Genomic DNA, 56,120 nt, shown 5'->3' on the forward strand with positions numbered 1-56,120 from the left:
GGACGTCGCCAAGCAACTAAACACGAGTCAAATGACTCGTGTTTTTTCGTGTTTTCTTTTATAATCCATAGTAATTAAAAAAATGTGCTTAAATAATTACTATTTTGATTAAATGCAGGGGAATGTGGCTAGGATAGTGAATAAGCAAAAGAGTTGCAAATTTTATTAATACGTATATAATTAAAGTCAAAGATAGTCAAAGTCAATAAAGGTGGCGGATAAATGAGAAATATATCTGATATCATTGAGCAATATCTAAAGCAAGTTATTGACTTAAGTAATAATAATGTGATTGAAATCAAAAGAAATGAGATTGCGGATCGATTCGAGTGCGTACCATCTCAAATCAATTATGTAATCAATACCCGTTTTACATTAGAAAGAGGATTTATAGTAGAAAGTAAACGTGGTGGTGGAGGTTACATTCGCATTATAAAAGTCAAACTGCATGATGATATAGACATTATTGATCAAATGCTTCATATGATTGATCATAGCGTTGCACAAGGGAATGCAGAGAGTATGATTATACGTTTATTAGAAGAGGGAATTATAACAGGCCGTGAAGCAAAACTAATGTTAAGTGTACTAGATCGTTCTGTATTATCAATGGATATTCCTTCTCGAGATGAACTTAGGGCTCGAATATTATGCGCAATGTTAAGAACACTGAAATATAAATAAATACAGCTTTTGTAAAAGAATGATAATTAAGATAGGGCAGTTAAATATTGTAGAAGTTTTGAAAAAGAGCATGTACTTTTATCTAAATGGATTAAGGAAAGAGGACAATCTAGTAATGTATGAAAAGTATCATGAGGTAGATCGTTCCTATTGTAAAGGTGGGGATATTGATGACTTGTCAAAACTGTAATATAAGACCAGCAACTTTACATTATACAAAAGTAATCAACGAGAAGAAGGCGGAAGTTCATCTTTGTGAGCAATGTGCGGAGCAAAGTGGCTATACGTCTTTCTTTCAATCATCACAGTCTAACTTTTCATTTCATGATGTATTTGCTGGTTTATTACACGGTGAATCAACAATGTTTGGAGAAGGAAAAAACGGGTTTTCAAATACAAATACAGTAAGATGTCGAGATTGTAAGATGACATATGAACATTTTACAAAAGTGGGACGCTTTGGTTGTGCTTCTTGTTACGATACATTTAAAGGACACTTAAACCCATTGTTAAAGCGACTTCATGGTGGACATACAGAACATTGTGGAAAAATTCCGGAACGAATGGAAGGAAATATCCACTTAAAGAAAGAATTAGATGAACTAAAACTTATTCTGAAACAATATGTACAGAATGAGGAGTTTGAGAAAGCTGCTGAGGTAAGAGATGAAATTCGAGGGCTTGAAACTCAGCTTAGTGAGCATAGAGAGGGGGAGTAGTTCTATGTCACTGGACAAAATTATGAATGAAGCGATTAGTCCATGGATGAAGGGGGATGGCCCTGATTCTGATATTGTTTTAAGTAGTCGAATTCGTTTGGCTCGTAATTTTAAGCAATATCAATTTTCTACTATGCAAAACGAAGAGGAAGCTCAACAGGTTCAAGAATTATTTAAAAAGAAATTTATAAATAAATCGGTAGAGCCCTTTGGGAAGTTTGGATTATTAAAAATGAATGAATTAACGCCTCTTCAAAGGAGAGTTTTAGTCGAAAAGCATTTAATTAGTCCAAATCTCGCAGGGACCGAATATGGAGCATGTCTGTTATCAGAAAGCGAACACATTAGTGTGATGCTTAATGAGGAAGACCACATTAGGATTCAGTGCCTATTTCCAGGGCTACAGTTATCAAAGGCGCTTCAAAGCGCTAATCAAATAGATAATTGGATTGAGAAAGAGGTTGAATATGCTTTTGATGAATCACTTGGATATATTACGAGTTGTCCTACTAACGTTGGTACAGGATTAAGAGCTTCTGTAATGATTCATTTACCAGGGCTGGTTTTAACAAAAAGAATTAGCCGTATTATACAAGTAATTCAAAAATTAGGGTTAGTAGTAAGAGGAATATACGGTGAAGGTAGCGAAGCGTTAGGTAATATATTTCAAGTATCAAATCAAATGACGCTAGGGAAATCCGAAGTAGATATTATTGCAGATTTAAAGAGTGTCATGCAGCAAATTATACAACAAGAAAAATTGGCCAGAGAATTAATTGTACAAAATTCGAGCATTGAGCTTGAAGATAAGGTTTATCGTTCTTACGGTATACTAGCAAACAGTCGTTTAATTCAATCTGCAGAAGCGGCAACTTGCTTATCGGATGTACGACTTGGTATTGATCTAGGATATATAAAAGGTATATCGAGAAATATTTTGACTGAGCTAATGGTTCTTACGCAACCAGGTATTTTACAACAATATGCAGGAGGACCTTTAGGACCGGAAGAAAGAGATTATCGAAGAGCAACCTTAATCCGTGAGCGATTACGTATTGAAAAAAACTAAGCGCAAGTAGGAGGCGATTTCTATGATGTTTGGAAGATTTACAGAAAGAGCACAGAAAGTATTAGCTTTATCTCAAGAGGAAGCAATTCGCATTGGGCATAATAATATTGGAACAGAACATATTTTACTTGGGCTTGTACGCGAAGGTGAAGGAATTGCAGCAAAAGCGTTAATTGCTCTTGGATTGAGCCCGGAAAAAGTGCAAAAAGAGGTAGAAGCGTTAATTGGACGTGGAACAGAAGCTTCTCAAACTGTACATTATACACCTCGTGCTAAAAAAGTTATTGAATTGTCTATGGATGAAGCGCGTAAGCTAGGACATTCTTACGTTGGAACAGAACATATTTTACTTGGCTTAATCCGTGAAGGTGAAGGTGTAGCGGCACGTGTTTTAAATAATTTAGGCGTAAGCCTCAACAAAGCAAGACAACAAGTATTACAACTTCTTGGAAGTAACGAAGCAAGTTCAGGTCACCAAGGTGGTTCATCGACAAATGCCAATACACCGACACTAGACAGTTTAGCACGCGACTTAACAGTTGTTGCACGTGAGAATCGTTTGGATCCTGTTATTGGACGTAGTAAAGAAATTCAACGTGTAATTGAAGTGTTAAGCCGTAGAACAAAAAACAATCCAGTGTTAATTGGAGAGCCTGGTGTAGGTAAAACAGCAATTGCTGAAGGGTTAGCACAGCAAATCGTAAATAATGAAGTTCCTGAAACGTTAAGAGATAAGCGTGTTATGACACTAGATATGGGAACAGTGGTAGCTGGGACGAAATATCGTGGTGAGTTTGAAGATCGTTTAAAGAAAGTAATGGATGAAATACGTCAAGCAGGGAATATTATTCTATTTATTGATGAACTTCATACATTAATCGGTGCAGGTGGAGCAGAAGGTGCAATCGATGCATCAAATATTTTAAAACCATCTTTAGCACGCGGAGAATTACAATGTATTGGTGCGACAACTTTAGATGAGTATCGTAAATATATTGAAAAGGATGCAGCTTTAGAGAGACGTTTCCAGCCAATTCATGTTGATGAGCCGAGTCTAGAAGAATCAACTCAAATCTTGAAAGGTTTACGCGATCGTTATGAGGCGCATCACCGTGTGTCTATTACAGATGATGCAATTGATGCAGCTGTAAAACTTTCTGATCGTTATATTACGGATCGTTTCTTACCGGATAAAGCAATTGATTTAATTGATGAAGCTGCTTCAAAGGTTCGCTTACGCTCTTATACAACACCACCAAACTTAAAAGAGCTTGAAGTGAAGCTTGAGGAAATTCGAAAAGAAAAAGATGCAGCTGTACAAAGTCAAGAGTTTGAAAAGGCTGCTTCCTTACGTGATATGGAACAACGCTTACGTGAGAAATTGGAAGATACAAAGCGTCAGTGGAAAGAGCAACAAGGAAAAGAAAATTCAGAGGTTACGGTAGAAGATATTGCAAATGTCGTTTCTACATGGACACGTATCCCTGTTTCTAAACTTGCACAAACAGAGACTGATAAATTATTAAACTTAGAATCCATTCTTCATGATCGTGTCATCGGCCAGGATGAAGCGGTAGTGGCTGTAGCGAAAGCTGTTCGTCGTGCAAGAGCAGGATTGAAAGATCCGAAACGTCCAATTGGTTCATTTATTTTCTTAGGGCCAACAGGTGTAGGTAAAACAGAATTAGCAAGAGCATTGGCAGAATCTATGTTCGGTGATGAGGATGCAATGATTCGCATTGATATGTCTGAGTATATGGAGAAACATTCAACTTCTCGCTTAGTTGGTTCTCCTCCAGGATATGTTGGGTATGAAGAAGGCGGACAATTAACAGAGAAGGTTCGTCGTAAGCCGTATTCAGTTGTCCTATTAGATGAAGTAGAGAAGGCGCATCCCGATGTATTTAATATTTTACTACAGGTATTGGAAGATGGTCGTTTAACTGATTCTAAAGGACGTACAGTTGACTTCCGTAATACGATTGTTATTATGACGTCTAACGTTGGTGCTGAGGCGTTAAAACGTAACAAACATCTTGGATTTAACGTACAAGATGAAAGCCGTGATTATTCGGATATGAAAGGTAAAGTAATGGATGAGCTGAAAAAGGCATTTCGTCCAGAATTCTTAAACCGTATTGATGAAATTATCGTATTCCATATGCTTGAGAAAAAACATATTCAAGAAATTGTGACTCTTATGGTAAATCAGTTAGTGAATCGCTTAAAAGAACAAGAAATTGAATTGCAATTAACAGAAGGGGCGATTGCAGCTATTGCTGATAAAGGGTTTGATCGTGAATATGGTGCTCGTCCACTACGTAGAGCAATTCAGAAGCATGTAGAAGATAGACTATCGGAAGAACTTTTAAAAGGTGCTATTGAGAAAGGGCAAAAAGTTATCTTTGATGTAGAAGGGGAAACATTTGTCATTCATAGTGCTGAAAAGGTAAAATAAGTATAGACAAACTAAGAGGGCTACGAGATAGCCCTCTTTCTTGTACGAGAAGGTCAAATGTTTATAGATGAAAGCGAAGTGAAATATAAAAAGATATGGCTAAAAAGAAAACAAAATTCACATGTCAAGAGTGTGGTTATCAATCACCAAAATATATGGGTAAATGTCCAGGGTGTGGTCAATGGAATTCGCTTGTTGAAGAGATGGAACCCGTTGTATCATCCAGACGCCTAAATTATGCAAATGCAATTCAAACAGAAGTAACAAAACCAAGACGTCTTACAGAAGTAGAAACAAAGTCTGAGGCACGTATTGAAACAAAATTTCAGGAGTTTAACCGTGTACTAGGTGGCGGAATTGTAGATGGATCTTTAGTACTTATTGGTGGGGACCCTGGGATTGGAAAATCAACGTTATTATTACAGATTTCCTCGCAATTAGCAGATGCTTCATATGATGTATTGTATATATCAGGTGAGGAGTCAGCAAAGCAGATTAAACTTCGTGCAGATCGTTTACATGTAAATGGTAGTAATCTATTTGTTGTATCAGAGACAGATTTACAGCGTATTGCAGCACATATTGAAGAGATGAATCCTGCTTTTGTTGTTATTGATTCTATTCAAACGATACATTTACCTGAAGTGACATCAGCTCCTGGTAGTGTGGCGCAAGTACGTGAATGTACAGCAGAATTAATGAAACTTGCAAAAACAAAGGGAATCCCAATTTTTATCGTAGGGCATGTGACAAAAGAAGGTGCAATTGCGGGACCGCGTATGCTAGAACATATGGTCGATGCAGTTCTTTACTTTGAAGGAGATCGACACCATACATATCGTATTTTACGAGCTGTAAAGAATCGTTTTGGTTCTACGAATGAAATGGGTATCTTTGAAATGAAAGAACTTGGCCTTGCAGAAGTCTTAAATCCTTCTGAAATTTTCCTTGAGGAAAGACCAGTTGGAGTTGCAGGTTCAACAGTAGTTGCCTCAATGGAAGGAACAAGACCAGTTTTAGTAGAAATACAGGCATTAATTTCCCCTACTAGTTTTGGAAATCCTCGAAGAATGGCGACAGGAATTGATCATAATCGTGTCTCGCTTATTATGGCGGTACTAGAGAAAAGAACAGGTTTACTATTACAAAATCAAGATGCGTATTTAAAAGTAGCTGGTGGTTTGAAATTAGATGAACCGGCAATTGATTTAGCTGTTGCCTTAAGTATAGCTTCAAGTTTTAGAGATAAATCTACGGCACCAACTGATGCGGTAATAGGAGAAGTTGGATTAACTGGAGAAATAAGAAGAGTATCAAGAATCGAACAACGTGTACAAGAAGCAGCTAAATTAGGATTTCAACGTGCTATCATTCCTAGAAAAAATTTAGGGGGGTGGACAATTCCAGAGGGGATTGAGGTTGTAGGTGTTTCTAATTTAGGAGAAGCGCTTCGTTTGACATTAGGAGGCTAGGCTATGGAAGAAAATAAGCAACGTGTCAAAAGTATAATTAATATTTTACAGCTCGTGGCCCCGGGAACACCACTGCGCGAAGGGATAGATAATGTACTTCGCGCACAAACAGGGGGACTAATTGTTCTTGGGTATAATGAGCAGATTAAAAGCATTGTTGATGGTGGTTTTCATATTAATTGCGCATTCTCTCCTGCTAGTTTATATGAATTAGCAAAAATGGATGGAGCACTTATTTTAAATGAAACTGGAAGTAAAATTTTAATTGCAAACGCACAGTTAGTTCCGGATTCATCTATTGATTCTATTGAAACAGGTATGCGTCACCGAACAGCAGAGCGTGTAGCAAAGCAGACGGGCAGCCTTGTTGTGGCCATTTCACAAAGACGTAATGTAATTACGCTATATCAAGGGAACTTACGTTATACATTAAAAGATATAGGTGTCATTTTAACGAAGGCAAATCAAGCAATTCAAACGCTAGAAAAATATAAGGCTGTATGGAATGACGGCATTACGAATTTGGGTATTCTAGAATTTGAAGAGGTCGTTACAATGTCCGAGGTGGTTCACGTTTTACATAGTGTTGAAATGGTGCTGCGTATTAAAAATGAAATATTGAGCTATATTCATGAGTTAGGAACAGAAGGTAGGTTAATTCGTTTACAGCTTACAGAATTACTAGCTGATTTAGAGGCAGAGGCAGCATTGTTAATTAAAGATTATCACCAGGAGAAAACACAAGACCATCATCAAATATTGAAAAAGTTACAAGATCTTGCAAATACACAACTTTTAGAGGATAGTGATTTAGTTAAATTGCTTGGCTATCCAGGACAAACAAGTTTAGAAGAAAGTGTGACACCTAGAGGGTACCGAATCACAAGCAAGATTTCTCGTGTTCCGCCACTTATTATCGAGAATTTAATTAATCGATTTAAAACATTGCAAGGTGTTTGCCGAGCAACTATTAATGAATTGGATGATGTGGAAGGAATTGGAGAAGTGAGAGCGAAGAAAATACGAGAAGGTCTAAAAAGAATTCAAGAGCATCTCTATATGAGTAGACACAATTAAGAATATTACATTGATTCTATAATATAACGACACTAGAACATTTTTGGTATATGATATGATATATTGGTAAATAAAACTATTTACAAAAAAAACACGTCCGCTTTTGCATTCGGCGTTTTGATTAGCGAAACAATGGTTAATAATGAGTAGGAGGTGGTTGGATGTTAAAACGGATTGTACAGCTCTTCTTTTTAGTGATCGGGGGAGCGTTAGGGATTTACTTAATCCCAAAAATTATTAATGTATTAGATATCGGTGCGGTTCCTTTGTTGGAAGGATCGTATGTTCGTGCAATTATTGGTGCAATTATTTTATTTTTAACAACATTTTGGCTTGTAGATTATATTGTTCAACTTATTAAGCATATTGAAGAGGCTCTTGTAAAGGCGCCTGTAGCAGATGTTTTATTTGGTACATTAGGATTAATCTCTGGTCTTATTGTTGCATATTTAATTTTGATACCAATTCGTGAATTTACAATTCCAGTTATTAGTACGGTGTTGCAAGTGTTCTTCACCCTTTTACTTGGATATTTAGGATTCCAAGTAGGATTTAAAAAGAGGAATGAATTGCTAGGATTATTTACATTACCCCAACGCGGAGGTAAGAAGAAAAACAATAGTGAGAATGAAGAGGTAGAGGTCGAAGCAGAAAAATCTACGACTCATTGGAAAATTCTCGATACGAGTGTAATTATTGACGGACGTATTGCAGATATTTGCCAAACAAAGTTTTTAGAAGGAACAATTGTCATTCCGCAATTCGTATTAGAAGAGCTTCAGCATATTGCCGATTCTTCAGATGCTTTAAAGCGTAATCGTGGCCGCAGAGGGCTAGACATTTTAAATCGTATTCAAAAGGAGATGCCAATTCCGGTAGAAATTTATGAAGGCGATTTCGATGATATCCAAGAAGTAGATAGCAAGCTTGTAAAGTTGGCAAAAATCACTGGTGGAACTGTAGTAACAAACGATTTCAATTTAAACAAAGTTTCTGAATTACAAGGGGTTACGGTGTTAAACATTAATGATTTAGCTAATGCAATTAAACCAGTCGTACTCCCTGGTGAAGAATTAAGTGTTTATGTTGTGAAAGATGGTAAAGAACAAAATCAAGGTGTTGCATACTTAGATGATGGTACGATGATTGTAGTAGAAGATGGTAGAGAGTATGTGGGTTCACAACTTGACGTACTTGTTACTAGCGTATTACAAACATCGGCTGGTCGTATGATTTTCGCAAAACGTAAATTGCTAGAAAAAGCATTATAAGTAGAGGATTATTAATATGTATACATTAATTATTCCGGCAGCGGGCCAAGGAAAACGAATGGGTGCTGGTAAAAATAAGTTATTTTTACTTATAGATGAGGTACCAATTATTGTGCACACATTGCGTGCTTTTGAAAAAGATAAAGCGTGCAAAAGTATTATTATGGCAATTAACGAAGAAGAACGCCCGTATTTTGAAGAGTTAATGCAGAAGTACCAGATTGAAAAGCACGTACAATTCATTCAGGGTGGAGCCGAAAGACAAGATAGCGTCTATAACGCACTTCAGTATGCGAGTGGTGTCGAATATGTTCTTGTGCATGACGGGGCGCGCCCGTTCGTAACGAATAAAGTGATTCGCGATGTATTAACTGCAGCAGAAAAATATGGAGCTTCCATTTGTGCAGTGCCAGTAAAAGATACTGTTAAGAAAGTAGAGAAGGGTGTTGTTGTAGAAACGGTAGAGCGATCTCAACTTAACGCTGTACAAACACCACAAGGATTCTCTGTTTCTCTTTTGCTAGAAGCTCATAGAAGCGCAAAGCAAAGTTGTTTTCTTGGCACAGATGATGCAAGTCTCGTAGAACGTGTGGGGAAGCAAGTAGGTGTAGTAGAGGGGAGTTACTATAATATTAAAGTGACGACTCCGGAAGATCTATTAATTGCTGAAAGTTTCCTACGTGTTCAGAAGAAATAACATTGATGACGTGTTAATAAAGAAAAGCTCGGCAACAGCCGGGCTTTTCTTTATAAGGATAGCGATATAATATAGAGTCATAAAGCTCAGTAGTTTAGCTTAAGGAGGAAGTAAGGATGTTTCGAATTGGACAAGGTTTTGATGTACATGAATTTGCGGAAGGGCGCCCGTTGATTATCGGTGGAATTACAATTCCACACGAGAAAGGATTAATCGGTCATTCAGATGCAGATGTATTGTTACATACGATTGCTGATGCATGTTTAGGTGCGATTGCAGCAGGAGATATCGGAAAGCATTTTCCTGATACAGACCCAGCTTTTAAAGATGCAGATTCAGCTGTATTGTTACAAAAAGTTTGGGAATTTGTGCGTGAACAAGGTTACGAGTTAGGAAATTTAGATTGTACAATTATTGCTCAAAAACCAAAAATGGCACCACATATTGAGAGTATGCGTAAGCGCATTAGTGAACTGTTAGAAACGTCTATCGATAACATTAATGTAAAGGCAACAACAACAGAAAAATTAGGATTTACAGGTAGAGAAGAAGGGATTGCTTCTCAAGCGGTTGTTTTATTACAGAAAAAATAATGGTTTTTAATTCGTAAGATGGATAATCACATTTTTTTGGTGTACAATTATAGAATGTGTTGACATTAAGAATGGAAGGTGTACCAATTATGGAAAAGCAAGTGAGAGTGCGCTACGCGCCAAGTCCAACAGGACACTTACATATCGGAAATGCGCGTACGGCATTATTTAATTATTTATTTGCTCGTCATTTAGATGGCAAATTTATTATTCGTATTGAAGATACTGATGTAAAACGTAACGTGGCTGGTGGAGAAGAAAGCCAATTAAAATACTTGAAATGGCTCGGTATGGACTGGGATGAAGGTGTTGATGTTGGTGGTGAATTTGGACCATATCGCCAAACAGAGCGTTTAGATATTTATAAAAAATTATATGAAGATTTATTAGAGCGTGGTCTAGCTTATAAATGTTATATGACAGAAGAAGAGCTAGAAGCAGAGCGTGAAGGACAAATCGCTCGCGGTGAAACACCTCGTTACGCAGGTAACCACCGTGAATTAACTGAAGAACAAGTGAAAGAATTTGAAGCTGAGGGACGTATTCCAAGTATTCGTTTCCGTGTACCAGCTGATCGTGACTACACATTCAAAGATATTGTAAAAGATGAAGTTGCGTTCCATTCAAATGATTTCGGTGATTTTGTTATTGTGAAAAAGGATGGAATTCCAACTTATAACTTTGCAGTAGCAGTAGATGATCATCTAATGGAAATTACACATGTACTTCGTGGTGATGATCATATTTCAAATACACCGAAACAAATGATGATTTATGAAGCTTTCGGCTGGGATATTCCACAATTCGGTCATATGACTCTAATTGTTAATGAAAGTCGTAAAAAGTTAAGTAAGCGTGATGAATCTATTATTCAATTTATTGAGCAATATAAAGAGCTTGGGTATCTTCCAGAAGCAATCTTTAACTTTATTGCACTACTAGGTTGGTCTCCGGTAGGAGAAGAAGAAATCTTCTCTAAAGATGAGTTTATCAAAATGTTCGATGCAGCTCGTTTATCAAAATCACCTGCATTATTTGATTCTCAAAAACTAAAATGGATGAACAACCAGTATATGAAAAAGCAAGATTTAGATACGGTTGTAGAGTTAAGCTTACCGCATTTAGTGAAAGCTGGACGTGTGGGAGAAACTTTAAGCGAACAAGACCAAGCTTGGATTCGTGATGTAATTGCTTTATACCATGAACAAATGAGTTTTGGAGCTGAAATTGTAGAGCTTTCTGAAATGTTCTTTAAAGATCATGTTGATTATGAAGAAGAAGGACAAGAAGTATTAAATGGTGAACAAGTACCTGAAGTACTTCGTGCATTTGCTGGTCAAATAGAAGCTCTAGAAGCAATGGAGCCAGCAGCAATTAAGGCAGCGATTAAAGCAGTTCAAAAGGAAACAGGACATAAAGGTAAAAATTTATTTATGCCAATCCGTGTTGCAACTACAGGACAAACGCATGGTCCAGAGCTTCCGAATGCTATTGCACTTCTTGGAAAAGAAAAAGTTTTAAATCGTCTTCAAAAAGTAATTGGTTAACATTTTCTAGGTTTAGAAATATAATAAGTATACCTAAAACCTAATAAGGAAAAGCGACGAGAAGGAGAAGTAGAAAATCAGGCTTTTTACAGAGAGAACCACCTTTAGGCTGGGAGTGGTTTATAAGCGGATTTTTGAAATGCCCCTTCGAGTCTTCTGCTGAACAGCGAATTGCTTCGTGGGATGTCTTAGGCCGCAAAGTAAGCAGAAGCGGTGTACACCGTTATCATGGATGAGTTTGAGGCTTTTTTAAGCCTAAACAGAGTGGAACCGCGCTTAAAAGGCGTCTCTGTCAATATGACAGAGACGCCTTTTTTTTATACCGTGTAAATAGGTATGAATATAGAATTTATCTCCTTATATAAAGAATTAGGGGAGAAGTGATGAGTTAGGGGAGTTAGTTCGCTCGACAAAAAAGCAGCCCATAAAGGGGAGGGAACACCGATGTTTAAGAGGCTTCGGGAAGATATTGAAGTCGTTTTTGAACAGGATCCAGCGGCAAGAGGTTATTTCGAAGTCATTTTAACTTACTCTGGATTACATGCAGTTTGGGCCCATCGAATTGCACATGCTTTTTATAAAAGAAATTTTTTCTTTCTTGCACGTTTTGTTTCACAAGTGAGCCGCTTTTTTACTGGCATTGAGATCCATCCAGGAGCAACTATTGGTCGACGTTTTTTTATAGATCATGGAATGGGAGTTGTAATCGGAGAAACTTGTGAAATTGGTGATAATGTAACGATTTATCAAGGGGTTACATTAGGTGGTACAGGAAAAGAAAAAGGAAAGAGGCATCCAACAATTCAGGATAATGTATTAATTGCGACGGGTGCTAAAGTTCTTGGTTCTATTACTGTGGGAGAGAATTCTAAAATCGGAGCAGGGTCTGTCGTATTAAAAGAAGTTCCTGCACATTCTACAGTTGTAGGTATACCTGGCCGTGTCGTTATTCAAAATGGAGTAAAGATTGGTCAAGAATTAAATCACTCTGACCTTCCGGATCCGATTTTTGATAAATTAAAGGCTATGGAAGTAGAACTTGATAAATTGAAGAAACAATTGGAATTAAAGGTAGAAAGGAAGGATAAAAATGACTATTCACATTTATAATACGTTAACACGTCAAAAAGAAGAGTTTGTTCCATTAGAAGAAAATAAGGTAAAGATGTATGTATGCGGACCTACAGTTTATAACTACATTCATATTGGGAATGCAAGGCCTCCTATGGTATTCGATACAGTGCGTCGTTATTTAGAATACAAAGGATACGATGTGCAATATGTATCTAACTTTACGGATGTAGATGATAAATTAATTAAAGCGGCAAATGAATTAGGTGAAGATGTACCGACAATTGCTGATCGCTTTGTTGAAGCGTACTTTGAAGATGTAACAGCACTAGGTTGCAAACACGCAACAGTTCATCCTCGTGTAACAGAAAATATGGATATCATTATTGAATTTATTCAAGAACTTGTGAATAAAGGGTATGCATATGAATCAGAGGGTGATGTGTACTTTAAGACGAAGGAATTCGAAGGTTACGGTAAATTATCACATCAACCAATCGCAGATTTACGTCACGGTGCTCGTATTGAGGTAGGGGAAAAGAAACAAGACCCTCTTGATTTTGCTTTATGGAAAGCTGCGAAAGAAGGAGAAATCTTCTGGGAAAGCCCTTGGGGGCAAGGACGTCCAGGATGGCATATTGAATGCTCAGCAATGGCGCGTAAGTACTTAGGGGATACAATTGACATTCATGCTGGTGGTCAAGACTTGGCATTCCCACATCATGAAAATGAAATTGCGCAGTCAGAAGCATTGACTGGAAAAACGTTTGCACGTTACTGGATGCATAATGGATATATTAATATTAACAATGAGAAGATGTCTAAATCGCTTGGTAACTTTATTTTAGTTCACGATATTATTAAGCAATACGACCCGCAGTTAATTAGATTCTTTATGTTATCAGTACACTATCGTCACCCGATTAACTTTAGTGAAGAGTTATTACAAAGTACGAATAATGGATTGGAAAGAATTAAAACAGCTTATGGAAACTTAAAGCATCGTATGGAGAGTAGTACGGATTTAACGGACCATAATGAGAAATGGTTAGCTGAAATAGAGAAATTCCAGACTGCATTTGAAGAGGCAATGAATGATGACTTTAACACTGCAAATGCAATTACCGAATTATACAACGTAGCAAATCATGCAAATCAATATTTACTTGAAGAGCATACATCTAAAGTTGTGATTGAAGCATACGTAAAACAACTGGAAACGTTATTTGATATTTTAGGATTAGAATTATCAAAAGAAGAATTACTGGATGAAGAAATTGAAGAGCTTATCCAAAAGCGCATTGAAGCTCGTAAAAATCGTGATTTTGCATTGTCTGATCAAATTCGTGACGATTTAAAAGAACGTAATATTATTTTAGAAGATACCGCTCAAGGTACAAGATGGAAAAGAGGATAAGGATGATCGATGCAAAGCAATTAAACAGCTTGGCGTTAGCGTATATGGGTGATGCGGTATATGAACAATATATCCGCTATCACCTCCTTCAAAAAGGAAAAGTTCGACCTAATCAATTACACCGCTTAGGGACGAGCTTTGTTTCAGCAAAAGCACAGGCGAAAGTTGTTTATCATTTATTAGAGACGGCATTTTTGACAGAGGAAGAAGAGGCGGTATTAAGAAGAGGGCGTAATGCAAATTCAGGTACAGTTCCGAAAAATACGGATGTACAAACATATCGACATAGTACAGCCTTTGAAGCGCTAATTGGTTACCATCATTTATTAAATAATCGTGAAAGATTAGACGAAATTGTATATAAGGCAATTGCAGTTTTAGAAGAAAAGGAAGGGGGCACATCATCATGACTAGTGAATATATTATCGGACGTAACCCTGTAATTGAAGCGTTAAGATCAGGGAGAGATATTAATAAAATTTGGATCGCAGAAGGTGCTGCCAAAGGACAAGTACAAATTGTACTAGCATTAGCGAAAGAAAATAAGATTATTTTACAACATGCACCAAAGAAAAAGTTAGATCAATTAGTTGAGGGTAATCATCAAGGTGTAATTGCTCAAGTAGCTGCATATCAGTATGCAGAGTTAGAAGATTTATTCAAAGTGGCAGAAAAACGTAATGAAGATCCGTTCTTCTTGATTTTAGATGAGATTGAAGATCCGCATAACCTAGGTTCTATTATGCGTACTGCTGATGCAACAGGAGCTCATGGAATTATTATTCCGAAGAGAAGAGCTGTGGGACTTACCGCATCAGTTGCGAAAGCATCAACAGGAGCAATTGAATACATTCCTGTTGCGCGCGTAACAAACTTATCTCGTACAATTGATGAATTAAAAGAGCGTGGACTTTGGATTGCTGGTACAGATGCCAAAGGGAAAACGGATTACCGTAATTTAGATGGTACAATGCCGATTGGATTAGTAATTGGTAGTGAAGGAAAAGGTATGAGTCGTATTATTGGTGAAAAGTGTGATTTCTTAATCACTCTACCGATGGTTGGTAAAGTTACATCCTTAAATGCTTCAGTAGCCGCAAGTTTGTTAATGTATGAGGTATATCGTAAACGTCACGAAATTGGTAAATAAAAAATGAACGATATTTTAATCGTTGACGGCTACAACATTATCGGAGCTTGGGGAGATTTGAAGAAACTGCGGGATGTAGATTTACAATCATCAAGAGATGCGCTTATTGATAAGATGGCGGATTATCAAGGTTATACAGGCACAAAAGTGATGATAGTCTTTGATGCCTATACAGTCCATGGTATTGAAAAAAAGATGAAACAATCTCGTGTAGAAGTAATATTCACACGAAAGAATCAAACTGCAGACGAAAAGATAGAGCAACTTGCGATAGAGCTTAGAAATATAAATACACAAATATATGTTGCGACTTCTGATTATACAGAACAATGGGTTATATTTGCGCAAGGTGCCCTTCGAAAATCTGCGCGTGAATTAGAGTTGGAAGTACAAGCAATGGAACAACAAGTAAGAAGGCGTACAAAAGACGCGAAAGAACAGCAGCCCGCCATGCGAAAGATATTTAGTAAAGATATTACAGAAAAATTAGAAAAATTAAGAAGAGGAGAGCGTTGAAGCATTGACGCTCTTTATCTTTTTACTGTATAATATTGCTAAATAAATAGCGGTCGGAGGGATCAAGGTGGAAGCAGGCTTCGTAAGTATAGGCGACGTTACATTTCGTGATTTAGAGGATGAGGCAATCGTTGAGTTAGTTCGAAAAGGTAATACTGACGCTCTAGAATATTTAATTCACAAGTATAAGAACTTTGTTCGTGCGAAATCAAGATCTTACTTTTTAGTGGGTGCCGATCGAGAAGACATTGTTCAAGAAGGTATGATAGGGTTGTTTAAAGCAATTCGTGATTATAAAGAGGACAAGCTGTCTTCATTCAAAGCATTTGCTGAACTATGTATCACTCGACAAATTATTACCGCTATTAAAACGGCAACAAGACAAAAACATATTCCTTTAAATTCGTATGTGTCTTTAGATAAGCCGATTTACGATGAGGAATCTGATCGAACGTTATTGGATGTTATTTCTGAAGCGAAGGTGACTGATCCTGAAGAGATGATCATTAGCCAGGAAGAATATACAGACATAGAATCAAAAATATCTGAATTATTAAGCGATTTAGAAAGAAAAGTGCTTTCTTTATATTTAGATGGTCGTTCTTATCAAGAGATTTCAGAACAGTTAAACAGGCATGTGAAATCTATTGATAACGCTTTACAAAGAGTAAAGAGGAAATTGGAACGATATATGGAAATGAGAGAAAGTACAACTTTAAATTCATAAGAAGTAACAAGTGCTGCAGGTGTAAAATAAATCACCTGTTTTCTTTTGTAGAGAGTACAAAATGCATGTCATTGACATTGTCTTTTATTGTATGATACATTTTTAGGGACATAATGTTACAAGGTTGGTGTAACTAATGAGGAAAAAAGTTGTACTCTCATGTGAAGAGTGTAAAAATCGAAACTACTCTACTATGAAAGATACGAGCTCAATAGAGCGACTTGAAATAAAAAAGTTTTGTAAAACATGCAATCAGCATACAGTTCACAAGGAAACAAAATAAATAATTGAAATAATACACTGGAGGTCCCGCAGATGCGTTTAACGAACTTTTTCGGCGATGTAGGTCGCGAAATGAAAAAAGTAAGTTGGCCTAAAAAAGATGAATTACTCCGCTCAACAGCGACTGTTGTTGCTACAGTTGTGTTCTTTGCGATTTTCTTCGCAGTAGTTGATATGGGCATTTCTTCTTTAATTCGGTTAATTCTTGGTTAATTCTTGAATAAGAAGCACTTATCCATGATATAATGTTATTTATAAGAACTGTGTAAAAGCCCGGTGAACGGGTTTTTTCATTTGCGCAAAAAAATGTACGTCAGGGAGGGAAGGACGCTCGTCCTAAATGAATGGAAAAAAGTTGGTATGTTGTCCATACTTATTCTGGATATGAAAATAAAGTAAAAGCAAACCTAGAGAAACGTGTAGAATCAATGGGTATGCAAGATAAAATTTTCCGTGTTGTTGTCCCGGAAGAAGTAGAAGTAGAAATGAAAAACGGAAAAGAAAAATTAATGAAAAGAAAAGTGTTCCCAGGTTATGTATTAGTAGAATTAATCATGACTGATGACTCTTGGTATGTTGTACGTAACACGCCGGGTGTAACTGGGTTCGTTGGTTCTTCTGGTTCTGGATCTAAACCATCACCTCTATTAGAAGAGGAAGTTGTTACCATTATGAAACATATGGGAATGGACAACGAAGTGGTTGATTTCGACTTTGAACTTCATGAGACAGTACGTGTAAATGAGGGGCCATTCGCAGATTATACAGGTGCTATTGAAGAAATTGATGTGGAGAAGAAAAAGGTTAGCGTGCTTGTGGACATGTTTGGTCGCGAGACTCCAGTTGAACTTGACTTCCATCAAATTGAAAAATTATAAAATGAAACTTGAAATGAATTGTAAAAAGTGATAATATCTTTTAAGTCAGTACGTCTTCGTTATCGGAGACGTTTTTTGAAAGATTTTATCCTTACAGATAAAATATGACGTGGGAGGGCAAATCACTGTCCAATTGACCACATCACGGACTTAAGGAGGTGTGTCTCGTGGCTAAAAAGGTAATTAAAATGGTAAAGCTTCAAATTCCTGCAGGTAAAGCTAACCCAGCTCCACCAGTTGGTCCAGCATTAGGACAAGCAGGTGTTAACATCATGGGCTTCTGTAAAGAGTTTAACGCTCGTACAGCAGATCAAGCTGGTCTTATCATCCCTGTTGAAATTACGGTATTTGAGGACCGTTCATTCACTTTCATTACTAAAACTCCTCCTGCTGCTGTTCTTCTTAAGAAAGTAGCTGGTATTGAGTCTGGTTCTGGTGAACCAAACCGTAATAAAGTGGCAACTGTTAAGCGTGATAAAGTACGCGAAATCGCTGAAACTAAAATGCCTGACCTAAACGCTGCTAGCGTAGAAGCTGCAATGCGTATGGTTGAAGGTACTGCACGCAGTATGGGCATCGTTATCGAAGACTAATTCGATTTGTTTTTAAAAAAGGTTGCGGGTCTGGAATTCCAATTCGCAACCTTTATTATCGTAAATGATTATCGTTTTTAAATAAATGGATGGCGCTCATCCTCAGGTTATACCTGAAAACAGGCGTAAACGTGGGAGGTTATTCCGCTAAAACCACATTCGAGGAGGAAATAAAAATGGCTAAAAGAGGTAAAAAGTACGTAGAAGCTGCAAAGCTTGTTGATCGTGCAGCTGCTTACTCTGCAACAGAAGCAGTAGAATTAGTAAAGAAAACAAACACAGCTAAATTTGATGCAACTGTAGAAGCTGCATTCCGTTTAGGTGTTGACCCTAAGAAAGCTGACCAACAAATCCGTGGTGCAGTTGTTCTTCCACACGGTACTGGTAAAGTACAACGTGTATTAGTATTTGCTAAAGGTGAAAAAGCTAAAGAAGCTGAAGCTGCTGGAGCTGACTTCGTAGGCGATACTGATTACATCGGTAAAATCCAACAAGGTTGGTTCGATTTCGATGTAGTAGTAGCAACTCCTGACATGATGGGTGAAGTTGGTAAACTTGGTCGCGTATTAGGACCTAAAGGTTTAATGCCAAACCCTAAAACTGGAACAGTTACTTTCGATGTAACTAAAGCTGTTAACGAAATCAAAGCTGGTAAAGTTGAATACCGCGTTGATAAAGCTGGTAACATCCACGTTCCAATCGGTAAAGTATCTTTCGAAGATGCTAAATTAGTAGAAAACTTCAAAACAATTGCTGACACTTTACAAAAAGTTAAGCCAGCTGCTGCAAAAGGTACTTACATGAAGAACGTAACAGTTGCTTCTACAATGGGACCTGGCGTACGTGTAGACGTTTCTACATTAGCGTAAATTTTGGAAGTTGACTTCATAAAGAAGTTTTAATATAATCATTTATGTTGTGAATTTAATTAGTGTACCGTAGACAGTAGGTGTCAATAGACTTAATTTCCTACCTAGGTGTTAATATACGAAGCGGAATCTTTTTTCTGTGACTATATGCCTCCATGTCTACAAGTTGGGCATGGAGGTTTTTAGTGCACTTTCGGTACATCTTCTATATAATCTACAGGAGGTGTAATAACATGAGCAAAGTAATCGAAACTAAACAACAAGTTGTAACTGAAATCGCGGACAAACTTCGCGCTAGTAAATCTACAATCGTTGTTGACTACCGTGGTTTAACAGTTTCTGAAGCAACAGAATTACGTAAGCAATTACGTGAAGCTGGCGTTGAGTTCAAAGTTTACAAAAACTCTCTAACTCGTCGTGCTGCAGAATCTGCTGAAATGGCTGAGTTAAATGAATTCTTAACAGGACCAAACGCAATCGCGTTCAGTAACGAGGATGTAGTTGCTCCTGCGAAAGTATTAAACGACTTCGCTAAAGATCATGAAGCTTTAGAAATTAAAGCGGGCGTAATCGAAGGTAAACTTGTAACACTTGATGAGGTTAAAGCAATTGCTACTCTTCCATCACGTGAAGGCTTACTTTCTATGCTTCTTAGCGTTCTTCAAGCTCCAATCCGTAACCTTGCACTTGCTACTAAAGCAGTTGCAGACCAAAAGGAAGAGCAAGGCGCTTAATTTTTTAAAAGATAATTACGTATTATCGATAAAACAATACAAACCTATTTAAGGGAGGATATTTACAATGACTAAAGAACAAATCATTGAAGCAGTTAAATCTATGACTGTATTAGAACTTAACGACTTAGTAAAAGCTATCGAGGAAGAATTCGGCGTAACTGCTGCTGCTCCTGTAGCTGTTGCTGGTGGCGCTGGAGAAGCTGCTGCTGAGAAAACTGAATTTGATGTGGAACTAACTAGCGCTGGTGCACAAAAAATCAAAGTTATCAAAGTTGTTCGTGAAATCACTGGTCTTGGCTTAAAAGAAGCTAAAGAATTAGTTGACAACACTCCAAAAGTAATCAAAGAAGCTGCTGCTAAAGAAGAAGCTGAAGAAATCAAAGCTAAACTTGAAGAAGTTGGCGCTGCTGTAGAAGTTAAGTAATTAACTTTTGATGCTTTAAAAAAAGCTCGCTCTCATGCGAGCTTTTTTTTTAACTGTAAAGAAAAGAGGTGGCCATATGGCAGACCATTATTTTTCTAACGACCCTTCTAGTAAAAGTGATCGTAAGCGATGGGAGTTTGCTCTTCGTGGATCTCGATTTACTTTCTTATCTGATCATGGGGTGTTCTCGAAAAACGAAGTGGACTTTGGTTCCCGTCTTTTAATTGAAGCGTTTCAAATGCCAGATATTAAAGGTAATATATTAGACGTAGGTTGCGGATACGGTCCTATTGGTTTGTCGTTAGCGAAAGAGTTTCAAGGTCGTGAAGTTCACATGGTGGATGTGAACGAGAGGGCACTTGGGCTTGCGAGAGAAAACGCCGCTAATAACAAAATCGAGAATATACGTATTTTTCAAAGTAGCGTCTATGAAAATGTAGATGGTAAGTATGCTGCTATTCTATCTAACCCTCCGATTCGTGCGGGTAAAGATATCGTACATGAGATTTTAGAAAAAGCTGTGGAGTATTTAGTTCCAGATGGAGAGCTTTGGATTGTTATTCAAAAGAAACAAGGTGCACCGTCTGCGCTAAAAAAACTAGAAGAAGTATTTTCTGAAGTTGAGGTTGTAGAAAAGAAAAAAGGATATTATATCATAAAATCAAAAAAACGTTGACGGTTATTTTTGGCTATGTTAACATTATACAATGCCAATATATGATTTTCTGCGTTGAGAAAGATGTATATTTTTGTTTCTCTTGGAAAAGATAGTAAAATCAGCAGATTATGAAACAGAATGATGGTTTTCTTATAGAAGCCATTTTTCTTTTTTGAGCAGGTAGAAAGACTCAACGTATTTATCTTTAAGAGAAAGAGACTACGCTAATAGCAGTAGTTGTATTTATTTGTGATTTTGCACAAATTTTTTTGTGCATTTATAATACTCATGATTTGAGGGGTGAAGCAGTTGACAGGTCAACTAGTTCAATACGGACGCCACCGCCAACGAAGAAGTTATGCCCGTATTAGTGAAGTATTAGAGTTACCAAATCTTATCGAAATTCAAACCTCTTCTTATCAGTGGTTTCTTGATGAGGGTTTGCGAGAAATGTTCCAAGACATTTCTCCGATTGAAGACTTTACGGGAAATCTATCGCTTGAATTTATCGACTACAGCTTAGGTGAACCTAAATACTCTGTAGACGAATGCAAAGAGCGTGATGTGACGTATGCAGCACCACTTCGTGTAAAAGTGCGTCTAATCAACAAGGAAACTGGTGAAGTAAAAGAACAAGATGTGTTCATGGGAGATTTCCCACTCATGACAGAGACTGGAACATTCGTAATTAACGGTGCAGAACGTGTTATCGTTTCCCAGTTAGTTCGCTCTCCAAGCGTATACTATAGTGGCAAAGTGGATAAAAACGGAAAACGTGGTTTTACTGCTACTGTAATTCCAAACCGCGGAGCTTGGTTAGAGTATGAGACAGATGCTAAGGATGTTGTATATGTGCGTATTGACCGTACGCGTAAACTTCCTGTAACTGTTTTGTTACGCGCATTAGGGTTTGGCTCTGATCAAGAAATCACCGAGCTTTTAGGTGATAACGAATACTTAAGCAACACATTAGAAAAAGACAACACAGATAGCACAGAAAAAGCATTGCTTGAAATTTATGAGCGTCTACGTCCTGGTGAACCACCAACAGTAGAAAATGCTAAGAGCTTACTTGTGTCTCGTTTCTTTGATCCAAAGCGCTACGATTTAGCAAATGTAGGTCGCTATAAGATCAACAAGAAGTTACACATTAAAAACAGATTGTTTAATCAACGTTTAGCTGAAACATTAGTGGATCCAGAAACTGGTGAAATTTTAGCGGCAGAAGGAACAATCTTAGATCGTCGTACACTTGATCGCATTTTACCTTACTTAGAGAAAAACATTGGATTCAAAACAGCGAAACCAATGGGTGGAGTGGTAGAAGGCGATGTTGAGCTGCAATCTATTAAGATTTATGCTCCTGAGTCGGAAGGCGAACGCGTAATTAATGTAATTGGTAATGCAAACATTACTCGTGATGTGAAACACATCACACCAGGTGATATCCTTGCTTCTATCAGTTACTTCTTCAACCTACTATACAAAGTAGGGGATACAGATGATATTGACCATTTAGGAAACCGTCGTCTGCGTTCTGTTGGAGAACTGTTACAAAATCAATTCCGTATCGGTCTTTCTCGTATGGAACGTGTTGTTCGTGAGAGAATGTCGATCCAAGATACAAATGCAATTACACCACAGGCACTAATTAATATTCGTCCTGTTATTGCATCTATTAAAGAGTTCTTCGGAAGTTCTCAGTTATCTCAGTTTATGGACCAAACAAACCCATTAGCAGAGTTAACTCACAAACGAAGACTATCTGCATTAGGACCTGGTGGTTTAACGCGTGAGCGCGCAGGCTTTGAAGTGCGTGACGTTCATTACTCTCACTACGGTCGTATGTGTCCGATTGAAACACCAGAGGGACCAAACATCGGTTTGATTAACTCATTATCTTCGTTCGCGAAAGTAAATGAGTTTGGTTTCATTGAAACACCATACCGTCGTGTTGACCCAGAAACTGGTCTTGTAACAGGGCATGTTGATTACTTAACAGCAGATGAAGAAGATAACTATGTTGTAGCCCAAGCGAATATGAAATTATCTGACGAAGGTGAATTCCTAAGTGAAGATATCGTAGCTCGTTTCCGTGGTGAAAACATTGTCACAAATAGAGAACGCATCGACTACATGGATGTATCTCCAAAACAAGTAGTGTCGGCAGCGACAGCTTGTATTCCGTTCTTAGAAAACGATGACTCTAACCGCGCACTTATGGGAGCGAACATGCAACGTCAGGCGGTTCCGTTAATGAATCCGGAATCTCCGATTGTAGGTACAGGTATGGAGTACGTATCAGCAAAAGACTCAGGTGCTGCAGTAATCTGTAAACATCCTGGTATTGTTGAGCGCGTAGAAGCACGTGAAGTTTGGGTACGTCGCTATGTAGAAGTTGACGGTCAAACAGTAAAAGGCGACTTAGATCGCTACAAAATGCAAAAATTCATTCGTTCTAACCAAGGAACTTGTTACAACCAACGTCCAATCGTAAGTGTTGGAAATGAAGTTGTAAAAGGTGAAATCCTTGCGGATGGTCCTTCTATGGAATTAGGTGAACTAGCACTTGGACGTAACGTGCTTGTTGGCTTCATGACTTGGGACGGTTATAACTACGAGGATGCGATCATCATGAGTGAGCGCCTTGTAAAAGATGATGTGTACACTTCTATTCATATTGAAGAATATGAATCAGAAGCTCGTGATACGAAGCTTGGACCAGAAGAAATTACACGTGACATTCCAAACGTTGGGGAAGACGCATTACGTAACCTTGACGAGCGCGGTATCATTCGCGTTGGTGCTGAAGTAAAAGATGGAGATTTACTTGTTGGTAAAGTAACACCTAAAGGTGTAACAGAATTAACAGCTGAAGAACGTCTATTACATGCTATCTTTGGAGAAAAAGCGCGTGAAGTACGTGATACATCACTACGTGTACCACACGGTGGTGGCGGTATTATCTTAGACGTAAAAGTATTCAACCGTGAAGATGGCGATGAATTGCCACCAGGCGTGAATCAACTTGTACGTGCATATATCGTTCAAAAACGTAAAATTTCTGAAGGTGACAAGATGGCCGGACGTCACGGTAACAAAGGTGTTATTTCTCGTATTTTACCAGAAGAAGATATGCCTTACCTACCAGACGGTACGCCAATCGATATCATGTTAAACCCATTAGGGGTACCATCTCGTATGAATATCGGTCAGGTATTAGAGCTTCATCTTGGTATGGCAGCAAGATACCTTGGCATTCACATTGCAACACCAGTATTCGATGGTGCTCGTGAGGAAGATGTTTGGGGCACAATTGAAGAAGCTGGTATGGCAAATGACGCGAAAACAATCCTGTATGACGGACGTACTGGTGAACCATTCGATAACCGCGTATCTGTTGGTGTCATGTATATGATCAAACTTGCGCACATGGTTGACGATAAACTTCATGCTCGTTCTACTGGACCATACTCACTTGTAACGCAGCAACCTCTTGGAGGTAAAGCTCAGTTCGGTGGACAGCGTTTCGGTGAGATGGAGGTTTGGGCACTTGAAGCTTACGGTGCTGCTTATACTCTTCAAGAAATCTTAACAGTGAAGTCTGATGATGTTGTTGGACGTGTTAAGACTTATGAAGCAATTGTTAAAGGCGAAAATGTTCCAGAACCAGGCGTTCCTGAATCATTCAAAGTATTGATTAAAGAGCTGCAAAGTTTAGGTATGGACGTTAAAATGATGTCTAGCGACGATACAGAAATTGAAATGCGTGATACAGAAGATGACGATGATCATCAATCAGCAGATAAATTGAATGTCGAAGTTGAGACAACTAAGGAATAATTGGGATAACCTGTAGACTAAAAGGGAGGTAGGCCCCTTGATAGATGTAAATAACTTTGAATATATGAAGATTGGACTTGCTTCACCTGACAAGATTCGTTCTTGGTCATACGGTGAAGTTAAGAAACCAGAAACTATTAACTATCGTACGTTAAAGCCTGAAAAAGATGGCTTGTTCTGTGAGCGTATTTTCGGACCACAAAAGGACTGGGAATGTCATTGCGGAAAATACAAACGTGTACGTTATAAAGGTGTAGTTTGTGATCGATGTGGCGTTGAAGTAACGCGTGCAAAAGTACGTCGTGAACGTATGGGTCATATCGAATTAGCTGCTCCTGTATCTCATATTTGGTATTTCAAAGGTATCCCGAGCCGCATGGGACTTGTCTTAGACATGTCCCCTCGCGCGCTTGAAGAAGTAATTTATTTCGCTTCTTATGTTGTAACAGAAAGTGGAGATACACCACTTGATAAGAAGCAATTACTTTCTGAAAAAGAATACCGTGCATATCGTGATCGATATGGTAGCACATTCCAAGCTGCTATGGGTGCAGAAGCAATTAAAAAGCTACTACAAGACATCGATTTAGATAAAGAAGTAGACTTCTTAAAAGAAGAATTAAAAACAGCACAAGGACAACGCCGTACTCGTGCTATTAAACGTCTAGAAGTATTAGAAGCATTCCGTAACTCTGGAAATGAACCGTCTTGGATGATCTTAGATGTTCTACCAGTAATCCCACCAGAACTACGCCCAATGGTACAGTTAGACGGTGGACGTTTTGCTACTTCTGACTTAAACGACTTATACCGTCGTGTAATTAACCGTAACAACCGTTTAAAACGTCTATTGGACTTAGGTGCACCAAGCATCATCGTTCAAAACGAAAAACGTATGTTACAAGAAGCTGTAGACGCATTAATCGATAATGGTCGTCGTGGCCGTCCAGTTACTGGGCCAGGTAACCGTCCATTAAAATCACTATCTCACATGCTTAAAGGTAAACAAGGACGTTTCCGTCAAAACTTATTAGGTAAACGTGTTGACTACTCTGGTCGTTCTGTAATCGTTGTAGGACCGAACTTAAAGATGTATCAATGTGGATTACCAAAAGAAATGGCGCTTGAACTGTTCAAACCTTTCGTAATGAAAGAGTTAGTTGAAAAAGGATTAGCACATAACATTAAGAGTGCGAAACGTAAAATCGAGCGTGTACAACCTGAAGTTTGGGACGTTTTAGAGTCTGTGATTAAAGAACATCCAGTACTTCTAAACCGCGCACCAACACTTCACCGTCTTGGTATCCAGGCGTTTGAACCTACATTAGTAGAAGGTCGCGCAATCCGTCTTCACCCACTTGTATGTACTGCATACAACGCGGACTTTGACGGTGACCAAATGGCCGTTCACGTACCTTTATCATCAGAAGCTCAAGCTGAAGCTCGTCTTCTTATGTTAGCGGCACAAAACATCTTGAACCCGAAAGACGGTAAACCAGTTGTTACTCCATCTCAGGATATGGTATTAGGTAACTATTACTTAACACTTGAGCGTGAAGGTGCAATCGGTGAAGGTATGGTCTTCAAAGATGCAAATGAAGCATTGCTTGCATATCAAAATGGATATGTTCATCTTCATACACGTGTTGCAGTAGCTGCAAGTGCAGTAAACAACGCAACATTTACTGAAGAGCAAAAGAGTATGCTTCTATTAACAACAGTTGGTAAATTAATATTTAACGAAATCTTACCAGAGTCGTTCCCTTATATTAATGAACCAACAAATTCAAACCTTGAAAAAGAAACACCAGCGAAATATTTCGTTGAAAAAGGTGCAAACATTAAAGAAATTATTGCTAGTCGCGAAGAAGTGGCGCCATTTAGCAAGAAGATCCTTGGTAACATCATTGCGGAAGTGTTCAAACGTTTCCAAATTACAGAAACGTCTCGCATGCTTGACCGTATGAAAAACTTAGGATTCAAGTACTCTACAAAAGCTGGTATTACAGTTGGGGTATCTGACATTCTTGTATTAGGCGAAAAAGATGAAATTCTCCACGAAGCACAAGCAAAAGTAGATAATGTAATTAAACAATTCCGTCGCGGTTTAATCACGGAAGAAGAACGTTACGATCGCGTTATCTCTATTTGGAGTAATGCAAAAGATGTTATCCAAGGAAAACTGATGAAATCCTTGAATAAACGCAACCCAATCTTCATGATGAGTGACTCAGGTGCCCGTGGTAACGCATCTAACTTTACTCAGCTTGCTGGTATGCGTGGTCTTATGGCCAATCCATCTGGTCGTATCATCGAACTTCCAATCAAATCGAGTTTCCGTGAAGGTTTAACAGTACTTGAGTACTTCATCTCTACGCATGGTGCGCGTAAAGGTCTTGCCGATACAGCACTTAAAACTGCCGATTCTGGTTACTTAACACGTCGTCTTGTTGACGTTGCACAAGATGTAATCGTTCGTGAAGATGATTGTGGAACAGATCGCGGTTTATTAATTGGTGCGATTAAAGAGGGTAATGAAGTTATCGAGTCATTATATGATCGTCTTGTTGGACGTTTTGCAAGAAAAACTGTAAAACATCCTGAAACAGGTGAAGTATTAGTTGCTGAAAATCAATTAATTACTGAAGATATCGCTCATATCGTTGAAAATTCGGGTGTTGAAACTGTAAACATTCGTTCAGCGTTTACGTGTAACACTCGCCACGGTGTATGTAAGAAGTGTTACGGTCGTAACTTAGCAACTGGAACAGACGTAGAAGTAGGAGAAGCGGTAGGTATTATCGCAGCTCAATCTATCGGTGAGCCAGGTACACAGTTAACGATGCGTACATTCCATACAGGTGGGGTTGCCGGAGATGATATTACTCAAGGTTTACCTCGTATCCAAGAGATCTTCGAAGCTCGTAATCCGAAAGGTCAGGCAGTTATCAGTGAAATCGACGGTGTTATCGCAGCGATCAACGACGTTAAAGATCGCCAAGAAGTAGTTGTACAGGGTGAAGTTGAAGCTCGTACGTATGCTATTCCTTACGGTGCTCGTCTGAAAGTAACTCCAGGACAGCCAATTAGCCATGGTAAAGAGTTAACAGAAGGTTCTATTGATCCGAAAGAATTACTAAAAGTAACGGACATTACGGCGGTTCAAGAATACTTATTACGTGAAGTTCAAAAAGTATACCGTATGCAAGGGGTAGAAATTGGTGACAAACACGTAGAAGTAATGGTACGTCAAATGTTACGTAAAGTTCGTGTAAGTGATGCAGGTGAAACAGATGTATTACCAGGAACATTACTAGATATCCATCAGTTCACTGATGCGAATGCTAAGGTCTTACTGCAAGGTAAGCAACCAGCAACAGCTAGACCTGTTCTACTTGGTATTACAAAAGCTTCACTTGAAACAGATTCATTCTTATCTGCAGCATCGTTCCAAGAAACAACTCGTGTCTTAACTGATGCAGCAATTAAGGGTAAACGCGATGAACTTCTAGGATTAAAAGAAAATGTTATTATCGGTAAACTTGTTCCTGCTGGAACAGGTATGAATCGTTATCGCAAAGTGGATCTTGTAAAAACAACACAAGATGACATGAATGTAGAAAACGATGAGGTTTATGTGGAACAGTAAAATTTTCCGGCATAAATTTTGTATAAAAACAATTAATCTTAGTTGACATTGTATGAGTCAAAATGTTACTATAATCAAGGTTGCTCCTGAACGATGCTTTGGAGGATATTTATATGTCTTATCAAAAAGTATCAACTGCTGAAAATGTAGTCGTTGGTCATAAACGTACATTGGAGGCAATCAAAAATGGTACAGTTAAAGAAGTTGTCATCGCAGAGGATGCTGACATGCGGTTAACCCATGCTATCATTCGTGTTGCAATGCAATATAACGTGCCCATAACAAAAGTTGAATCAGTTCGTAAGCTTGGTAAAGCTTCGGGGATTCAAGTGGGAGCTTCAGCAATAGGAATAATAAGTTAAAACTGTTTTTGTGAGGAGAGAGCATTTGCTCTTCCTTGCAAAAACTTTGTTTTCAACTAATAATGAACCACCTGGATATGTGGTCATACAAACATGCGAAGGGAGGATAATCAAATGCCTACTATTAACCAATTAGTGAGAAATGGTCGTACTGATAAAGTATGGAAATCTAAATCACCTGCGTTAAACAAAGGTTTTAACTCTTTAAAGAAAAAATCAACTGATATCTCTGCACCTCAAAAACGTGGTGTATGTACTCGTGTTGGTACAATGACTCCAAAGAAACCTAACTCAGCGTTACGTAAATACGCTCGTGTACGTTTAACAAACGGTATCGAGGTTACAGCTTACATCCCAGGTATCGGTCATAACCTACAAGAGCATAGCGTAGTATTAATTCGCGGTGGTCGTGTAAAGGATTTACCGGGGGTACGTTACCACATCGTTCGTGGTGCGCTTGACACAGCTGGTGTTGACAAACGTATGCAAGGACGTTCTAAATATGGTACTAAGAGACCAAAACCTGCTAAAAAATAATAACTTTAAAATGAAAGGAGGAACTCAATATGCCTCGTAAAGGACCTGTTGCGAAACGTGACGTGTTACCAGATCCAATGTACAATTCGAAGCTAGTAACACGCCTTATCAACAAAATGATGGTTGACGGTAAAAAAGGTAAATCTCAAACAATTCTTTATAATGCGTTCGATATCGTAAACGAACGTACTGGTAAAGAGCCAATGGAAGTATTCGAGCAAGCTCTTAAGAACATCATGCCTGTTCTTGAAGTACGCGCTCGTCGTGTTGGTGGTGCTAACTACCAAGTTCCAGTTGAGGTTCGTCCAGAACGCCGTACAACTTTAGGTCTTCGTTGGTTAGTAAACTACGCTCGTCTTCGTGGTGAAAAAACTATGGAAGAGCGTCTTGCTAACGAAATCTTAGATGCAGCTAACAACGCTGGTGCATCTGTTAAGAAACGTGAAGACACTCATAAAATGGCAGAAGCTAACAAAGCATTTGCTCATTACCGTTGGTAGGATTCAACGTAAAATAAATGTAAGCATAAACCGCTTTATTTGTCGCTTATGGAAGTGTGGAGAGGGAGAATGCCTCTCCCTTTCATCGGGCGCTCGTTTTACATAATGAGAGTACTGGACATACTGACATGTGTAACAATATAAAGTGGCTTTTTTGCTACTTAAAATAAAAAAATCCAATCCATATATGGAAGGAGCAAGACACCAAATGGCAAGAGAGTTCTCTTTAGAAAACACTCGTAATATTGGTATCATGGCTCACATCGATGCTGGTAAAACAACAGCAACTGAGCGTATTCTGTACTACACAGGACGTATTCATAAAATCGGTGAAACTCACGAAGGTGCATCTCAGATGGACTGGATGGAGCAAGAGCAAGAGCGTGGTATCACAATTACTTCTGCTGCAACTACAGCACAATGGAAAGGTCATCGTGTAAACATCATTGATACTCCAGGACACGTAGATTTCACAGTAGAAGTAGAACGTTCTTTACGCGTACTTGATGGCGCTGTAGCGGTACTTGATGCGCAATCTGGTGTAGAACCACAAACAGAAACTGTTTGGCGTCAGGCTACTACTTACGGCGTACCTCGTATCGTATTCGTTAACAAAATGGATAAGATCGGTGCAGATTTCTTATACTCTGTAGGAACAATCCACGATCGTTTACAAGCAAACGCACATCCAATTCAGTTACCAATCGGTGCTGAAGATGAGTTCAATGGTATCATTGACCTTGTTGAAGAGTGTGCTTACATGTACGGCAACGATTTAGGAACAGACATTCAACGTGTTGAAATTCCTGAAGAGCACAAAGAATTAGCTGAAGAATACCGTGGAAAACTTATTGAAGCGGTAGCTGAGCTTGATGAAGAAATGATGATGAAGTACCTAGAAGGTGAAGAAATCACTGTAGAAGAGCTTAAAGCTGGTATCCGTAAGGCTACAACTTCTGTAGAATTCTTCCCAGTAATCTGTGGTTCTGCATTCAAAAACAAAGGTGTTCAAATTCTGTTAGACGCAGTTATCGACTACCTTCCATCACCACTAGATGTACCTGCTATTAAAGGTACTCTACCGGATACAGATGAAGAAGTAGAACGTAAGTCTAGCGATGAAGAACCATTCGCAGCTTTAGCATTCAAAATCATGACTGACCCTTATGTTGGTAAGTTAACGTTCTTCCGTGTGTACTCTGGTGTGTTAAACTCTGGATCATACGTGAAAAACTCAACTAAAGGTAAGCGTGAGCGTGTAGGTCGTATCCTACAAATGCACGCTAACAGCCGTGAAGAGATTTCAACAGTTTACGCTGGTGATATCGCTGCTGCTGTAGGTTTAAAAGATACTACTACTGGTGATACTCTTTGTGACGAGAAGAGCCTTGTTATCCTTGAGTCTATGGAATTCCCAGAGCCAGTTATCTCTGTAGCTATCGAACCAAAATCTAAAGCTGACCAAGATAAAATGGGTACAGCATTATCTAAGCTTTCTGAAGAAGATCCAACATTCCGTGCTCACACTGACCAAGAAACTGGCCAAACTATCATCGCTGGTATGGGTGAACTTCACCTTGATATCATCGTTGACCGTATGCGTCGTGAATTCAAAGTGGAAGCAAACGTTGGTGCTCCTCAGGTAGCATACCGTGAGACTTTCCGCGCTGCTGCGAAAGTTGAAGGTAAGTTCGCTCGTCAATCTGGTGGTCGTGGACAATTCGGTCACGTTTGGATTGAGTTTGAACCTAACGAAGAAGGTAAAGGATTCGAATTCGAAAACAAGATCGTCGGTGGTGTAGTTCCTCGTGAATACATCCCAGCTGTTGGAGCAGGTCTTGAAGATGCACTTAAAAATGGTGTACTAGCTGGTTATCCACTAGTTGACATTAAAGCTGCATTAGTTGACGGATCTTACCATGATGTCGATTCATCTGAGATGGCGTTCAAAATCGCTGCATCTATGGCACTTAAAGCTGCGGTTTCTAAATGTAGCCCAGTAATTCTTGAGCCAATGATGAAAGTTGAAGTTGTAATTCCTGAAGAGTACATGGGTGACATTATGGGTGACGTAACATCTCGTCGTGGACGTGTAGAAGGTATGGAAGCTCGCGGTAACGCACAAGTTGTTCGCGCTATGGTTCCACTTTCTGAAATGTTCGGTTATGCAACGTCATTACGTTCTAACACTCAAGGACGCGGAACATTCTCTATGGTGTTTGACCACTATGAAGAAGTACCAAAGTCTGTTTCTGAAGAAATTATCAAAAAAAATAAAGGTGAATAATTGATTTTTATCGATTGTTCAAGTATAACTACTTATGTAAGCTTAGAAAGTGGGACGTAAGTTTCACTTTCTAGTCTAAATATAAAATAACCTATATAAACTAAGGAGGAATTTAGAATGGCTAAAGCTAAATTCGAACGTTCTAAACCCCATGTTAACATCGGTACAATCGGCCACGTTGACCATGGTAAAACTACATTAACTGCTGCGATCACTACAGTTCTTGCAAAAGCTGGTGGTGCTGAAGCACGCGGATACGATCAAATCGATGCTGCTCCAGAAGAAAGAGAGCGCGGTATCACAATCTCAACTGCACACGTTGAGTACGAAACTGAAACTCGTCACTATGCACACGTTGACTGCCCAGGTCACGCTGACTATGTTAAAAACATGATCACTGGTGCTGCTCAAATGGACGGCGGTATCTTAGTAGTATCTGCTGCTGATGGCCCAATGCCTCAAACACGTGAGCACATCCTTCTTTCTCGTCAAGTAGGTGTTCCTTACATCGTTGTATTCTTAAACAAATGCGACATGGTAGATGACGAAGAATTATTAGAATTAGTAGAAATGGAAGTTCGCGACCTATTATCTGAATACGGATTCCCAGGCGACGACATTCCTGTAATCAAAGGTTCTGCTCTTAAAGCTCTTCAAGGAGAAGCTGATTGGGAAGCAAAAATCATTGAATTAATGGCTGAAGTTGATGCTTACATCCCAACTCCAGAACGTGAAACTGACAAACCATTCTTAATGCCTGTAGAGGACGTATTCTCTATCACAGGTCGTGGTACAGTTGCTACTGGTCGTGTTGAGCGCGGTATCGTTAAAGTTGGTGACGTAGTAGAAATCATCGGTCTTGCTGAAGAAAATGCTTCTACAACTGTAACTGGTGTAGAGATGTTCCGTAAACTTCTTGACCAAGCTCAAGCTGGAGACAACATCGGTGCTTTACTTCGTGGGGTTGCTCGTGAAGACATCCAACGTGGACAAGTACTTGCAAAAAGCGGTTCTGTAAAAGCTCACGCTAAATTCAAAGCTGAAGTTTTCGTATTATCTAAAGAAGAAGGTGGACGTCACACTCCATTCTTCGCTAACTACCGTCCTCAGTTCTACTTCCGTACAACTGACGTAACTGGTATCATCCAATTACCAGAAGGTACTGAAATGGTAATGCCTGGTGACAACATCGAAATGACTATCGAACTTATCGCTCCAATCGCTATCGAAGAGGGAACTAAATTCTCTATTCGTGAAGGTGGACGTACAGTAGGTTACGGTGTAGTTGCTACTATCGTTGAGTAATCTTAACTGATATAAAAAAACCTAAGGGATTTTCCCTTAGGTTTTTTGTTTGCGTTTATATAAGGAAGAAGAGGGTGTTTTTTGTTTTGACGAGTTTCTTCTATAGTAATATAAAAACGACAAAAGATAATCCAGAAACTGTAAAATGAATTCTGTTAGATGAAAACTTGAAATTCTTTAAAGTGCCATGTATAATAGCAAAAGTAGAGAAAAGCAGATGCAAACAAAAAGATGCTTGCATCTAGACGAATAACATTGTATAATAGACAATGTTGGTCTTTGACTGCGATGAAGTGGAAGGTTGCTGACACACCCGGCCGCTTTGCCATGGCATGGTGTGGGGAAATTTCCATGGAGAAGGTCTATTTTAGAAATAGGCGAACGAAGGAGGGAAAATAATGGCAAAAGAAAAAATTCGTATCCGTTTAAAAGCTTACGATCACCGTATTCTTGATCAGTCAGCTGAGAAAATTGTAGAAACAGCTAAGCGTTCTGGGGCAACAGTTTCTGGTCCGATCCCATTACCAACTGAAAAAACTGTTTACACAATTCTTCGTGCTGTTCATAAGTACAAAGATTCTCGTGAGCAATTCGAAATGCGCACGCACAAACGTCTAATCGACATCGTGAGTCCTACTCCACAAACAGTAGATTCATTAATGCGTTTAGACTTACCATCTGGTGTAGATATCGAAATCAAACTATAATTTATATAACTTAAAAATGTAGGAGGTGTAACTCATGACCAAAGGAATCTTAGGAAGAAAGATCGGTATGACTCAAGTATTTGCTGAGAACGGTGAGTTAATCCCAGTAACAGTTATCGCTGCTAATCCAAACGTTGTTCTTCAAAAGAAAACAACTGAAACTGATGGCTACAATGCAATCCAGTTAGGATTTGAAGATAAACGTGAAAAGTTAACTAACAAACCTGAACAAGGCCACACTGCTAAAGCATCTACAACTCCTAAGCGCTTCATTCGCGAAATCCGCGATGCAGACGTGGACGGATTAGAGGTTGGTCAAGAGGTAAAAGTTGACGTATTCGCTACAGGTGAAATCGTTGATGTAACAGGAATTTCTAAAGGTAAAGGTTTCCAAGGTGTTATCAAACGCCACGGACAATCTCGCGGACCTATGTCTCATGGTTCTCGCTATCACCGTCGTCCAGGTTCAATGGGCCCAGTTGCTCCGAACCGTGTATTCAAAGGCAAAAAACTTGCTGGACGTATGGGTGGAGACCAAGTTACTATCCAAAACTTAGAAATCGTTCAAGTTGACACTGAGCGCAACTTATTACTAGTAAAAGGTAACGTTCCAGGTGCTAAGAAATCTCTTGTAGTTGTTCAAGGCGCTGTGAAGGTTAGCAAATAATTCACAATAGGAAGGAGGAATTCCAATGCCAAAAGTTACTGTATATAACCAAACTGGTTCACAGGTTGGTGAAATCGAATTAGCTGAAGCTATTTTCGGTATCGAACCAAATGAAGCTGTACTTTTCGAAGCTGTAATGATGCAACGTGCATCTTTACGTCAAGGTACACACAAAGTAAAAACTCGCTCTGAAGTTCGCGGTGGTGGTCGTAAACCATGGCGTCAAAAAGGAACTGGACGTGCTCGTCAAGGGTCTATCCGCTCTCCTCAATGGCGTGGTGGTGGTACGGTATTCGGACCTACACCAAGAAGCTATGCGTACAAACTTCCTAAGAAAGTTCGTCGTTTAGCAATCAAATCTGCATTAGCTACTAAAGTAGTTGAGAACAACATTGTAGTTCTTGAAGACCTAGTGTTAAATGCACCAAAAACAAAAGACATGCTAGCAGTACTTAAAGGATTAACTGTTGAGAAGAAAGCTCTTATCGTAACTGCTGATGCAAACGAATCTGTAGAGTTATCTGCTCGCAATATCCCTGGAGTAACAGTAATCACTGCTGATGGCGTAAACGTTTTAGACGTGCTTCATCATGATAAGCTAATCATGACAAAAGCGGCAGTGGAAAAAGTAGAGGAGGTGCTTGCATAATGAGAGATCCTCGTGATATCATTAAGCGCCCAGTTATCACTGAACGTTCTATGGAAATGATGGCTGAAAAAAAATACACGTTCGATGTGGACGTTAAATCTAATAAAACAGAAGTTAAAGATGCTCTTGAAGCGATCTTTGGTGTTAAAGTAGAAAAAGTGAACATCATGAACTACAAGCCGAAAGCAAAACGCGTTGGTCGTCACGCTGGTTTTACTAGCCGTCGTCGTAAAGCAATCGTTAAGCTAACTGCTGACAGCAAAGAAATCGAAATCTTCCAAGGCGTTTAATTCTTACTAAAGAAGGAGGGAAATTGAGATGGGAATCAAAAAGTATAATCCAACTACTAACGGTCGTCGTAATATGACTACGAATGATTTCGCTGAAATCACGACTGATAGACCCGAAAAGTCATTACTTGCTCCTTTAAGCAAGAAGGCTGGTCGTAATAACCAAGGTAAAATCACTGTACGTCATCAAGGTGGCGGACATAAGCGTCAATACCGTATCATCGACTTTAAGCGTAACAAAGATGGAATTCCAGGACGCGTTGCTACGATCGAATACGATCCAAACCGCTCTGCGAATATCGCATTAATTAACTACGTTGACGGTGAAAAACGTTACATTCTTGCTCCTAAATCTTTAGAAGTAGGTATGGAAGTTATGTCTGGCCCAGAAGCTGACATTAAAATCGGTAACGCATTACCATTAATCAACATTCCAGTAGGTACTGTTGTTCATAACATCGAGCTTAAGCCTGGTCGTGGCGGACAATTAGTTCGTTCTGCTGGTACATCTGCTCAAGTACTTGGTAAAGAAGGTAAATACGTACTTGTACGTTTAACTTCTGGTGAAGTACGTCTTGTATTATCTGCTTGTCGCGCTTCAATCGGTCAAGTAGGTAACGAACAACACGAACTTATCAAAATCGGTAAAGCAGGTCGCTCTCGCTGGTTAGGTAAACGCCCAACAGTTCGTGGTTCTGTAATGAACCCTGTTGATCACCCACACGGTGGTGGTGAAGGACGTTCTCCAATCGGACGTAAGTCTCCAATGTCTCCATGGGGTAAACCAACTCTTGGATTCAAGACTCGTAAGAAAAACAAAGCGTCTGACAAATTTATCGTTCGTCGTCGTAAAAAATAATGGGATTGTAGTACGGTTCATTTCTAGAACCGTACGCCAATCACGAAGGGAGGCACCAAAATGGCTCGTAGCTTAAAAAAAGGACCATTTGTCGATGATCACTTAATGAGCAAAATGGAAAAATTAGTTGCATCTGAGCAAAAACAAGTTGTTAAAACTTGGTCTCGCCGTTCAACAATCTTCCCTCAGTTCATCGGACACACAATCGCTGTATATGATGGTCGTAAACACGTACCTGTGTACATCACTGAGGATATGGTTGGCCATAAGTTAGGTGAATTCGCACCAACTCGTACGTACAAAGGTCACCTTGCTGACGATAAGAAAACTAGAAGATAATGAGAGGAGGCACTTCAATGCAAGCTAAAGCAGTAGCGAGAACAGTTCGTATTGCTCCTCGTAAAGTTCGTTTAGTAGTAGACTTAATCCGAGGTAAGCAAGTGGGTGAAGCGATTGCTATCCTTAACCACACACCAAAAACTGCTTCTCCAGTTGTAGAAAAAGTTTTAAAATCTGCAATCGCAAATGCAGAGCACAATTATGAGATGGACATTAACAACCTAGTTGTAGAAAAAGTTTTCGTTGACGAAGGTCCAACGTTAAAACGTTTCCGTCCACGTGCAATGGGTCGTGCAAGCCAAATTAACAAACGCACAAGCCACATCACAGTTGTGGTATCAGAAAAGAAGGAGGGATAATCGATGGGTCAAAAGGTTAATCCAATTGGTCTTCGTGTCGGCGTTATCCGTGACTGGGAATCTCGTTGGTTCGCTGAGAAAGATTACGCTACATTATTACATGAAGACATCAAAATCCGTGAGTACATTAATGTACGCTTAAAAGATTCTGCTGTTGCTAAAGTAGAAATCGAACGTGCAGCAAATCGTGTAAATGTTACAATTCACACTGCAAAACCTGGTATGGTAATTGGTAAAGGTGGTACTGAAGTTGAAGCACTTCGTAAAGCTCTTAACCAATTAACAGGCAAGCGTGTACACATCAACATTTTAGAAGTTAAGAGAGCTGATCTTAACGCTAAATTAGTAGGCGAAAACATCGCTCGTCAATTAGAAAACCGTGTATCATTCCGTCGTGCACAAAAGCAAGTTATTCAACGTGCTATGCGTGCAGGTGCTAAAGGTATTAAAACACAGGTTTCTGGTCGTCTTGGCGGAGCTGATATCGCTCGTGCAGAATCTTACAGTGAAGGAACTGTTCCACTTCATACACTTCGCGCTGATATTGACTATGCAGCAGTTGAAGCTGATACAACATACGGTAAATTAGGCGTAAAAGTATGGATCTACCGTGGAGAAGTCCTTCCTACAAAAAAGAAAGCTTCTGAGGAAGGAGGAAAATAATATGTTAATGCCAAAACGCGTAAAATATCGTAGAGAGCATCGTGGTAAAATGCGTGGTCGTGCTAAAGGTGGAACTGAAATTGCTTTCGGTGAATTCGGTTTACAAGCACAAGCTGCTTCATGGATTACAAACCGTCAAATCGAAGCTGCTCGTCGTGCAATGACTCGTTACATGAAACGTGGCGGTAAAGTATGGATTAAAATTTTCCCTTCTAAACCTTACACTGCAAAACCTCTAGAAGTACGTATGGGTTCCGGTAAAGGGGCACCAGAAGGCTGGGTAGCAGTAGTAAAACCTGGGAAAATTATGTTCGAAATCGCGGGTGTATCTGAAGAGGTAGCACGCGAAGCATTACGTCTTGCAGCTCACAAGTTACCTGTGAAATGTAAATTCGTAAAACGTGAAGAAAATGGTGGTGAATCTAATGAAAACTAATGATATTCGTGAATTAACCACTGCCGAAATCGAAACAAAAGTTAAAGCTTTAAAGGAAGAGTTGTTTAATCTTCGCTTCCAACTTGCTACAGGACAATTAGAGAATCCAACTCGCATTCGTGAAGTGCGTAAAGCAATTGCTCGTATGAAAACTGTAGTTCGTGAAAGAGAGATCGGAATTAATCGATAAATTGAGGGGAGGTTTGCATAGTGAGCGAACGTAACCAACGCAAAGTTTATACTGGTCGTGTAGTGTCTGACAAAATGGACAAAACGATTACAGTTTTAGTTGAAACTTACAAAACTCATTCCTTGTACGGAAAACGTGTTAAGTATTCTAAGAAGTACAAAGCCCATGATGAGCAAAACCAAGCGAAACTTGGCGATATCGTTAAAATCATGGAAACTCGCCCGCTTTCTGCTACTAAGCGTTTCCGTTTAGTTGAAATCGTTGAAGAAGCGGTTATTATCTAAATAGACGAATCGGAATTTTTAGTCCGAAGGGAGGTTTCATAACATGATCCAACAAGAATCTCGTTTGAAAGTTGCTGACAACTCTGGTGCACGTGAACTTTTAACAATTAAAGTATTAGGCGGCTCTGGTCGTAAATATGCTAACATTGGTGACATTATCGTTGCTACGGTAAAACAAGCAACACCAGGTGGCGTTGTTAAAAAAGGTGACGTTGTTAAAGCAGTAGTAGTACGTACGAAGAGCGGAGCTCGTCGTCCGGACGGTTCTTACATCAAATTTGATGAAAACGCAGCGGTTATCATTAAAGACGATAAGAGCCCACGTGGTACTCGTATCTTCGGACCAGTAGCTCGTGAATTACGTGATAGCAACTTCATGAAGATCGTTTCTTTAGCTCCAGAAGTTCTATAATTTAAGGTATTGCCTTGCTAAGGAGGTGCAGAATTAAGATGCATGTAAAAAAAGGTGATAAAGTACAGGTAATCACTGGTAAAGACAAAGGAAAACAAGGCGTTATCCTTGTGGCTTTCCCAAAGCAAAACCGTGTTATCGTTGAGGGTGTCAATATCGTTAAGAAGCACTCTAAGCCATCTCAATTAAATCCACAAGGTGGAATTATTACTAAAGAAGCACCTATTCACGTTTCTAACGTTATGATTTTAGATCCGAAAACAGGTGAACCTACTCGCGTAGGCTTCAAAGTAGAAGATGGTAAAAAAGTTCGTATTGCAAAAAAATCTGGTGAATTATTAGATAAATAATTTTCTTAAGAAAGGAGGTCACTTCATTGAATCGCCTTAAAGAGAAGTTCCAAAAGGAAATTACTCCTGCTCTAGTGAGCAAGTTTAACTATAAATCTGTAATGCAGGTACCAAAAATCGAAAAGATCGTAATCAACACTGGTGTTGGTGACGCGGTATCTAACTCAAAAGCGTTAGACAACGCAGTAGAAGAATTAACACAAATCACAGGTCAAAAACCTGTTGTAACTCGTGCTAAAAAATCAATCGCTGGTTTCCGTCTTCGTGAAGGTATGCCAATCGGTGCGAAAGTAACTTTACGCGGCGAGCAAATGTATGAGTTCTTCGACAAATTAGTATCAGTTTCTTTACCACGTGTACGTGATTTCCGTGGTGTTTCTAAGAAATCATTCGATGGTCGTGGAAACTATACATTAGGTGTTAAAGAGCAACTTATTTTCCCTGAGATTGATTATGATAAAGTAAGCAAAGTCCGCGGTATGGACATCGTAATCGTTACTACAGCGAAAACTGATGAAGAAGCTCGTGAACTGTTAACACAATTCGGTATGCCATTCCAAAAATAATGGAAGCCAACGCTAAGTAGAGGAGGCGAAAACGTGGCTAAAAAATCTATGATAGCGAAACAAAAGCGTACTCCTAAGTTTAAAGTACAAGAGTATACACGTTGCGAACGCTGCGGTCGTCCGCATTCTGTATACCGCAAATTTAAACTTTGCCGTATTTGTTTCCGTGAACTTGCATATAAAGGTCAAATTCCTGGTGTTAAAAAAGCTAGTTGGTAAAACCCACAAATGGGAAGGAGGTAAAACACATGGTGATGACAGATCCAATTGCAGACATGCTTACTCGCATCCGTAATGCGAACATGGTACGTCATGAGAAATTAGAGGTTCCTGCTTCTAAAATCAAAAAAGAGATCGCTGAACTTTTAAAACGTGAAGGTTTCATTCGTGATGTAGAATACATCGAGGATAACAAACAAGGTATCCTTCGTATTTTCCTGAAATATGGTGCAAACAATGAACGTGTAATCACTGGATTAAAACGTATCAGTAAACCTGGCTTACGCGTTTACGCTAAAGCTGACGAAGTACCACGTGTACTTAACGGATTAGGTATCGCTCTTGTTTCTACATCTAAGGGAGTAATGACAGACAAAGACGCTCGTCAATTACAAACTGGTGGAGAAGTAGTAGCATACGTTTGGTAATATATATTTAAAACGAACGGAGGTGTGACCACATGTCTCGTATTGGTAAAAAGATTCTTGAAATCCCTGCAGGTGTTACTATTACAGTTGCAGAAGACAATACTGTAACAGTAAAAGGCCCTAAAGGTGAATTAACTCGTACTTTCAATGCTGATATGCTTATCAAAATTGAAGAGAATACATTAACAGTTGAGCGTCCATCTGAACAGAAGGAACACCGTGCATTACACGGTACAACTCGTGCTTTAATCGGAAACATGGTTGAAGGTGTAACTGAAGGTTTCGCACGCGGACTTGAATTAGTCGGTGTTGGTTACCGTGCTCAAAAACAAGGTGATAAACTTGTATTAAGCGTAGGTTATTCTCATCCAGTAGAAATGACTCCGGAAGCAGGTCTTGAAGTTGAAGTACCTGCACCAACTAAGATCGTAATTAAAGGTATCGACAAGCAACGTGTTGGCGAATTCGCTGCTAACATCCGTGCTGTACGTGCTCCTGAGCCTTACAAAGGTAAAGGTATTCGTTACGAAGGCGAAGTTGTTCGTCGTAAAGAAGGTAAAACTGCTAAGTAAACCCGTTAGGTGAGAGAAAGGAGTGACAAGAATGATCACTAAAGCTGATAAAAATGCGACTCGTAAGAAAAGACATGCACGTGTACGTGCTAAACTTACTGGTACTGCAGAGCGTCCACGTTTAAACGTGTTCCGTTCTAACCAACATATTTACGCTCAAGTTATTGATGATGTGAATGGTGTAACGTTAGTAAGTGCATCTACTCTTGATAAAGACCTTGCTCTTAACGGTACTAGCAATATTGAAGCTGCTACGAAAGTTGGAGAATCAGTTGCTAAGCGTGCTGTAGAGAAAGGCGTTAAAGAAGTAGTATTTGATCGCGGTGGTTACTTATACCATGGCCGTGTTAAAGCTCTAGCTGAAGCTGCTCGTGAGGCTGGATTACAATTTTAATGGTCAAAGGAGGGAAAATTGATGCATCGCATTGACCCAAGTAAATTAGAACTTGAAGAACGTGTAGTTACGATAAATCGTGTCGCGAAAGTTGTTAAGGGTGGTCGTCGTTTCCGCTTTGCTGCACTAGTTGTAGTTGGCGATAAAAACGGTCATGTTGGATTCGGTACTGGTAAAGCACAAGAGGTACCAGACGCAATCCGTAAAGCTATCGAAGACGCTAAGAAAAACTTAATCGCTGTACCATTAGTTGGTACAACAATTCCACACACAATCAACGGTCATTTTGGCGCTGGTGAAGTATTCTTAAAACCTGCTGCTGAGGGTACTGGTGTTATTGCTGGTGGACCTGTTCGTGCGGTCCTTGAATTAGCTGGTGTACAAGATATTCTTTCGAAATCTCTTGGTTCTAACACACCAATCAACATGATTCGCGCTACTGTGAACGGATTAAGCGAACTTAAGCGCGCTGAAGATGTTGCAAAATTACGCGGTAAATCTGTAGAAGAGCTACTAGGTTAAGGAGGGAAAACAAATGGCGAAAAAGTTAGAAATTACCCTCACTCGTAGTGTAATTGGTCGTCCACAAGATCAACGTGCGACGGTAGAAGCTTTAGGTCTTAAAAAGTTGAATTCAACTGTAGTTAAGGAAGAAACTCCTGCTATTCTTGGTATGATCAACAAAGTTTCTCACCTTGTAACTGTAAAAGAAGCTTAAGGATAACTCATTAATATAAGGAGGTGCCTGGGAATGAAACTTCATGAATTAAAACCTGCAGAAGGTTCTCGTAAAGTACGTAACCGTGTCGGTCGTGGTATCGGTTCTGGTAACGGTAAAACTGCTGGTAAAGGTCATAAAGGACAAAACGCACGTTCTGGCGGCGGTGTTCGTCTTGGCTTCGAAGGTGGTCAAACTCCATTATTCCGTCGTTTACCAAAACGCGGCTTCACAAACATTAACCGTAAAGAGTTTGCTATTGTAAACTTATCAACGTTAAATCGTTTTGAAGATGGTACAGAAGTAACACCTGAATTATTGCTGGAAACTGGCGTTATCAGCAAGTTAAACGACGGTGTTAAAGTTCTTGCAAGCGGAGCAGTAGAGAAAAAACTAACTGTTAAAGCGCACAAGTTCTCTTCAAGTGCTAAAGAAGCAATTGAAGCAGCTGGCGGATCAGTTGAGGTGATCTAATGTTTCGTACAATCTCCAACTTTATGCGCGTTGCTGAGATAAGACGTAAAATATTATTCACTTTAGCGATGTTAATCGTATTCAGGATTGGCACGTTTATCCCCGTGCCATTTACAAATGGAGACGTACTGAAGGCACAAGATCAATTAAATGCTTTAGGTATTCTAAATACATTTGGCGGTGGAGCCTTGAAAAACTTCTCCATCTTTGCGATGGGAATCATGCCGTATATTACAGCATCCATCATCGTGCAATTATTGCAGATGGATGTTGTTCCTAAATTTTCGGAATGGTCGAAGCAAGGTGAAATGGGCCGTCGTAAATTAACGCAATTCACGCGTTACTTTACAATTGTTCTTGCGTTTATTCAGGGGTTTGGTATGTCAATCGGTTTTAACGGTATGGTAGGTGGACAATTAATTTTGAATCCAGGTTGGAGCACTTATTTATACATTGCTACGGTACTGACTGCTGGTACTGCATTTTTAATGTGGTTAGGTGAACAGATTACAGCTAAAGGTGTAGGTAATGGTATTTCCATCCTTATCTTTGGCGGTATTGCCGCAGCGATCCCAAGTGTTATATCTCAAGTGTATCAGCAACAGTTTCAAAATATCGGAGATCAATTGTTCATGAGTATCGTTAAAGTTGCATTGATTTTACTAGCTGTGCTAGCAGTTATTGTGGGTGTTATTTTCATTCAACAGGCTGTTAGAAAGATCCCAATTCAATATGCGAAGCGTGTAACAGGAGGAAATGGTGGTTATGCTGGAGCACAAAACACACATTTACCGCTTAAGGTAAATAGTGCTGGTGTTATTCCAGTAATTTTTGCTGTTTCATTCTTAATTACGCCTCCGACTATTGCACAGTTCTTCCCGAAACATGATGTATCGCAGTGGATTATTGCAAACTTTAACTATTCTCACCCAGTGGGAATGATCATATATGTTGCGCTCATTGTAGCCTTCACATATTTCTATGCATTTGTTCAGGTTAATCCAGAGCAAATGTCAGAGAATCTAAACAAGCAAGGTGGATATGTTCCAGGTATTCGTCCGGGTAAGAATACGGAACAATATCTAACAAAAATCTTGTATCGTTTGACCTTTGTAGGATCAATTTTCCTAGCAGCGATTGCAATCTTACCAGTTATCTTTACGAAATTGGGAAATCTTCCTCCATCTGCACAGATCGGTGGAACGAGTATGTTAATCGTTGTCGGCGTTGCTTTAGAAACAATGAAGCAGCTAGAAAGCCAACTGGTAAAACGCCATTACAAAGGGTTTATCAAGCAGTGAGTAAGTGGGAAGAATTGTCTTCCCTACATGCTCATGTACTCTGAGGGGGAACAAGGATGAACTTAATTTTAATGGGGCTTCCTGGTGCTGGTAAAGGTACACAAGCCGAACAGATTGTTGCCAAGTATAACATCCCTCACATTTCAACAGGAGACATGTTCCGTGCAGCTATGAAGGCTGAAACTGAAATGGGTCTACAAGCAAAATCTTTTATTGATAAAGGTGCACTTGTTCCAGATGAAGTTACAATCGGAATCGTTCGTGAACGTTTAAGTCAAGACGACTGCGTAAGAGGTTTCTTACTAGACGGTTTCCCACGAACTGTTGCACAAGCATCAGCTCTTGAAGAAATTATGAAAGATCTTGGCAAAAAAATCGACTATGTTTTAAACATTAATGTGGATTCAGGGTTGTTATTAAAACGCCTTACAGGCCGTCGCATTTGTAAAGAGTGCGGTGCGACTTACCACTTAGAATTCAATCCACCAGCAAAAGCTGATGTGTGCGATAAATGTGGTGGCGAATTATATCAACGCTCTGATGACAATGAAGAAACTGTAGCAAATCGTTTAGATGTAAATATTAAGCAAACAAAACCTTTGCTTGATTTCTACGAAGAGCTTGGTTACTTACAAAGCATTAATGGTGAGCAAGATATCAATAAAGTATTTGCTGATATCGATGTTCTCATCGGAGGCTTAGCGTAATGATAATCTGCAAAACTCCTCGCGAGATAGAAATCATGCGAGAAGCTGGCAGGATCGTTGCTTTGACTCATCAAGAGTTGAAACAGCACATTACTCCAGGAATTACAACGAAAGAGCTCGATCAAATAGCGGAAAAGACGATTCAAAAATATGGTGCTACGCCATCTTTTAAAGGATACAACGGATTTCCGGGGAGCATATGTGCTTCTGTAAATGAAGAGCTTGTACACGGAATTCCAGGGAAGCGCAAGCTCAAAGAGGGCGATATCATCAGTATCGATATTGGTGCGAAATACAATGGGTACCATGGAGATTCTGCATGGACGTATCCAGTTGGAAACATTTCTGAATCTGTTCAAAAGCTACTTGATGTCACAGAAAAATCGTTGTATCTTGGTCTAGAACAAGTAAAACCAGGCGAGAGATTATCAAATATCTCACATGCGGTTCAAACCCATGCTGAAGAGAATGGATTCTCGATCGTTAGGGAGTATGTTGGTCACGGAATCGGGCAAGACTTACATGAGGACCCTCAAATCCCGCACTATGGTCCACCAAATAGAGGCCCTAGATTAAAGCCGGGAATGGTCATCTGTGTTGAGCCGATGGTGAATCAAGGAAGACGATATGTAAAAACACTATCTGATGACTGGACAGTGGTAACGGTAGATGGTAAATGGTGTGCCCATTTTGAGCACACGATTGCTCTTACAGAAGCAGGATACGAAATCCTTACCACTTTATAAGTAGCTGGCTCTCCGGGATTTCAGAGCAGTGTAAAATGTTACTGATTTGAAGAAGGGAGAACTATTGAATGGCTAAAGATGATGTAATTGAAGTCGAAGGTACCGTTCTTGAAACGTTGCCAAATGCTATGTTCAAAGTAGAATTAGAGAATGGGCATGTCGTATTGGCTCACGTTTCTGGTAAAATCCGTATGAACTTCATTCGTATTTTACCAGGAGACAAAGTTACGGTAGAATTATCTCCGTACGATTTAAATCGTGGTCGTATTACGTACCGTTTTAAATAATATAGCACTCCGTAATCTTTAAGGAGGTTCGAGACATGAAAGTAAGACCGTCAGTTAAACCAATCTGCGAAAAATGTAAAGTTATTCGTAGACGTGGAAAAGTAATGGTTATTTGTGAAAACCCTAAACATAAACAAAAACAAGGTTAATCAGAAGGAGGTGCATTCGTAATGGCACGTATCGCAGGTGTAGATATTCCTCGAGACAAACGCGTTGTTATTTCTTTAACTTACGTATTCGGCATTGGTCGCACAACTGCTGAAAAAATTCTTGCTGAAGCAGGTATTTCTGAAGAAACACGAGTTCGTGATTTAACGGAAGACGAATTAGGACGTATCCGTGATATCATCGATCGTATTAAAGTTGAGGGAGACCTTCGTCGTGAAGTATCTCTTAACATCAAACGTCTAATGGAGATCGGTTCTTACCGTGGTCTTCGTCACCGTCGTGGTTTACCAGTTCGTGGTCAAAACTCTAAAAACAATGCTCGTACACGTAAAGGTCCACGTCGTACAGTAGCAAATAAAAAGAAATAATAAGTAAAGGAGGTTGAACTAACAATGGCACGTAAAACAAACACTCGTAAAAAACGTGTGAAAAAGAATATTGAAGCTGGTATAGCTCATATTCGTTCTACTTTCAACAACACAATCGTAACACTTACAGATACTCACGGTAACGCACTTTCTTGGTCTAGTGCTGGTGCACTTGGTTTCCGTGGATCTCGTAAATCTACTCCATTCGCTGCGCAAATGGCTGCTGAAACTGCTGCTAAAGCTGCAATGGAACACGGTTTAAAAACTTTAGAGGTTACTGTTAAAGGTCCTGGTGCTGGTCGTGAAGCTGCAATTCGTGCTCTTCAAGCTGCAGGTCTAGAAGTAACAGCAATTAGAGATGTTACTCCAGTTCCTCATAATGGATGTCGTCCACCAAAACGTCGTCGTGTGTAATTTTTCTGTATAGAATTTTCCCTTTTGTCTATAATGGATATGATGCATTATCGAGAAATTTCGTACAGAAACATCGCTTGTTGTGCACAATCGGGAACTGCCTAAGGGGGACTTTCGGTTAGACAGGGGTTATACCTTTGTTTAACCGGGGTTTCGACGTTTTGAAGGAGGGTTTAGTTAATGATTGAAATCGAAAAGCCGAAAATCGAAACGGTTGAACTTAACGAAGATGCTAAATATGGTAAATTCGTAATTGAACCGCTTGAGCGTGGATATGGTACTACTTTGGGTAACTCCTTACGTCGTATTCTTTTATCCTCACTCCCTGGTGCCGCTGTTACTGCTATCCAAATCGATGGCGTATTACATGAATTTTCAACAGTTGAGGGCGTAGTAGAAGACGTTACGACGATCATCTTAAACTTGAAAAAGTTAGCTCTTAAAATCTACTCTGAAGAAGAGAAGACGTTGGAAATTGATGTACAGGGCGAAGGTATTGTCACAGCTGCTGATATTACTCACGATAGTGATGTAGAAATCTTAAATCCAGATTTACACATTGCAACGTTAGCAAAAGATGCGCATTTCCGCGTGCGTTTAACTGCAAAGCGTGGCCGTGGGTATACGCCAGCTGATGCAAATAAAAGCGAAGATCAACCAATAGGAGTAATTCCTATTGATTCTATTTATACTCCAGTATCACGTGTGACTTACCAAGTGGAAAAGACACGTGTCGGACAAGTGGCTAATTATGATAAGCTTACGCTTGATGTATGGACGGATGGAAGCATCGGGCCAAAAGAAGCTATCTCTTTAGGTGCCAAAATCTTAACTGAGCATTTAAATATCTTTGTTGGTTTAACTGATGAAGCACAAAATGCTGAGATTATGGTCGAGAAGGAAGAAGATCAAAAAGAGAAAGTTCTTGAGATGACTATCGAAGAACTAGACCTTTCTGTTCGTTCTTATAATTGCCTAAAACGTGCAGGAATTAATACTGTACAAGAGCTTGCGAACAAAACAGAAGAAGATATGATGAAAGTTCGTAACTTAGGACGTAAATCCTTAGAAGAAGTTAAACATAAACTTGAGGAATTAGGTTTAGGTTTACGTAAAGACGACTGAGGATTTAAACCCATCAACAAAGGAGGGAACTACGAATGGCATACAGAAAATTAGGCCGTACAAGTGCGCAACGTAAAGCTATGTTACGTGATTTAGCTACTGATTTAATTATCAACGAGCGCATCCAAACGACAGAAACTCGTGCAAAAGAACTTCGTTCTGTAGTGGAAAAAATGATCACTTTAGGTAAACGCGGAGATCTTCATGCTCGTCGTCAAGCAGCAGCTTTCATTCGCAATGAAGTAGCTAACGCTGAGACTGGTCAAGATGCACTTCAAAAACTATTCGCTGATGTAGCTCCACGCTATGCTGAGCGCCAAGGCGGATACACTCGTATTGCAAAAATTGGTCCACGTCGCGGAGACGCAGCACCAATGGTAATTATCGAGTTAGTATAATGATAATTAAAAGGGCAGGACAGTTCTTTTCAAGAAACTGGTCATGGCCCTTTTTTTTAAATATAAAAATAGGCTAACTTGGCGAAGGAAAGGGTGCCTTCTATTGAAAAAAGAGAAACTTCGGATAGAAAATATATCATTTCAATATCCTGGGGCAGCCACTTATGCATTAAAAGATGTTTCATTTTCCTTATATGAGGGAGAATGGGTATCTATTATTGGTCAAAACGGTTCAGGAAAGTCTACACTTGCAAAATTATTGAATGGTTTGTTTTTGCCAGAAGCAGGGACTATTACAGTAAATGATACAATGGTTTTATCAGAGGAAACGGTATGGGATGTTCGAAAACAAATTGGAATGGTATTTCAAAATCCGGATAATCAATTTGTTGGAACGACAGTGCAAGATGATGTTGTATTTGGCTTGGAGAATATCGGAATGCCAAGAGAACAAATGATTGAAAGATTAGAACAGGCCTTGCAACTTGTCCGTATGGAAGATTTTCTTAATGATGAGCCTCATTCCTTATCTGGTGGGCAAAAGCAGCGAGTGGCAATAGCAGGCGTTTTAGCACTTCAACCATCTATTTTAATATTAGATGAAGCAACGTCAATGTTAGACCCTCAAGGGAGACGTGAAGTAGTAGAAACGGTTAGACAACTTGTTACTCAAAAAGGTATTACCGTGTTATCAATTACGCACGATTTAGAAGAAGCGGCACAGTCAGATCGTGTCATTATTTTAAATAAGGGAGAAATATTAGAGGAAGGGACTCCAGAAAAAATTTTCAAATCCTCTCATATGCTCCAAGAAATTGGCTTAGATGTACCGTTTTCGGTGAAAATAGCAGAATTATTAAAAAGAAATGAAATTCTCTTGCAAAATACGCATCTTACAATGGAAAGCTTGGTGAACGAACTTTGGAGATTACATTCCAAAAAGTAGAACATCGTTATCAATATAAAACTCCATTTGAAAGACGCGCACTTTATGATGTAGACGTGTCGTTTCCAAGTGGGGGCTATTATGCCATTATCGGTCATACTGGTTCAGGAAAGTCGACGATGATTCAACATTTAAATGGTTTATTGCAGCCGACAAATGGTACAGTTCAAATTGGTGAACATTTGATTTCGGCAGGAAAGAAAGAAAAAAAGCTAAAGCCACTACGTAAGAAAGTAGGGGTTGTCTTTCAATTCCCAGAACATCAGTTGTTTGAAGAGACTGTGGAGAAAGATATTTGTTTCGGCCCTACTAATTTTGGAGTATCTGTAGACGAAGCAAGGCAAAAGGCTAGAAAGGCAATTGAACTTGTAGGGCTAGAACCAGAACTGTTAGCACGTTCTCCGTTCGAATTAAGTGGTGGACAAATGAGACGTGTTGCTATAGCGGGTGTACTGGCAATGGAACCTGAAGTGCTTGTATTAGATGAACCTACAGCAGGACTAGATCCAAAAGGGCAGAACGAACTTATGGAGATGTTTTATAAGCTGCACAAGGAGAAGGGTCTTACAGTCATCCTTGTAACGCATAATATGGAGGATGCTGCTCAGTATGCGGAGCAGATTGTAGTTATGCATAAAGGAACGGTCTTTTTGCAAGGAAGTGCAGAGGAAGTATTTTCACATGCTGATGAACTAGAGAAAATTGGTGTGGATCTTCCTATGTCATTAAAGTATAAACGTGCAATTGAAGAGAAGTTTGGTATTTCAATTCCAAAGGCTACCTTATCTTTAGAGGATCTTACTCATGAAGTTGTGCAGGTGTTACGAAAAGGTGGTCATGAATCATGCAGCAGTTGATTATTGGGAGATATATCCCGGGGAATTCACTTATTCATCAACTTGATCCACGTACGAAGCTGCTGATTGTCTTTTTATATGTATTTGTTGTTTTCTTAGCAAATAATGCGATTTCATATGGATTTTTATTTTTATATGCACTCATTGCTTTATTTTTTGCAAAAGTGCCGATTCGTTATGTACTTTCGGGCTTAAAACCAATTTTATGGATTTTTCTTTTTACATTTTTCCTGCATATTTTTACAAATAAAGAGGGGGATGTACTATTCCAGCTTGGTTGGTTTTCGATATATGAAAAAGGATTAGAGCAAGGGATATACATTTCTGTACGATTCTTCGTTATTATTTTAATGACGACATTATTAACGTTAACGACGACACCTATTGAAATTACAGATGGTTTGGAGACGTTATTAAAGCCGTTGAAGCGTATAAAGGTTCCTGTTCATGAAATCGCATTAATGATGTCAATTTCTCTTCGTTTTATCCCGACATTAATGGATGAAACGAGTAAAATAATGAAAGCACAAGCGTCACGTGGTATTGATTTTGCCGGGGGACCGATAAAAGATAGAATGAAAGCTATTATTTCACTGCTCGTTCCTCTGTTTATCAGTGCTTTTAAGCGTGCAGAGGACTTAGCCATTGCGATGGAAGCTCGTGGATATCAAAGTGGTGAAGGACGTACTAAATTTAGGCAACTACGCTGGAAAACAAGCGATACAGTAACGATTGTCAGCTTATTTTGTTTAGCTTGTATTTTGGCATGGGTGCGATCGTAATGGAGAATAGAGAAATGGATAGAATAAAATGTACGGTTGCATATGATGGCATGCATTTTTGTGGTTATCAAATTCAGCCGAACCATCGTACTGTTCAACAGGAGATAGAAAAAGCATTGCAGAAATTGCATAAGGGAGAACTTGTTCGTGTTCAGGCATCTGGTAGAACAGATTCTACAGTTCATGCAAAAGGACAAGTAATACACTTTGATACTCCTTTGTCTCTTGAAGAATGGCAATGGATTAATGCTTTAAACACAATGTTGCCAGATGATATTGTTATTAGGCAAGTAGAGAAAAAAACAGAAGAATTTCATGCACGTTACGGTGTTGAGAAAAAAGAATATCGTTATCGTGTATTATTATCAAAGACTGCGGATGTATTCCGTAGAAATTACGTATATCAATATCCATACCCGCTCGAAATCAACTCTATAAGAAAAGCAATTCCTTATTTTATTGGAACACATGATTTCACTTCTTTTTGTTCGGCAAAAACTGACAAAAAAGATAAAGTGCGAACAATTTATGAAATCGAGTTAATTGAACAAAATGATGAAATAATTTTTCGTTTTGTAGGTAATGGATTTTTATATAATATGGTCAGAATTATTGTTGGTACGTTACTTAGCGTAGGGCAAGGAAAGCTTGATCCTGATAGCATTCCAGAGATTTTAGCGAAACAAAATCGTCAGTTTGCTGGAAAGATGGCTCCAGGTCATGGGCTTTACTTATGGGAGGTAAACTATAACAACTAATCCTGGTGTAACATTTGCTTGACATTAGAAACTCAAAAGTATATCATAACATATGGTATTGTTTCTAAAACCACGATTAGCCCCGGAAGGAAATCGTGTTTAAGATAAACAATAGATTTTTTCTATGGAAAAGATAACGAGGAGGGAAACACATGCGTACGACTTTTATGGCAAAAGCTAACGAAGTTGAGCGTAAATGGTATGTGGTTGATGCTGAAGGTCAAACTTTAGGTCGCCTTGCTAGTGAAGTAGCATCCATTTTACGTGGTAAAAACAAACCTACATTTACACCACACGTTGACACGGGTGATCATGTAATTATTATTAACGCTGAGAAAATTCATTTAACAGGTAATAAATTAAACGATAAAATTTACTACCGTCACACTAACCACCCAGGTGGACTTAAGCAAAGAACAGCTCTTGAAATGCGTACAAACTACCCTGTACAAATGTTAGAGCTTGCAATTAAAGGCATGCTTCCAAAAGGACGCTTAGGCCGTCAAGTTTCTAAGAAACTTAACGTGTATGCTGGAGCAGAGCATCCACACCAAGCACAAAAACCAGAAGTTTACGAACTTCGCGGATAATTAATTAAAGGAGGGCTTACTTTGGCACAGGTTCAATACTATGGCACTGGACGTCGTAAGAGTTCAGTAGCGCGCGTACGCCTAGTTCCAGGCGAAGGACGCGTTATCATTAACGGTCGTGATTTTGAAAACTATATCCCATTTGCTGCATTACGTGAAGTAGTGAAACAACCTCTAGTTGCAACAGAAACTTTAGGTAACTACGATGTACTTGTAAACGTAAATGGTGGTGGATACACTGGTCAAGCTGGTGCTATTCGTCACGGTATTTCTCGCGCTTTATTAAAAGCTGATCCAGAATACCGTCTAACATTAAAACGTGCAGGTCTATTAACTCGTGACGCACGTATGAAAGAGCGTAAAAAATACGGTCTTAAAGGCGCACGTCGTGCACCTCAGTTCTCAAAACGTTAATTTTTGCGAACTACAAACCCCAACCATTTTGGTTGGGGTTTTTTATGTTTCATTCCTCTTTTGCAATTTTTATAGCTTGGAATATTTTAGTGCTCCCGCCACGCGTATGCTTCTTCTTTAGAAGTTTAGACTAATACGTATTAGGGAGGTTTATATGTACTATGAATGTCATTGTCAGCTTACAAGAAAAACAAAAAGAAAAGCAGTTAAAATACGAGCGGAAGATGTTGCGGGAATTATCATTAAAAACATTGCGTTCAAATATTCGTGATGCCTTTCAAATGCAAGAGCTTCATCGTCAGTATGAAGATTACTGTATTGAATTAGGGATAGAATCTTATTTATTAGGAGCGAGATACAGTAAATTTGGTTATTATGGTGAATCGTTTTTTGATGTGAAATATAGAGCTTTAGAAGAAGAACAACAATTAACTGAAACGCTATTTCAATTTTTAACGAGTATGACTATGCGAGAAATAAAGTTGAAAGATGAGGAGTTACTTTTTGAATCTTGTCAGCAGTTTATAGGATTGTGGTGGCAAGAAGGGTATGAAAAAGGTGAAAGAAGATATCGATTAAAGCTTCATTAAGACAAGCATAAACTTTCCTCTTGTCCCATATAAGTAATTAGAGGGACTAGCTGGAGGAGGAAAGGTATGAAGAGAATTCGAATTATCTCTTTTGCACTCGCTGCGGTTGTATTGTTTTTTTTAGTCAAGCAAGAATTTCAAATTACAAAATCGTGGCGAGCTTGGAATTTACCCTTATCAGGGAAAGTAATTGTGTTAGATGCTGGGCATGGTGGACCAGATGGAGGGGCTGTTGGTGGAAAGGATATTATAGAAAAGGATATTACGCTTGAAATTACAAAAAAGGTACAAGACTATTTACAAGAACAAGGTGCACTAGTTATTTTAACGCGTGAGGGAGATTATGATTTAGCTAACAAAGATACAAAGTCATATAGTAGACGTAAAGCAGAGGATTTAAAAAAACGTGTAGAAATCATCAATAAACCTGATGTAGACTTTTTTGCAAGTATTCATTTAAATGCTTTAACTAGTAGTGGATCGAAAGGCGCACAAACGTTCTATTACCGCTCTTCGATTGAAAATGAACGTGCTGCAAAATTTATACAGGCTGAATTGAGAACAAGTTTAGAGAACACGAATCGTTCTGCTAAGACAATTTCGCATGTATATTTATTAAAGTATTCTAAAACACCAGGTGCTTTAATTGAAGCTGGCTTTTTATCGAATGTGAACGAAAGGTATATGTTAAATTCGGAGAAATATCAGCAAAAGGTAGCAGCTGCAATATACCGTGGTATATTACGTTATTTCACGGAAAAAGGAAATCCTCCAGAATAAGGAGGATTTTTTTGAGCTTCTCTCGTTAACGAAGTTTTCGGAAAATATGTTATACTGGAAATGTAAACGCATTTATTTCAAGGATAAGCAGAGATAAATTCAATTAACATTACGTTATTTTTCATACAGGGGGCTGGGCTAATTATGGTAACGAAAGAGCAAGTGGTTGAAGCGTTAGAAGGGATTGTAGATCCGTTTTTACATAAAACATTAAAAGAAACAAGTGCAATTAAAGAGGTAACAGTCAAGCCAGAGAAGGAACATGTGAGTGTCAAAATTGCAATCGTAAAAACCGGTACAGCGGAACAAATGCAGTTGCAGTCTGGAATTGTAAAGTTAGTAAAAGAACTTGGGGCAGCAACAGTTGGACTTCGTTTTGCAGAATTTACAGAAGAGGAATTAGCTCAGTTTGCACCGGAACAAGAAGAAGAGCAAAGTGAATCTTTATTGTCACCTAATTCAAAAACAACATTCTTAGCAGTAGCGAGTGGAAAAGGTGGCGTGGGAAAATCAACTGTTTCCGTTAACCTTGCAGTTGCTTTAGCTCGTTTAGGAAAAAAAGTTGGTATTATTGATGCGGACATTTACGGTTTTAGTGTGCCAGACATGATGGGGATAGAAAAACGTCCTATCGTAAGAGGTGACAAGATAATTCCGGTGGAACGTTTAGGTGTAAAGGTAATCTCAATGGGCTTCTTTGTAGAGGATAATGCACCAGTTATTTGGAGAGGACCTATGCTTGGGAAAATGTTAAACCACTTCTTCACAGAAGTAGAATGGGGCGATTTAGATTATTTAGTACTAGATTTGCCACCAGGCACAGGTGATGTTGCGTTAGATGTGCACTCAATGTTGCCATCTTGCAAAGAGATTATTGTAACGACGCCTCATCCAACAGCTGCGTTTGTAGCAGCGCGTGCTGGAGCGATGGCATTGCGCACTGAACATAGTATTCTTGGTGTTGTTGAGAATATGGCATATTTTGAAAGTAAGGTAACTGGTGAGAAAGAATATGTATTTGGAAAAGGTGGGGGAGATAAGTTAGCTACCGAATTACAAACGAATGTTCTTGGTCGTATTCCACTGCAACAACCCGATTGGAATAAAGAAGACTTTGCTCCTTCAGTATATGAAGATACACATACAACGGGCATTATTTATAGTAAAATAGCTGAAACAGTAATTGATAAAACAGCTGTTACACAAAAATAAAGTGAAACTTTAATCAGTGGGGTTCACCTGTTACTGACAACAATAAGGCTTTTGTTGCTAGTAAACCTTTCGCTTAATTAGAGGGGTCCATTTTGTCTGTTAATAGCAAGATAAAGTAATAACGAGTGAACAATATATAAATTGTCCACTCGTTATTATAGTTATTATTTTTTACTGTTCTTCCTTCTTCTCGCCTTGAGAACCACCGTCACCGCCTGCTTCTTTCTTGCCAGATCCGCCTTTTTCAGCTTTTTGCACACCTTTACTAATGATATCAATCATCTTGGCTTGGAAGAGTGGACTTTCAGCAGTTTCTGTTAGTACTTGTTGTAGATATTGACGGTATTCTTTACTCTTCATTGTTTGTAACATCATTTTTTCTACTTCAGGATTTTTCATAATTTCTATAACGCCTGCTTGGTATTCAGGGTCTTTTAATAAGGTTTTCATTAATTGAGTTTGTTCTTTCCCCATACTTTTAGCAAATTTTGATGAGAACTCAGGATCTTTAAAGAGCTTTTCCCAGAATTGTTGCCCTTTATCGGATACCATGGCATCTTCAATCGTTTTCTTTACTACTGTTTCATCTAGTATGAGTGCTTGTTTCATTTTTTCATCAGTTAATACATCTTGAATAGCTTTCTTACCTTGATCTGTTTTTAAAATATCAACAATCATTTTCTTTGTTTGATCGTAATCTAGTTCGGAT

General features: G+C 39.0%; 71 protein-coding genes and 2 other annotated features (1 of these 73 running past the window's edge). Of the genes, 70 read left to right on the forward strand and 1 reads right to left on the reverse strand.

Features of this window, described 5'->3' with window-relative positions; translation table 11 throughout:
- The first annotated feature begins 222 nt into the window (after positions 1–222).
- From ctsR to DN404_RS18220, 70 genes are all read left to right on the forward strand, one after another.
- The gene (gene ctsR / locus DN404_RS17870; protein ID WP_001244558.1) at positions 223–684 is read left to right on the forward strand and encodes a transcriptional regulator CtsR; all 462 of its coding nucleotides are present in this window, start codon (positions 223–225) and stop codon (positions 682–684) included.
- A 170-nt stretch (positions 685–854) separates the two neighbouring features.
- On the forward strand, positions 855–1,403 hold the full coding sequence (locus DN404_RS17875; protein ID WP_149215312.1) for a protein-arginine kinase activator protein McsA: 549 nt from the start codon (positions 855–857) through the stop codon (positions 1,401–1,403).
- A 4-nt stretch (positions 1,404–1,407) separates the two neighbouring features.
- On the forward strand, positions 1,408–2,472 hold the full coding sequence (locus DN404_RS17880) for a protein-arginine kinase McsB (protein ID WP_000050843.1): 1,065 nt from the start codon (positions 1,408–1,410) through the stop codon (positions 2,470–2,472).
- Positions 2,473–2,494: 22 nt separating this feature from the next.
- The gene (clpC, locus tag DN404_RS17885; RefSeq protein ID WP_000971184.1) at positions 2,495–4,930 is read left to right on the forward strand and encodes an ATP-dependent protease ATP-binding subunit ClpC; all 2,436 of its coding nucleotides are present in this window, start codon (positions 2,495–2,497) and stop codon (positions 4,928–4,930) included.
- Between the two features lie 95 nt (positions 4,931–5,025).
- Complete coding sequence (gene radA, locus DN404_RS17890; RefSeq protein ID WP_001085202.1) at positions 5,026–6,402, forward strand: DNA repair protein RadA; 1,377 nt, start codon at positions 5,026–5,028, stop codon at positions 6,400–6,402.
- A gap of 3 nt (positions 6,403–6,405) precedes the next feature.
- Positions 6,406–7,479 carry a DNA integrity scanning diadenylate cyclase DisA gene (disA, locus tag DN404_RS17895; RefSeq protein ID WP_000392158.1) on the forward strand — a complete coding sequence of 358 codons (1,074 nt, stop codon included), beginning with the start codon at positions 6,406–6,408 and terminating at the stop codon, positions 7,477–7,479.
- Positions 7,480–7,640: 161 nt separating this feature from the next.
- Positions 7,641–8,750, forward strand: a complete 1,110-nt coding sequence (locus DN404_RS17900; RefSeq protein WP_000919677.1) for a PIN/TRAM domain-containing protein — start codon at positions 7,641–7,643, stop codon at positions 8,748–8,750.
- A gap of 16 nt (positions 8,751–8,766) precedes the next feature.
- Positions 8,767–9,447, forward strand: a complete 681-nt coding sequence (ispD, locus tag DN404_RS17905; RefSeq protein ID WP_000288283.1) for a 2-C-methyl-D-erythritol 4-phosphate cytidylyltransferase — start codon at positions 8,767–8,769, stop codon at positions 9,445–9,447.
- Between the two features lie 116 nt (positions 9,448–9,563).
- Entirely contained in the window at positions 9,564–10,040 is a 477-nt protein-coding gene (gene ispF, locus DN404_RS17910; RefSeq protein WP_000488386.1) for a 2-C-methyl-D-erythritol 2,4-cyclodiphosphate synthase, read from the forward strand.
- Between the two features lie 89 nt (positions 10,041–10,129).
- Positions 10,130–11,587, forward strand: a complete 1,458-nt coding sequence (gene gltX / locus DN404_RS17915) for a glutamate--tRNA ligase (protein WP_000415143.1) — start codon at positions 10,130–10,132, stop codon at positions 11,585–11,587.
- A gap of 47 nt (positions 11,588–11,634) precedes the next feature.
- Positions 11,635–11,881, forward strand: a binding site (T-box leader).
- Positions 11,882–12,031: 150 nt separating this feature from the next.
- The gene (gene cysE, locus DN404_RS17920) at positions 12,032–12,697 is read left to right on the forward strand and encodes a serine O-acetyltransferase (RefSeq protein ID WP_000476497.1); all 666 of its coding nucleotides are present in this window, start codon (positions 12,032–12,034) and stop codon (positions 12,695–12,697) included.
- Positions 12,678–14,075, forward strand: a complete 1,398-nt coding sequence (gene cysS, locus DN404_RS17925) for a cysteine--tRNA ligase (RefSeq protein WP_000152276.1) — start codon at positions 12,678–12,680, stop codon at positions 14,073–14,075. The genes cysE and cysS overlap by 20 nt, the downstream gene beginning before the upstream one ends.
- 2 nt (positions 14,076–14,077) lie before the next feature.
- The gene (locus DN404_RS17930) at positions 14,078–14,485 is read left to right on the forward strand and encodes a Mini-ribonuclease 3 (protein WP_000564261.1); all 408 of its coding nucleotides are present in this window, start codon (positions 14,078–14,080) and stop codon (positions 14,483–14,485) included.
- Positions 14,482–15,225, forward strand: a complete 744-nt coding sequence (rlmB, locus tag DN404_RS17935; RefSeq protein ID WP_000200237.1) for a 23S rRNA (guanosine(2251)-2'-O)-methyltransferase RlmB — start codon at positions 14,482–14,484, stop codon at positions 15,223–15,225. The genes DN404_RS17930 and rlmB overlap by 4 nt, the downstream gene beginning before the upstream one ends.
- 3 nt (positions 15,226–15,228) lie before the next feature.
- Positions 15,229–15,741 carry an NYN domain-containing protein gene (locus DN404_RS17940; RefSeq protein ID WP_000997880.1) on the forward strand — a complete coding sequence of 171 codons (513 nt, stop codon included), beginning with the start codon at positions 15,229–15,231 and terminating at the stop codon, positions 15,739–15,741.
- A 67-nt stretch (positions 15,742–15,808) separates the two neighbouring features.
- Positions 15,809–16,468, forward strand: coding sequence for an RNA polymerase factor sigma-70 (locus tag DN404_RS17945; RefSeq protein WP_000387193.1), 660 nt, complete (start codon positions 15,809–15,811; stop codon positions 16,466–16,468).
- Between the two features lie 136 nt (positions 16,469–16,604).
- The gene (gene rpmG / locus DN404_RS17950) at positions 16,605–16,751 is read left to right on the forward strand and encodes a 50S ribosomal protein L33 (RefSeq protein ID WP_014481927.1); all 147 of its coding nucleotides are present in this window, start codon (positions 16,605–16,607) and stop codon (positions 16,749–16,751) included.
- Positions 16,752–16,783: 32 nt separating this feature from the next.
- Positions 16,784–16,963, forward strand: coding sequence for a preprotein translocase subunit SecE (gene secE, locus DN404_RS17955; protein WP_001241323.1), 180 nt, complete (start codon positions 16,784–16,786; stop codon positions 16,961–16,963).
- A 131-nt stretch (positions 16,964–17,094) separates the two neighbouring features.
- Entirely contained in the window at positions 17,095–17,628 is a 534-nt protein-coding gene (gene nusG / locus DN404_RS17960; RefSeq protein ID WP_000415794.1) for a transcription termination/antitermination protein NusG, read from the forward strand.
- A gap of 167 nt (positions 17,629–17,795) precedes the next feature.
- On the forward strand, positions 17,796–18,221 hold the full coding sequence (rplK, locus tag DN404_RS17965) for a 50S ribosomal protein L11 (protein ID WP_001085872.1): 426 nt from the start codon (positions 17,796–17,798) through the stop codon (positions 18,219–18,221).
- Between the two features lie 176 nt (positions 18,222–18,397).
- Positions 18,398–19,090 (forward strand): 50S ribosomal protein L1, encoded by a 693-nt coding sequence (rplA, locus tag DN404_RS17970; RefSeq protein WP_001987630.1) that lies wholly within the window; start codon positions 18,398–18,400, stop codon positions 19,088–19,090.
- A gap of 49 nt (positions 19,091–19,139) precedes the next feature.
- Positions 19,140–19,284, forward strand: a sequence feature (ribosomal protein L10 leader region).
- A 39-nt stretch (positions 19,285–19,323) separates the two neighbouring features.
- Positions 19,324–19,824: a 50S ribosomal protein L10 gene (rplJ, locus tag DN404_RS17975; protein WP_000048716.1), complete on the forward strand. Its 501-nt coding sequence runs from the start codon at positions 19,324–19,326 to the stop codon at positions 19,822–19,824.
- A 67-nt stretch (positions 19,825–19,891) separates the two neighbouring features.
- Positions 19,892–20,251, forward strand: a complete 360-nt coding sequence (gene rplL / locus DN404_RS17980) for a 50S ribosomal protein L7/L12 (protein WP_000159736.1) — start codon at positions 19,892–19,894, stop codon at positions 20,249–20,251.
- A 76-nt stretch (positions 20,252–20,327) separates the two neighbouring features.
- On the forward strand, positions 20,328–20,927 hold the full coding sequence (locus DN404_RS17985; protein WP_149149278.1) for a class I SAM-dependent methyltransferase: 600 nt from the start codon (positions 20,328–20,330) through the stop codon (positions 20,925–20,927).
- A 291-nt stretch (positions 20,928–21,218) separates the two neighbouring features.
- A complete protein-coding gene (gene rpoB / locus DN404_RS17990) occupies positions 21,219–24,752 on the forward strand; it encodes a DNA-directed RNA polymerase subunit beta (protein WP_000147551.1) in 3,534 nt (1,177 codons plus the stop codon).
- 37 nt (positions 24,753–24,789) lie between these two features.
- Complete coding sequence (gene rpoC, locus DN404_RS17995; RefSeq protein ID WP_000567939.1) at positions 24,790–28,401, forward strand: DNA-directed RNA polymerase subunit beta'; 3,612 nt, start codon at positions 24,790–24,792, stop codon at positions 28,399–28,401.
- Positions 28,402–28,514: 113 nt separating this feature from the next.
- Positions 28,515–28,763 (forward strand): 50S ribosomal protein L7ae-like protein, encoded by a 249-nt coding sequence (locus DN404_RS18000; RefSeq protein WP_000121837.1) that lies wholly within the window; start codon positions 28,515–28,517, stop codon positions 28,761–28,763.
- 114 nt (positions 28,764–28,877) lie between these two features.
- Entirely contained in the window at positions 28,878–29,300 is a 423-nt protein-coding gene (gene rpsL / locus DN404_RS18005; protein WP_001142341.1) for a 30S ribosomal protein S12, read from the forward strand.
- Between the two features lie 29 nt (positions 29,301–29,329).
- Positions 29,330–29,800, forward strand: a complete 471-nt coding sequence (gene rpsG / locus DN404_RS18010) for a 30S ribosomal protein S7 (protein WP_001137491.1) — start codon at positions 29,330–29,332, stop codon at positions 29,798–29,800.
- A gap of 208 nt (positions 29,801–30,008) precedes the next feature.
- Positions 30,009–32,087, forward strand: coding sequence for an elongation factor G (fusA, locus tag DN404_RS18015; RefSeq protein ID WP_000090370.1), 2,079 nt, complete (start codon positions 30,009–30,011; stop codon positions 32,085–32,087).
- Positions 32,088–32,204: 117 nt separating this feature from the next.
- Positions 32,205–33,392 (forward strand): elongation factor Tu, encoded by a 1,188-nt coding sequence (tuf, locus tag DN404_RS18020; RefSeq protein WP_001029614.1) that lies wholly within the window; start codon positions 32,205–32,207, stop codon positions 33,390–33,392.
- 398 nt (positions 33,393–33,790) lie between these two features.
- On the forward strand, positions 33,791–34,099 hold the full coding sequence (gene rpsJ / locus DN404_RS18030; RefSeq protein ID WP_001040596.1) for a 30S ribosomal protein S10: 309 nt from the start codon (positions 33,791–33,793) through the stop codon (positions 34,097–34,099).
- A 34-nt stretch (positions 34,100–34,133) separates the two neighbouring features.
- Positions 34,134–34,766 carry a 50S ribosomal protein L3 gene (rplC, locus tag DN404_RS18035; protein ID WP_000160207.1) on the forward strand — a complete coding sequence of 211 codons (633 nt, stop codon included), beginning with the start codon at positions 34,134–34,136 and terminating at the stop codon, positions 34,764–34,766.
- Positions 34,767–34,791: 25 nt separating this feature from the next.
- Positions 34,792–35,415, forward strand: a complete 624-nt coding sequence (gene rplD / locus DN404_RS18040) for a 50S ribosomal protein L4 (RefSeq protein ID WP_001127258.1) — start codon at positions 34,792–34,794, stop codon at positions 35,413–35,415.
- Positions 35,415–35,705 carry a 50S ribosomal protein L23 gene (rplW, locus tag DN404_RS18045; protein ID WP_001205558.1) on the forward strand — a complete coding sequence of 97 codons (291 nt, stop codon included), beginning with the start codon at positions 35,415–35,417 and terminating at the stop codon, positions 35,703–35,705. Before rplD ends, rplW begins: the two co-directional genes overlap by 1 nt.
- A 28-nt stretch (positions 35,706–35,733) precedes the next feature.
- Positions 35,734–36,564: a 50S ribosomal protein L2 gene (gene rplB, locus DN404_RS18050; RefSeq protein WP_000511583.1), complete on the forward strand. Its 831-nt coding sequence runs from the start codon at positions 35,734–35,736 to the stop codon at positions 36,562–36,564.
- Positions 36,565–36,624: 60 nt separating this feature from the next.
- A complete protein-coding gene (gene rpsS, locus DN404_RS18055) occupies positions 36,625–36,903 on the forward strand; it encodes a 30S ribosomal protein S19 (protein WP_000124454.1) in 279 nt (92 codons plus the stop codon).
- A gap of 17 nt (positions 36,904–36,920) precedes the next feature.
- A complete protein-coding gene (rplV, locus tag DN404_RS18060; protein WP_001148024.1) occupies positions 36,921–37,262 on the forward strand; it encodes a 50S ribosomal protein L22 in 342 nt (113 codons plus the stop codon).
- 3 nt (positions 37,263–37,265) lie between these two features.
- The gene (gene rpsC, locus DN404_RS18065) at positions 37,266–37,925 is read left to right on the forward strand and encodes a 30S ribosomal protein S3 (protein ID WP_000529956.1); all 660 of its coding nucleotides are present in this window, start codon (positions 37,266–37,268) and stop codon (positions 37,923–37,925) included.
- Position 37,926: 1 nt separating this feature from the next.
- Entirely contained in the window at positions 37,927–38,361 is a 435-nt protein-coding gene (gene rplP / locus DN404_RS18070) for a 50S ribosomal protein L16 (RefSeq protein WP_000928969.1), read from the forward strand.
- Positions 38,351–38,551 (forward strand): 50S ribosomal protein L29, encoded by a 201-nt coding sequence (gene rpmC, locus DN404_RS18075; protein WP_000855718.1) that lies wholly within the window; start codon positions 38,351–38,353, stop codon positions 38,549–38,551. Before rplP ends, rpmC begins: the two co-directional genes overlap by 11 nt.
- 20 nt (positions 38,552–38,571) lie before the next feature.
- A complete protein-coding gene (gene rpsQ / locus DN404_RS18080; RefSeq protein ID WP_000004106.1) occupies positions 38,572–38,835 on the forward strand; it encodes a 30S ribosomal protein S17 in 264 nt (87 codons plus the stop codon).
- A 43-nt stretch (positions 38,836–38,878) separates the two neighbouring features.
- A complete protein-coding gene (gene rplN, locus DN404_RS18085) occupies positions 38,879–39,247 on the forward strand; it encodes a 50S ribosomal protein L14 (RefSeq protein ID WP_000615912.1) in 369 nt (122 codons plus the stop codon).
- A gap of 38 nt (positions 39,248–39,285) precedes the next feature.
- Complete coding sequence (gene rplX, locus DN404_RS18090) at positions 39,286–39,597, forward strand: 50S ribosomal protein L24 (protein ID WP_000558200.1); 312 nt, start codon at positions 39,286–39,288, stop codon at positions 39,595–39,597.
- A 26-nt stretch (positions 39,598–39,623) separates the two neighbouring features.
- Positions 39,624–40,163: a 50S ribosomal protein L5 gene (rplE, locus tag DN404_RS18095; RefSeq protein ID WP_001080831.1), complete on the forward strand. Its 540-nt coding sequence runs from the start codon at positions 39,624–39,626 to the stop codon at positions 40,161–40,163.
- Positions 40,164–40,196: 33 nt separating this feature from the next.
- A complete protein-coding gene (rpsN, locus tag DN404_RS18100) occupies positions 40,197–40,382 on the forward strand; it encodes a 30S ribosomal protein S14 (protein WP_001085700.1) in 186 nt (61 codons plus the stop codon).
- Between the two features lie 29 nt (positions 40,383–40,411).
- A complete protein-coding gene (gene rpsH, locus DN404_RS18105; RefSeq protein WP_000245511.1) occupies positions 40,412–40,810 on the forward strand; it encodes a 30S ribosomal protein S8 in 399 nt (132 codons plus the stop codon).
- Between the two features lie 32 nt (positions 40,811–40,842).
- Positions 40,843–41,382, forward strand: coding sequence for a 50S ribosomal protein L6 (gene rplF / locus DN404_RS18110; RefSeq protein ID WP_000086558.1), 540 nt, complete (start codon positions 40,843–40,845; stop codon positions 41,380–41,382).
- 31 nt (positions 41,383–41,413) lie between these two features.
- Positions 41,414–41,776, forward strand: a complete 363-nt coding sequence (rplR, locus tag DN404_RS18115; RefSeq protein ID WP_000628816.1) for a 50S ribosomal protein L18 — start codon at positions 41,414–41,416, stop codon at positions 41,774–41,776.
- Positions 41,777–41,797: 21 nt separating this feature from the next.
- Entirely contained in the window at positions 41,798–42,298 is a 501-nt protein-coding gene (rpsE, locus tag DN404_RS18120; RefSeq protein ID WP_000554646.1) for a 30S ribosomal protein S5, read from the forward strand.
- Between the two features lie 13 nt (positions 42,299–42,311).
- Positions 42,312–42,494 (forward strand): 50S ribosomal protein L30, encoded by a 183-nt coding sequence (gene rpmD, locus DN404_RS18125; protein WP_001085234.1) that lies wholly within the window; start codon positions 42,312–42,314, stop codon positions 42,492–42,494.
- Between the two features lie 33 nt (positions 42,495–42,527).
- Complete coding sequence (gene rplO / locus DN404_RS18130; RefSeq protein WP_000766081.1) at positions 42,528–42,968, forward strand: 50S ribosomal protein L15; 441 nt, start codon at positions 42,528–42,530, stop codon at positions 42,966–42,968.
- Positions 42,968–44,269 carry a preprotein translocase subunit SecY gene (gene secY, locus DN404_RS18135; RefSeq protein WP_000490117.1) on the forward strand — a complete coding sequence of 434 codons (1,302 nt, stop codon included), beginning with the start codon at positions 42,968–42,970 and terminating at the stop codon, positions 44,267–44,269. Before rplO ends, secY begins: the two co-directional genes overlap by 1 nt.
- A 56-nt stretch (positions 44,270–44,325) precedes the next feature.
- A complete protein-coding gene (locus tag DN404_RS18140) occupies positions 44,326–44,976 on the forward strand; it encodes an adenylate kinase (RefSeq protein WP_001048989.1) in 651 nt (216 codons plus the stop codon).
- Complete coding sequence (gene map / locus DN404_RS18145) at positions 44,976–45,722, forward strand: type I methionyl aminopeptidase (protein WP_000582539.1); 747 nt, start codon at positions 44,976–44,978, stop codon at positions 45,720–45,722. The genes DN404_RS18140 and map overlap by 1 nt, the downstream gene beginning before the upstream one ends.
- Before the next feature lie 68 nt (positions 45,723–45,790).
- Positions 45,791–46,009 (forward strand): translation initiation factor IF-1, encoded by a 219-nt coding sequence (infA, locus tag DN404_RS18150; protein ID WP_001029884.1) that lies wholly within the window; start codon positions 45,791–45,793, stop codon positions 46,007–46,009.
- 35 nt (positions 46,010–46,044) lie between these two features.
- On the forward strand, positions 46,045–46,158 hold the full coding sequence (gene rpmJ, locus DN404_RS18155; protein WP_000868344.1) for a 50S ribosomal protein L36: 114 nt from the start codon (positions 46,045–46,047) through the stop codon (positions 46,156–46,158).
- A 21-nt stretch (positions 46,159–46,179) separates the two neighbouring features.
- Positions 46,180–46,545: a 30S ribosomal protein S13 gene (gene rpsM, locus DN404_RS18160; protein ID WP_000090788.1), complete on the forward strand. Its 366-nt coding sequence runs from the start codon at positions 46,180–46,182 to the stop codon at positions 46,543–46,545.
- Positions 46,546–46,569: 24 nt separating this feature from the next.
- Positions 46,570–46,959, forward strand: coding sequence for a 30S ribosomal protein S11 (gene rpsK, locus DN404_RS18165; RefSeq protein WP_000101798.1), 390 nt, complete (start codon positions 46,570–46,572; stop codon positions 46,957–46,959).
- Between the two features lie 180 nt (positions 46,960–47,139).
- Positions 47,140–48,084, forward strand: coding sequence for a DNA-directed RNA polymerase subunit alpha (locus tag DN404_RS18170; protein ID WP_000569643.1), 945 nt, complete (start codon positions 47,140–47,142; stop codon positions 48,082–48,084).
- Between the two features lie 35 nt (positions 48,085–48,119).
- On the forward strand, positions 48,120–48,482 hold the full coding sequence (gene rplQ / locus DN404_RS18175; RefSeq protein ID WP_000331490.1) for a 50S ribosomal protein L17: 363 nt from the start codon (positions 48,120–48,122) through the stop codon (positions 48,480–48,482).
- Positions 48,483–48,585: 103 nt separating this feature from the next.
- Positions 48,586–49,428 (forward strand): energy-coupling factor ABC transporter ATP-binding protein, encoded by an 843-nt coding sequence (locus DN404_RS18180; RefSeq protein ID WP_000711757.1) that lies wholly within the window; start codon positions 48,586–48,588, stop codon positions 49,426–49,428.
- Complete coding sequence (locus DN404_RS18185; protein WP_000406533.1) at positions 49,404–50,285, forward strand: energy-coupling factor ABC transporter ATP-binding protein; 882 nt, start codon at positions 49,404–49,406, stop codon at positions 50,283–50,285. The genes DN404_RS18180 and DN404_RS18185 overlap by 25 nt, the downstream gene beginning before the upstream one ends.
- Complete coding sequence (locus tag DN404_RS18190; RefSeq protein WP_001186526.1) at positions 50,273–51,067, forward strand: energy-coupling factor transporter transmembrane component T family protein; 795 nt, start codon at positions 50,273–50,275, stop codon at positions 51,065–51,067. The genes DN404_RS18185 and DN404_RS18190 overlap by 13 nt, the downstream gene beginning before the upstream one ends.
- Positions 51,068–51,081: 14 nt before the next feature.
- Positions 51,082–51,825 carry a tRNA pseudouridine(38-40) synthase TruA gene (truA, locus tag DN404_RS18195; protein WP_002098927.1) on the forward strand — a complete coding sequence of 248 codons (744 nt, stop codon included), beginning with the start codon at positions 51,082–51,084 and terminating at the stop codon, positions 51,823–51,825.
- 152 nt (positions 51,826–51,977) lie between these two features.
- On the forward strand, positions 51,978–52,415 hold the full coding sequence (rplM, locus tag DN404_RS18200; RefSeq protein ID WP_001260793.1) for a 50S ribosomal protein L13: 438 nt from the start codon (positions 51,978–51,980) through the stop codon (positions 52,413–52,415).
- Positions 52,416–52,436: 21 nt separating this feature from the next.
- Entirely contained in the window at positions 52,437–52,829 is a 393-nt protein-coding gene (gene rpsI, locus DN404_RS18205; RefSeq protein ID WP_000079986.1) for a 30S ribosomal protein S9, read from the forward strand.
- Between the two features lie 161 nt (positions 52,830–52,990).
- Positions 52,991–53,419 (forward strand): DUF2521 family protein, encoded by a 429-nt coding sequence (locus DN404_RS18210; RefSeq protein ID WP_001101005.1) that lies wholly within the window; start codon positions 52,991–52,993, stop codon positions 53,417–53,419.
- A gap of 66 nt (positions 53,420–53,485) precedes the next feature.
- Positions 53,486–54,199, forward strand: a complete 714-nt coding sequence (cwlD, locus tag DN404_RS18215) for an N-acetylmuramoyl-L-alanine amidase CwlD (RefSeq protein ID WP_000822439.1) — start codon at positions 53,486–53,488, stop codon at positions 54,197–54,199.
- Between the two features lie 144 nt (positions 54,200–54,343).
- On the forward strand, positions 54,344–55,411 hold the full coding sequence (locus DN404_RS18220) for an Mrp/NBP35 family ATP-binding protein (RefSeq protein ID WP_000256628.1): 1,068 nt from the start codon (positions 54,344–54,346) through the stop codon (positions 55,409–55,411).
- A 171-nt stretch (positions 55,412–55,582) separates the two neighbouring features.
- Here DN404_RS18220 and gerD read toward each other — a convergent pair whose 3' ends face one another.
- Positions 55,583–56,120, reverse strand: the 3' portion of a protein-coding gene (gerD, locus tag DN404_RS18225; protein ID WP_000827295.1) for a spore germination lipoprotein GerD. The gene runs 80 nt beyond the window's last position; the window shows 538 of its 618 coding nt (coding positions 81–618); its start codon lies off the right edge, out of view; its stop codon occupies positions 55,583–55,585.

Origin of the sequence: Bacillus sp. TE8-1, assembly GCF_008368855.1 — a bacterium.
GTDB lineage: Bacteria > Bacillota > Bacilli > Bacillales > Bacillaceae_G > Bacillus_A > Bacillus_A cereus.

What these genes read in the sequence shown, in the direction of transcription:
- ctsR (WP_001244558.1), top strand. Translation starts at nt 223, where the DNA reads ATGAGAAATATATCTGATATCATTGAGCAATATCTAAAGCAAGTTATT.
- DN404_RS17875 (WP_149215312.1), top strand. Translation starts at nt 855, where the DNA reads ATGACTTGTCAAAACTGTAATATAAGACCAGCAACTTTACATTATACA.
- DN404_RS17880 (WP_000050843.1), top strand. Translation starts at nt 1,408, where the DNA reads ATGTCACTGGACAAAATTATGAATGAAGCGATTAGTCCATGGATGAAG.
- clpC (WP_000971184.1), top strand. Translation starts at nt 2,495, where the DNA reads ATGATGTTTGGAAGATTTACAGAAAGAGCACAGAAAGTATTAGCTTTA.
- radA (WP_001085202.1), top strand. Translation starts at nt 5,026, where the DNA reads ATGGCTAAAAAGAAAACAAAATTCACATGTCAAGAGTGTGGTTATCAA.
- disA (WP_000392158.1), top strand. Translation starts at nt 6,406, where the DNA reads ATGGAAGAAAATAAGCAACGTGTCAAAAGTATAATTAATATTTTACAG.
- DN404_RS17900 (WP_000919677.1), top strand. Translation starts at nt 7,641, where the DNA reads ATGTTAAAACGGATTGTACAGCTCTTCTTTTTAGTGATCGGGGGAGCG.
- ispD (WP_000288283.1), top strand. Translation starts at nt 8,767, where the DNA reads ATGTATACATTAATTATTCCGGCAGCGGGCCAAGGAAAACGAATGGGT.
- ispF (WP_000488386.1), top strand. Translation starts at nt 9,564, where the DNA reads ATGTTTCGAATTGGACAAGGTTTTGATGTACATGAATTTGCGGAAGGG.
- gltX (WP_000415143.1), top strand. Translation starts at nt 10,130, where the DNA reads ATGGAAAAGCAAGTGAGAGTGCGCTACGCGCCAAGTCCAACAGGACAC.
- cysE (WP_000476497.1), top strand. Translation starts at nt 12,032, where the DNA reads ATGTTTAAGAGGCTTCGGGAAGATATTGAAGTCGTTTTTGAACAGGAT.
- cysS (WP_000152276.1), top strand. Translation starts at nt 12,678, where the DNA reads ATGACTATTCACATTTATAATACGTTAACACGTCAAAAAGAAGAGTTT.
- DN404_RS17930 (WP_000564261.1), top strand. Translation starts at nt 14,078, where the DNA reads ATGATCGATGCAAAGCAATTAAACAGCTTGGCGTTAGCGTATATGGGT.
- rlmB (WP_000200237.1), top strand. Translation starts at nt 14,482, where the DNA reads ATGACTAGTGAATATATTATCGGACGTAACCCTGTAATTGAAGCGTTA.
- DN404_RS17940 (WP_000997880.1), top strand. Translation starts at nt 15,229, where the DNA reads ATGAACGATATTTTAATCGTTGACGGCTACAACATTATCGGAGCTTGG.
- rpmG (WP_014481927.1), top strand. Translation starts at nt 16,605, where the DNA reads ATGAGGAAAAAAGTTGTACTCTCATGTGAAGAGTGTAAAAATCGAAAC.
- secE (WP_001241323.1), top strand. Translation starts at nt 16,784, where the DNA reads ATGCGTTTAACGAACTTTTTCGGCGATGTAGGTCGCGAAATGAAAAAA.
- nusG (WP_000415794.1), top strand. Translation starts at nt 17,095, where the DNA reads ATGGAAAAAAGTTGGTATGTTGTCCATACTTATTCTGGATATGAAAAT.
- rplA (WP_001987630.1), top strand. Translation starts at nt 18,398, where the DNA reads ATGGCTAAAAGAGGTAAAAAGTACGTAGAAGCTGCAAAGCTTGTTGAT.
- rplJ (WP_000048716.1), top strand. Translation starts at nt 19,324, where the DNA reads ATGAGCAAAGTAATCGAAACTAAACAACAAGTTGTAACTGAAATCGCG.
- rplL (WP_000159736.1), top strand. Translation starts at nt 19,892, where the DNA reads ATGACTAAAGAACAAATCATTGAAGCAGTTAAATCTATGACTGTATTA.
- DN404_RS17985 (WP_149149278.1), top strand. Translation starts at nt 20,328, where the DNA reads ATGGCAGACCATTATTTTTCTAACGACCCTTCTAGTAAAAGTGATCGT.
- DN404_RS18000 (WP_000121837.1), top strand. Translation starts at nt 28,515, where the DNA reads ATGTCTTATCAAAAAGTATCAACTGCTGAAAATGTAGTCGTTGGTCAT.
- rpsL (WP_001142341.1), top strand. Translation starts at nt 28,878, where the DNA reads ATGCCTACTATTAACCAATTAGTGAGAAATGGTCGTACTGATAAAGTA.
- rpsG (WP_001137491.1), top strand. Translation starts at nt 29,330, where the DNA reads ATGCCTCGTAAAGGACCTGTTGCGAAACGTGACGTGTTACCAGATCCA.
- fusA (WP_000090370.1), top strand. Translation starts at nt 30,009, where the DNA reads ATGGCAAGAGAGTTCTCTTTAGAAAACACTCGTAATATTGGTATCATG.
- tuf (WP_001029614.1), top strand. Translation starts at nt 32,205, where the DNA reads ATGGCTAAAGCTAAATTCGAACGTTCTAAACCCCATGTTAACATCGGT.
- rpsJ (WP_001040596.1), top strand. Translation starts at nt 33,791, where the DNA reads ATGGCAAAAGAAAAAATTCGTATCCGTTTAAAAGCTTACGATCACCGT.
- rplC (WP_000160207.1), top strand. Translation starts at nt 34,134, where the DNA reads ATGACCAAAGGAATCTTAGGAAGAAAGATCGGTATGACTCAAGTATTT.
- rplD (WP_001127258.1), top strand. Translation starts at nt 34,792, where the DNA reads ATGCCAAAAGTTACTGTATATAACCAAACTGGTTCACAGGTTGGTGAA.
- rplW (WP_001205558.1), top strand. Translation starts at nt 35,415, where the DNA reads ATGAGAGATCCTCGTGATATCATTAAGCGCCCAGTTATCACTGAACGT.
- rplB (WP_000511583.1), top strand. Translation starts at nt 35,734, where the DNA reads ATGGGAATCAAAAAGTATAATCCAACTACTAACGGTCGTCGTAATATG.
- rpsS (WP_000124454.1), top strand. Translation starts at nt 36,625, where the DNA reads ATGGCTCGTAGCTTAAAAAAAGGACCATTTGTCGATGATCACTTAATG.
- rplV (WP_001148024.1), top strand. Translation starts at nt 36,921, where the DNA reads ATGCAAGCTAAAGCAGTAGCGAGAACAGTTCGTATTGCTCCTCGTAAA.
- rpsC (WP_000529956.1), top strand. Translation starts at nt 37,266, where the DNA reads ATGGGTCAAAAGGTTAATCCAATTGGTCTTCGTGTCGGCGTTATCCGT.
- rplP (WP_000928969.1), top strand. Translation starts at nt 37,927, where the DNA reads ATGTTAATGCCAAAACGCGTAAAATATCGTAGAGAGCATCGTGGTAAA.
- rpmC (WP_000855718.1), top strand. Translation starts at nt 38,351, where the DNA reads ATGAAAACTAATGATATTCGTGAATTAACCACTGCCGAAATCGAAACA.
- rplN (WP_000615912.1), top strand. Translation starts at nt 38,879, where the DNA reads ATGATCCAACAAGAATCTCGTTTGAAAGTTGCTGACAACTCTGGTGCA.
- rplX (WP_000558200.1), top strand. Translation starts at nt 39,286, where the DNA reads ATGCATGTAAAAAAAGGTGATAAAGTACAGGTAATCACTGGTAAAGAC.
- rpsH (WP_000245511.1), top strand. Translation starts at nt 40,412, where the DNA reads ATGGTGATGACAGATCCAATTGCAGACATGCTTACTCGCATCCGTAAT.
- rplF (WP_000086558.1), top strand. Translation starts at nt 40,843, where the DNA reads ATGTCTCGTATTGGTAAAAAGATTCTTGAAATCCCTGCAGGTGTTACT.
- rplR (WP_000628816.1), top strand. Translation starts at nt 41,414, where the DNA reads ATGATCACTAAAGCTGATAAAAATGCGACTCGTAAGAAAAGACATGCA.
- rpsE (WP_000554646.1), top strand. Translation starts at nt 41,798, where the DNA reads ATGCATCGCATTGACCCAAGTAAATTAGAACTTGAAGAACGTGTAGTT.
- rpmD (WP_001085234.1), top strand. Translation starts at nt 42,312, where the DNA reads ATGGCGAAAAAGTTAGAAATTACCCTCACTCGTAGTGTAATTGGTCGT.
- rplO (WP_000766081.1), top strand. Translation starts at nt 42,528, where the DNA reads ATGAAACTTCATGAATTAAAACCTGCAGAAGGTTCTCGTAAAGTACGT.
- secY (WP_000490117.1), top strand. Translation starts at nt 42,968, where the DNA reads ATGTTTCGTACAATCTCCAACTTTATGCGCGTTGCTGAGATAAGACGT.
- DN404_RS18140 (WP_001048989.1), top strand. Translation starts at nt 44,326, where the DNA reads ATGAACTTAATTTTAATGGGGCTTCCTGGTGCTGGTAAAGGTACACAA.
- map (WP_000582539.1), top strand. Translation starts at nt 44,976, where the DNA reads ATGATAATCTGCAAAACTCCTCGCGAGATAGAAATCATGCGAGAAGCT.
- infA (WP_001029884.1), top strand. Translation starts at nt 45,791, where the DNA reads ATGGCTAAAGATGATGTAATTGAAGTCGAAGGTACCGTTCTTGAAACG.
- rpmJ (WP_000868344.1), top strand. Translation starts at nt 46,045, where the DNA reads ATGAAAGTAAGACCGTCAGTTAAACCAATCTGCGAAAAATGTAAAGTT.
- rpsM (WP_000090788.1), top strand. Translation starts at nt 46,180, where the DNA reads ATGGCACGTATCGCAGGTGTAGATATTCCTCGAGACAAACGCGTTGTT.
- rpsK (WP_000101798.1), top strand. Translation starts at nt 46,570, where the DNA reads ATGGCACGTAAAACAAACACTCGTAAAAAACGTGTGAAAAAGAATATT.
- DN404_RS18170 (WP_000569643.1), top strand. Translation starts at nt 47,140, where the DNA reads ATGATTGAAATCGAAAAGCCGAAAATCGAAACGGTTGAACTTAACGAA.
- rplQ (WP_000331490.1), top strand. Translation starts at nt 48,120, where the DNA reads ATGGCATACAGAAAATTAGGCCGTACAAGTGCGCAACGTAAAGCTATG.
- DN404_RS18190 (WP_001186526.1), top strand. Translation starts at nt 50,273, where the DNA reads ATGCAGCAGTTGATTATTGGGAGATATATCCCGGGGAATTCACTTATT.
- truA (WP_002098927.1), top strand. Translation starts at nt 51,082, where the DNA reads ATGGATAGAATAAAATGTACGGTTGCATATGATGGCATGCATTTTTGT.
- rplM (WP_001260793.1), top strand. Translation starts at nt 51,978, where the DNA reads ATGCGTACGACTTTTATGGCAAAAGCTAACGAAGTTGAGCGTAAATGG.
- DN404_RS18210 (WP_001101005.1), top strand. Translation starts at nt 52,991, where the DNA reads ATGAATGTCATTGTCAGCTTACAAGAAAAACAAAAAGAAAAGCAGTTA.
- cwlD (WP_000822439.1), top strand. Translation starts at nt 53,486, where the DNA reads ATGAAGAGAATTCGAATTATCTCTTTTGCACTCGCTGCGGTTGTATTG.
- DN404_RS18220 (WP_000256628.1), top strand. Translation starts at nt 54,344, where the DNA reads ATGGTAACGAAAGAGCAAGTGGTTGAAGCGTTAGAAGGGATTGTAGAT.